Raw genomic sequence first — 57,671 nt, forward strand, 5'->3', positions numbered from 1 at the left:
CCGCTGGTGCACCAGTTGTTCCGCCAGGAGCATAGCTGGGTAGCTACGTGCGGACGGGATAAGCGCTGAAAGCATCTAAGCGTGAAGCCCCCCTCAAGATGAGATTTCCCAACTAGTAAGACCCCTTGAAGACCACGAGGTTGATAGGCCTGAGGTGGAAGTGCAGCAATGTATGGAGCTGACAGGTACTAATCGGTCGAGGGCTTATCCAAAAGATACCCCAAAAAGTGAAGCGAGGCTTCGAAGGTAATTCCGATTACTTTTCGGGGACCCCGGTGAACCAATTAGGGGCTAAAACGCAAACTCAAGTTTCGTATCCAGTTTTCAAGCGATTAAGACGCTTGAACCGTTTGGTGGCGATGGCGGAGGGGTTCCACACGTACCCATCCCGAACACGACCGTTAAGCCCTCCAGCGCCGATGGTACTTGGACCGAAGGGTCCTGGGAGAGTAGGACGCCGCCAAGCAACGAAGAAGAGCACTGCCGATAACCTCGGCGGTGCTTTTTTGCTATTTAAGACTATCTGAACAACAACTTAGCTGTAAAACCTGCAGTTATTTTCGCTAGATGAGCTTGTTTAAGACAAATAGCTGTAAAATCTACAGTTAATTCTGCAGTTTCCACTCGAAATGGGCCAAATCCGCCGAAATAGCTGTAGTTTTTGCAGTTAATTTAGACCGGGGAGCTGAGGGAGTAAAATTAGATGTAGTAATTACAGTTAATTAAGCAGGGGGAAGGTGCCAAGCTCAACTCAAGGGCTCTGATTGCATGGGTTACTCAAAAACTCTGATTGCATGGGTTATTCATATACTCTGATTACATGGGCAGCGCAAATACTCTTATTGTAGGGACTATTTGGGCTGTAGGATCTTAGGAGAGTAGGAAGCCACCGAGCAAACAAACAGGGTACCGTTGAGGTAGGGCTTTTATATATGGCTTGGTTTGTAACTAGTCTGCATTAGGAATGCATTTAGAGGCGCTGTAACAGGTCGTTAGGAGGATTATAGGTAGCTTAGAGTGAAGGAGCACCCATAAGCGCCAGTCAGTTAGTCGGGCCTATAACACGCCCATAGGGACAGGGCTAGTAGATCTAAATAGGGCAACAAGCCAAGACAAGCAAGACAAGCAAGGCAAACCAGACCACACAAACCACACAAACCACACAAACCACACAAACCACACAAACCACACAAACCACACAAACCACACAACACGAGATAGTTTAGGCCGTGGCCGATCAATGGAACTAGTTGTTTTGTAACTACACGTATATAGGCACTAGGGTCCTTCTTAGAATAATTGGTTAAAAAAGGTTAAGGAAACGTCAGACTTAAAAGGTAAATTAAGAAGAAATCGTAAGGGTGAATGTAAACTATTACTGCCGACAATTGACTATAATAGGATTTGTTATGAAATAACTTCATGGGCGTGGATGCACATTGATGGATGAATGGTTCTCAGTTTGGACATGATCAGGAGGGAAAAATATGCATCATAAGAGACATTTAGGTGCTGCATTTTTAGCTATAGGACTGTTGTGTGGAGGAACATGGGCGCCAGGTTTGGGATATGCGGCAAGTGCAAGCTCGAGTGTAAATGCAGCTGCAAGTGCATCACCAAGTCTAACTGCTATTGTAAATAAGCCAGCAGCGGCTAAAAACTCGGTTACGCTTCAATACGAGGGGAAGACTTCCTCGCTGCGCGGGATGCTAGTTGAGGGGAGGTCCTGGATTCCTGTAGCTTTTTTAAGAGATGATCTCAAGTTGCCAATCAATTATAATCCGGTCAGCAAAACATACACGGTCGGAGAAGGATACCGCCAATTGAATATAATTCAGTACGAGGGCGGCATTACTTCTTACGTAAACAGCTATTATATTGGCGAACCGGCAGCCAAAAACATCAACGGCAGAATCTACATTCCTTTTCAATGGGTGAAAAATTATTTAGGCTATCAGGGGAAATGGGATGCGAGTGCGAAGCTTCTGAAGATAGAGAAGGCTCAGGAGAACAAGGTGACTATTGTTACTTCAGGCTATGATAAGGATTCTGAACAAGCATCGATTCATCTCAAATATCCGCAATTAAAGGGAAATGAAAATAAGGAAGCGGAGACTGCAATTAATAACCGAATTAAAGAAGACGTCAATGTATTCCGTGAGAATATGGAGAAGCAGTTGAAAGAGAGGGAGAGTCAGGAGGTCGAAAGCAACCCGTACGCGTTTGAATCCTCCTATATTGTAACGTATAACCAAAATGGAGTACTTAGCCTTTTGACCGAGCAATACGAAAATTTGGGCGGGGCACACGGCATGGTCATGAGAAAGGGTTATACTTTTTCGTTGAAGGACGGGAAGTTACTGAGCTTGGATGATTTATTCGGTGCAAATAAGAATTACTCCAAGCAGTTGAATAGCAAATTAAGCGCAAAGCTGGACTATTTTCCTGGGTATTTTGGCGGATTTAAAGGACTGAGCGATCAACCGGATTTTTATTTGGAGCCGGATAATCTAAAGGTATTTTTCCAATTGTATGAGTATACGCCTTATGCCGCAGGGTTCCCGGAGTTTTCAATCGCATTTAACGAGCTTATTCCGAAGGGGAGCAGTCCGTTCGATCGGTTCAAATAAAGGCAAGTTAATGTAATGGAATAGAACAGTAGGATGGATGAATAAAAAGTTAAGAACCTATCAAAAGGAATGTAACCTTTTTGTTACCGACAGGAGATAGACTACCGTTATAATGAAGTGTGGCATACTTTTTAGGTGATTTGACCTATCCGCGTTCTATATCGGGAATGGACATCGATGAGTGATATACGGTCAGAATATAGGTTGGGTAAGGAGGAATAATCATGCGGCTAAGGGGAATTCGACATTCCTTGTGCTTCATGGGGGTGGTCTTGATGATGATGTTCGTCATTGCAGGCTGTGCTGCTTCCGAGCCTTCCTGGACGACGTTTGTCGGATCGGCGGTAGAGAAGAGCTTCCCTATTCCTAAAGAAGCTAAACGGACGGAAACAGCAATGAATAACTCCAAGATGGATTATGTGCATTATTCGTTGCCCGGTTTAAAGGAAAGCGATGGAGTTCCTGATGCCTTCCAAAAGGCGATCACGGAATGGGGTTGGACGGAGAATCCGGAGGAGAGTACAGGAACGACCCTGGTTTACAAAAAAGATAAGCTGGTCGTGCAGTTGACTATACATGATAACTCTTTTACCGTACTGGTTCCCAAAATGGAAGAGAAGGCAATCATCCAGGGCTTAGAGAGCCCGTAGTTTCACGATTAGCTTCAGCAAGACAAGCACAAGCGAATGAAATCCTCTGAAATGAGGATCAAGTAGCCTGTTCCCTGCATTTGAGCGGGAGACAGGCTTTTTTTAGTAGTATGGCATATGAAGAAGTGAACTGGTATCGGTGCTAATATGTAGAAATCTCTTAAGGCATGTAATAGGAGGTATCCTGCTCATTAAACTTGATCATTCCGGTCTTAGGCTGCTTTCTTAATCCGGCTAGAATATAGAACCTTGGGGTAAGGAACCAAAAATGCCACAATATCAAAGAGATAGTGAAGGACACGGGCGACCAGGGGATGAGAACCGCTATGATGCAGCATCCGATCCAAGCCGCATGCAGATGAACCCGGCGGAATATGGAATAACTAACGAATTGATCCGGTAAGTATCCGATCCAAGGCAGCCGTCTCGTAAAGCTCCAACGCTTGCGATAGGAGTGGCTGGCAATAATGAGCACGGAACGGGAAATGACAAAGTGGATCCAAAGCACGATCGGAATGGCCAGCAGGAAAAAGAAAATGCTAGTCCAAGAGATAAACACCATCTCCGCGGCAAGCCAGATAAAAGGAAGCGTTAGAAAGCTGCGGATAAGAGGCTTGGGAAGAATGATTTTTTTGAGCAGTTTATAATGATAAAACGTTGCATTATTCGCGGGCTCGGCAGGCATGTGGGAACGAACTCCTCCTTGGCTTAACTTAGGCGTGGCTCCATGCAGCGGCGCACACCTTGAATTATATATCGGTTAAAATAAAGAATTTTTAAGATGCCGCCGTACAAACACGGAAGGTAAGGAAAGCGCATATATATAAAGTAGGAAAACCACTATGAAAAGGTTTAAAATAATAGAATATGCGCCATACTGGTAGTAAAACAAACAAGGTGGGATCGTAAATGGATGAACTTGCCGAAAATACATGCATAATCTGTGGAGAGCCGAAGTCAGAAGGTATTCATATTGTATCCGAATTTATATGTGACGCTTGTGAGGCGGAAATGGTGCACACGGATGTCCAGGAAGCAAAATATCATTTTTTTATTCATCGTATGAGACAAATTTGGGTAGAGAAAAATGCATAAAAGCATATTGTGAGGGACCTGTTCTAAGAAATGGCGGGTCCTTTTATATTGCCCTCTTTGACAGGAAAGCGTTACAATGAAGCGAAAGACCCGTAATAGAACAAGCCCGGAAGGATCAGGATATAGATTGAGTATTGGTGAGGACAAGAAGGATGATGAAATAAACGTCAAAGCTCCGTTGTACGAGGCTTTGCTGCGATATAAGGAGCGGCGGGACGCCTCTTTTCATGTGCCGGGGCATAAGAACGGCATGTCCTATGGGGAAGGGGACCTGGGGAAGGAATTGAGCCAGGTCATGGAGATTGACGTGACGGAGATTACCGGCACGGACGATTTGCACCATCCGGAGGGCGTCATCCGCGAGGCGCAGCTGCTAGCGGCGGAAACATTTGGCGCGGAGGAGTCGTTTTTTCTGGTTGGCGGAAGTACGGCCGGCAACTTGGCATTGATCCTGAGCGTGTGCACCGCTCCAGGCGATGTTCTGCTGGTGCAGCGGAATGTGCATAAATCCGTCATTCACGGATTAATGCTGGCGAACGCGCACGCGGTGTTCCTGGCGCCGCAGCACGATGCCGGCAGCGGCCTGGCGACCATCCCGTCCGAGGCGACGGTGCGTGAAGCCCTGCGCCGATACCCCGGCGCCAAAGGGCTGCTAGTGACGCACCCGAATTACTACGGGATGGGGTCATCGCTGCGGCCGCTGGCCGCGCTCTGTCGCGCGAGCGGCGTGCCGCTGCTCGTGGACGAGGCGCACGGCGCCCACTATGGGCTGCACCCGGCGCTGCCGGAGAGCGCCCTGCAGGCCGGCGCCGACGGCGTCGTGCAGTCCACGCACAAGATGCTGACCGCGCTCACCATGGGCGCGATGCTGCACGTGCAGGGCGGCCTGCTTGACCGGGGCCTGCTCCGGCAACGGTTGGCGATGGTGCAGAGCTCCAGCCCGTCCTACCCGATCATGGCTTCGCTCGATTTGAGCCGAAGCCAGATACAGTCCGGAGGACAGGCCTATTTTGAAGGCGGCCTGGCGGCTGCTGAGAAGCTGCGGCTCGGCGTGCAGGCTCATCCTAACTTCGGGATCCTCGAACCGGGCGCACGCGGAGAAGGTGCTGCATATGCTATACAAGATCCCTTTAAAGCCATCCTGTATGACCGGACCGGACGCTGGAGCGGTTATGAGCTTCAGGAGAAGCTGGAAGAGGAAGGCTGCGTCCCTGAGATGAGCGATGACCGTTATACAGTTCTCGCGCTTAGTCTGGCAACTACCGAAGAAGATATTACCCGGCTGCTGCAAGCGCTGGAGCGGATAGAAGCAACCCGAGCCCGAGATACCACTTCTGAGCAGAGGAAACCTCAAAATCCGCCATCATTTGAGTTTTCCACGTGGAACAATGCAGCCGTTTCGACACCCGTGGCATTCGGACTTCGTCCTCTTTCACCGAATGATAGGGAAACTTTACCTTTGGAGCAATGCGCTGGACGATTGGCGGGAGAGATGGTTATTCCTTATCCCCCGGGAATACCGCTGCTATATCCCGGCGAAGAGATCGGAGAGCAAACCTTGAAGCAATTAATTGCACTTCGACAAGCCAAAGCCAAATGCCAGGGAGCTGCGGATTCAACATTGTCGACCCTACAAGTGATAAAAGAGATTGCACCAAAAGCAAAGGAAAGAAAGCAGGGAACGAATTGAACGTGAAGAGAAAAGGGTTGTTTATTACCTTAGAAGGTGGCGAAGGATCAGGAAAAACATCGGTCATTCACGAACTGGGGAAAGAATTAGAAGTATGCGGAATTCCATACATTACTACCCGGGAGCCGGGAGGGATCAAGATTTCGGAGAAAATCCGCGAGACTATTTTGAATCCGGCCCATACGGAAATGGACGGGCGTACCGAGGCGCTGTTATATGCGGCGGCAAGGGCGCAGCATTTGGCGGAAAAGGTGGAGCCCGCCTTGGCCAATGGAATTACCGTGTTATGCGACCGCTTTATCGACAGCAGTTTAGCTTACCAGGGATATGCCAGAGGATTGGGCATTAATGAAGTGCTCTCGATCAATCTGTTTGCCACAGCCGGACGCTTCCCTGACCTGACCTACTATTTGGATATCGAACCGGAAGTCGGGCTTTCGCGAATTGCCGCCGGAGAAGGGCGGGAAATCAACCGCCTTGATTTGGAGGATCTTTCTTTTCACTATAAAGTAAAGGAAGGATATGAAGTCGTTAAATCCATGTACCCGGAGCGAATCCGGTCGGTGGATGCCTCGGGGACGCGAGAAGAGGTAGCAGCCTTAATAAGAGACCGATTGGCCGCGGATTTAAAGGATTTCGGGGTGTGAACGTCAAATTATATAAAAGTGGTTAAAATTTTTATAGGTAGATCAAATATAACGAAACGAGGAGGGGCTGCAAATGAAACTAATCGTGGCGATCGTACAGGATAAAGACAGCAACCGTTTGTCCAGCGCACTGGTAAAGGAAAACTTCCGGGCGACGAAATTGGCCAGTACCGGAGGGTTTCTGCGGGCAGGGAACACAACGTTTATGATCGGGGTTGACGACAACCAGGTTGAATCCGTGATGAATGTGATCCGTAACAGTTGTAAGGTTCGCGAACAGCTGGTGACCCCGGTGACGCCGATGAGCGGAACTACCGATTCGTATTTGCCGCTTCCGGTAGAGGTTCAAGTTGGTGGAGCTACCGTATTCGTTCTGCCGGTTGAACGCTTCGAACATTTCTAAGACGTGTTGTATGCAATATACTAAGATTATGAAAGAGCGGCGGTGATAGCTGTGAAAATAGATCCGGGTTACAGACCGCTGAAAAGCGGTTTGGGGGTAAACGAAAATGCGGCCAAGCCGATTCAGGCAAAAAGCTTTTCCGATGTCATGCAGCAGCATGGCGAACAGGCCTCCAAAGAAGAATTGAATCGGAGATTTAAGGAGATTCAGCTTCAGGGGGACCGGCTGGCCCGTTCGATGACTGTCCGGGAACTGAAGGCGTACCGCCTGTTGGTCAAAAGATTTCTGGAGGATACCGTCCGTCAGGGAGTCAGCATCAAGGAATCCCGGGGCTGGGACCGCCGGGGGCGCGGCAAACGTTATAAATTGCTGGATGAGGTCGATGCCGCCCTGCTTGCGATGGCTGATGAACTGTTGGAAACGGAGCAGGGGAAGATCGATCTTCTGCAAAAAATCGGCGAAATCCGGGGTATGCTGATCAATATATGTTTCTAAAGCCGAAATGCTTTTGAAAGAGCGGCATTCTTCCGGATATGCAGATATGTCTTGGAAGAAAGGTAGAAAAGAATTATGTCTTTTAAAGAAATTATAGGTCAGGAGGCGGCGAAGCAGTTACTGCAGAGCGGCCTCCGCCAGAATCGCATATCTCATGCCTATATATTTAGCGGTCCGCCGGGAAGCGGCCAGAAAGAAATGGCGATGGCTTTTGTCCAAGCCCTCTTTTGTACAAAGGGGGGAGACGATGCCTGCGGCGAATGCCTGGAATGCCGGAAAGTGCTGCACGGCAACCATCCCGATCTGCATCAAATTGCGCCCGACGGGGCTACGATCAAAATTGATCAGATTCGCGACCTGCAGCGAATTTTTTCTTACCGTTCGGAGAGCGGGAATCCGAAAGCATACATTATTGACCATGCGGACAAAATGACCGTGCAAGCGGCGAACAGTTTGCTGAAGTTTTTAGAGGAACCGCCATCCCCGGCGGTGGCGCTTCTGCTTTCGGATAATGGACGGGCCCTGCTGCCTACTATTCAATCCAGGGCACAGCTGGTGCCGTTTTTGCCCCTGGACCCGGAACGGATGCTGCAGATGTTATCGGGCGAAGGGTTCCCGGTGGCCTTATCCCGGCCTGCCGTACATGTGGCTGCCGGACTTGAGGCCTGCCGCGAATTATTGCGTCAGAATTGGTTTGCAGAAATTAGAAACGTAGTGTTACAATTAGGGAAGGAAACCGCTGGCCGTGGCGGGTCTCCTTTAGTTACAGCGCAGCAAAGCGTAATCAAAGCTGGGCTGGGCGAGCACTTGGACATGCTGTTTGACCTTTTCCATTTGTGGTTCAAAGACATGATCCATGCGCTATATCATAGACATGATCAAATCGTTTTCATAGATGCACTGGATTTTATCGTTAAACATGCTTTCTCCCGCAGTGCGGCACAGTGGATTGACGCGATGGCGCTTGCGGCGGAGAGCAAGAAGAAGCTTCGTCAGAACATGAATGGCCAACTCTGTCTCGAACAGTTCCTGATCGGTATCGGCGGATAAACGCAGATGCTTCAGGCCGGTGCCCCGGCTCCGGACAGATAAACTTTCTCCCGTGCAAGAACATGGGTTTTTTTAAGAGTTACAGGTTTTTATAGGTATACAAGGGGGTAAGTTTTTGTACACTGTAGTAGGCGTCCGTTTTAAAAAGGCGGGCAAAATATATTACTTCGATCCGTTGGAGCTTCCTGTCGAGAAGGACAACAGCGTTATTGTCGAAACGGCGCGCGGGATCGAATACGGTAAAGTGGTCGTTGGCAAGAAGCAGGTCGGGGAGAACGATGTAGTACTCCCGCTGAAAAAGGTGATCCGTATCGCCGACGAGTCCGACGCCCGTGTTGTGGAAGAGAACAAGTTTGCGGCAAAAAACGCATTTGCCACATGTTTAAATAAAATTAAAGACCATGATTTAAAAATGAAGTTGGTCGACGTGGAGTTTACGTTTGACCGCAACAAAATTATTTTTTACTTTACGGCGGAAGGCCGGGTCGATTTCCGCGAACTGGTTAAGGATTTGGCGAGTATTTTCCGGACACGGATTGAACTTCGGCAAATCGGCGTCAGAGATGAGGCCAAGATGCTCGGAGGAATCGGTCCTTGCGGACGGGTGCTCTGCTGCTCTTCGTGGCTCGGGGACTTTGAGCCGGTGTCCATCAAGATGGCGAAGGATCAGAGCTTATCGCTTAATCCGACCAAAATTTCCGGACTTTGCGGCCGCTTAATGTGCTGCTTGAAATTTGAGCATGATAATTACGAAAGCGTGAAGGAAGAACTTCCATCGGTAGGCAAGATGGTCGTCACCTCATTGGGAGACGGGAAAGTCGTTGGTCTTAACGCCGGGTCGCGTACCGTTCATGTTCAATTGTTTGAGATTGGCAAAGTCAAGGAGCTTCCGCTTGACGATGTCGTTGTAAAATAGAATTTCAAGAAAGACTTTAGAGAATGAATGACTCTGGGGTGGGAACTTGGAGAACAAAGATGTTTTCAATCACATGCAAGCGCTGGAAACACAAATGGGAAAGGTTCACGGCCAATTTAGCACGCTAATGCTGGAGGTCAAGAGGCTGCTCGAGGAAAATCAGCAGCTTCGCCTGGAGAACGAGAAGATGCGCAAAATATTGAAGGGGGAAGGCGGAGAAGGCACAATGCCTGCGTTATCCCCAGTTCAGCCCGCTCCTTTGCTGTTGGAGGGGAACGAAGCCATCGATATCGTCGGTGAAGGATATGACAATCTGGCGCGTCTGTATCATGAAGGTTTCCACATTTGCAATGTATATTATGGACATTTGCGAACGGAAGGCGATTGCCTGTTCTGCTTATCTTTTTTGAATAAATAACGAACCGTAGGGATGTTTCCTACGGTTTTTTTTAGAAATTTGCAAATTGGCTAAGTTAGTTCGAGTAACTTATATAACTTTTAAAAGAACGGAAGATTAAAGTTGAAGAATCAAGTCGCAATTCATGAACAAGAGCGGGTCGATGATTTGCTGACCCATGAGCTGGGCATTATCCAGAGCGAGGAAGTATTCAGCTTCTCGATGGATGCTGTTTTGTTGGCCCGTTTCGCTCGGGTTCCTATTCACGGAAAGATCCTGGATCTGTGTACCGGCAACGGAGTGATTCCGCTCCTGTTATCTACCCGCACGAAGGCAAAGATCGAAGGAATCGAAATTCAGCCCCGGCTTGCGGATATGGCGCGGCGCAGTGTGGAAATGAACGGGCTCGGGGATCAAATCACAATTCGTGAAGGCGATTTACGGGAGCTGGTCAAAGAGACAGGACATGGCGTTTATGACGCGATTACGGTAAATCCTCCCTATATGCCGCTCACCGGCGGGGATGTAAAGATCAATGCCCATCAGGCGATAGCCCGGCATGAGGTCCATTGTACTTTGGAGGAGGTTATCTCCGCTTCGATGCGGCTAGTGCGCCCGGGAGGCAAAGTAACGATGGTGCATAAACCGCAGCGGCTGGGAGAAATCCTGACCGTATTCCGCCAATACCGGCTGGAGCCGAAGTTGATTCGTTTTGTCCATCCACGGCAAGAAGCAGAAGCTAATATGGTGCTGATTGAAGCGCTCCGTGACGGCAAGCCGGATATGCGGGTACTGCCGCCGCTAATTGTTTATGACGAGCAAGGCGAATATTGTCCGGAGATTATGAATATCTACTATGGATCAAAAGAGGGAAGAGCATGAGCATAAGCATTCAAAAAAGTTTCGATGAACGTTCAAGCGAAGGGTTCGGGAAATTGTACCTGGTCGCCACTCCGATCGGAAATTTGGAGGATATGACATACCGGGCAGTACGTACGCTGCAGGAGGCGGATATTATTGCGGCGGAGGACACACGTCAGACCCGTAAGCTTCTGACTCACTTCGAAATTTCACCGGGCAAATTGCTCAGTTATCACGAGCATAACAAGGCGGCGAGCGGGCCGGAATTGATACGCTTTATAATAGAAGGAAAAAATTTGGCCCTGGTCAGTGATGCCGGTTTGCCGGCCATCTCCGACCCCGGCAGTGACCTCGTGAAACTGGCGGTGGAGAAGGGGATTTCGGTCATTCCAATACCGGGAGCTAACGCCGCTTTGTCAGCTCTGATCGTGTCCGGGCTGCCAACCGAGCGATTTCAATTTATCGGATTTTTGCCGCGGGATCATAAGGATAGGGATAACCTGCTTAATTCGCTGCAGGATGAGGAAAGCACGATGCTGTTCTATGAATCACCTCACCGGGTCATTAAAACGCTGGAGTCCATGTTCAAGGCATGGGGAGACCGCAAAGTCGTGTTGGCACGAGAATTAACTAAGCGTTATGAAGAAATGGCCAGGGGCCTTCTGAGCGAGTCCATATCGTGGCTGGAGGAACATCCGCCGCTTGGAGAGTATTGTATCGTTGTTGCAGGGGCACACCCGGAAGAGGTTAAGGAACGAAAAGATGCCTGGTGGCAGCCTTTATCGGTAGAAGAGCATGTTCGTCATTATGAGGAGCAAGAGGGGCTTTCACGGAAGGAGGCCATGAAGAAAGCCGCAGGAGATCGGGGCGTTTCCAAACGGGATATTTACAAAGAGCTTTTGTAACTCTATTAGATGAACTTGAAATGGATGTTAGGATAAGTACGAAAATATTCGTATTATAATAGAAGGAAATAGAATTTTTTGGTGGGAAAATAAAAAAAAGGGGCCTTCACAGGCTGGGTTCAAGCCTGGAAGGCGCCAAGGAGATATGAAAAAGGTTAGAATTAACAGTTTTCAATAAAACTATTATATACTATAAATCTTAATTTGTCACAGGGGTAGGAAGCTCTGTGAGACATTCATGGCAAACAATTTTGCCTTTGAAGTAAGTAACGTTCTCTGCGTTGCCGCAGAAGATGCAGGCAGGCTCATATTTTTTCAACATGATGCGTTCACCATCGACATAAATTTCGAGGGCATCCTTTTCGCCAATACCGAGCGTACGGCGTAATTCAATAGGAATAACTACCCGTCCCAATTCGTCTACTTTTCTTACAATACCTGTTGATTTCATCATAACCGATGATAGCCCCTCTCGCTATAGTTTAAAAGTGTCATTATTCGACAAACTTCTATCTTTTATGATATTTATAATACCAACCATTGCCAAAACAGTCAACCTATTTATGGTAGAGTTCATTTTTATTTCTAATTTTAATTATTAAACGGGGCATAAAAATCGCGATTTCCCGGAATAAACGAGGTTTTTTGGCTTTCGACATTTTGGAAGTTCCTATTAAGACATCATTCGACAATATTCGACATAAACCTACGATATCAGTCACAAACTCTCTTTATTTTTCAAAATCTTTTTTTGAGATAAGGGAAAGGGGACCTTGGTATGAATAATCAGCTTCGGGAAGAAAAGGTATTTAAGGATCCGGTTCATAATTACGTGCATGTACAGGATGAAATCATTTGGGCGCTCATCAATACGTCCGAATTTCAGAGGCTGCGGCGGATTCGGCAGCTCGGCACCTCGTATTTGACTTTTCATGGGGCAGAACACAGCCGGTTTTCTCATTCATTAGGCGTTTATGAAATTACGCGGCGGATTATTTCTCAATTCGAACGTGCGGACTATGCCGATTGGCCGAAGGAAGAAAGACTCGTCACCCTTTGTGCGGCATTACTTCACGATTTGGGGCACGGCCCGTTCTCCCATTCGATTGAGCAGGCGTTTCAAATGCATCATGAAGACTGGACCTGTAAAATCGTGCTCGGCGATACGGAAGTCGGGGAGGTACTGCGGCGGCTGGGAGAGGATTTTCCGGATAAAGTGGCGGCCGTCATCCGCAAGGATTATGAGCACCCGATCGTGGTAAATTTGGTATCCAGCCCGCTTGATGCAGACCGTATGGATTATCTGCTGCGGGATGCCTATTTTACAGGAGTCAATTACGGAACGATCGATATGGACCGGATCCTCAGAATGCTCAGGCCGTTTCAGGGGCGGATCGTGGTCAAGGAGTCGGGCATGCATGCGGTTGAGGATTACCTGATGTCCAGGTATCAAATGTACTGGCAAGTTTATTTTCACCCGGTTACCCGGAGTTCGGAAATTATTCTGCGGCAGATTTTCCGCAGGGCTAAGGAACTTCACGAGAGTGGGCATCAATTTGCGTTCTTGCCGGATCCATTACCGGGATTGTTCAAACGGGATCTGACCGTGCAGGAGTACCTCCTGCTTGACGAAGCTTTGGTGCAGACTGCCTTTATGCAGTGGAAGAGAGAATCCGATGGACTGCTGAGCGAGCTGTGTTCTCGATTTTTAGATAGAAAGTTGTATAAATATGTAGAAGTGGAATCGTTAGATCTGGAAATGATCGACGACATCCGCGTCGCATTCAAGGACGTCGGACTCAATCCGGATTACGATCTGGAAATTGATTTTCCGACTGATCTGCCTTATGATGTGTTTCGTCCGGACGGGGAATTTAGGGACAAGCACATCCTTCTATTGGACCGGCAGGAGCAGATCCGGGAAATCTCCGAGGTATCGGACATTGTGCGTTCCATCAGCGGACTGCACCGGGGGAAATATCATTTGTACTATCCCGATAATAAAATTGCGCCGGTTATCGAACGGCTTCCGGAGCATATTCACGAAATATTTAAGCAAACCACATAAGAATACACCTAAGGAGGTAACAGCATGGAGTTATTTGATACGCACACGCATATGGATGCGCCGCAATTCGACGGCGACCGTGAGGAAGCGATTCATCGCGCATTGGAACAAGGGGTAACGCGGATGATCAATATCGGTTTTAACCGCGAGACCATTCCGACTACGATGAAGCTGGCGGAGTCGTATGAATTCATTTATGCGGCGGTCGGCTGGCACCCGCAGGATGCGATTACGATGAAGGAAGAGGATTTGGACTGGATTGCAGAACTCTGCAAACATGAGAAGGTTGTAGCGATCGGCGAAATCGGACTCGATTATTACTGGGATACTTCGCCAAAAGACGTGCAGCATGAGGTTTTTCGGAAGCAAATTCGCCTCGCCCGCGAGTTGAAAATGCCGATTTGTATCCATAACCGGGAAGCCCATGAAGATGTCGTCCGCATTCTGCGGGAAGAGAAGGCGAACGAGATCGGCGGCGTCATGCATTCCTATTCGGGAAGCTGGGAAATTGCCAAAATGTGTCTGGATTTGGGATTCCATTTGTCGTTTGGCGGACCGATCACGTTTAAAAATGCAAAGCAGCCCAAAGAGGTGTTGGCGAAGACTCCAATGGACCGATTATTGATCGAAACGGATTCCCCTTATTTAACACCACACCCTTTTCGTGGGAAAAGAAATGAGTCCGGACACGTCCGTTTGGTCGCCGAGGCTGCTGCCGAGTTAAAAGGGGTATCTCTCGAAGAAATCGCTGAAATTACCACCCGAAATGCGCTGGAACGATTTGGAATTCGATGAAATCGGGAGCAAAAGCGGTGAAAAAAGAAGCAATCGCGAAAGATTAATGCTCTTTAACTAATTAGCGAGAGATTATTACATTTTTTTAACCATTTATTAAAATAAACGTTGTTGATTCGTCCTTTACAACATGCATCGAAACAGGATAGAATCTTTTCAGTAATCGATTTGGGGTCGCTCATTTGCTGTTGGCGATTCCGGTTACATGGTTCCATGAACCAGTCTCGCTTAATCTCCACTTGTGGGGAACGGGGGAACCAAGTACGACACGCCGGGAAGGCCCGGCCAGATCGTAATTGATTTCTTTTTGGGTCATTGGGGTGAATTCAAGGTCATTGCGCCATGAGCGAATGAACTGAGGAAGGGCGGCACTCTCGCGTCCTAACCCGACAGCTAACCTCGTAAGCGTACATTGAGAGGGCAAACTCGTGCATCCTATTACACCAAGACATTCGGAAGCCACGAAAGAGAGCCTCTTACTCTTTCTTTGGGCTTCTTTTGTTTTTGAATAAAAGTAATAGGGTCATCATACTGTGTTAAACAGGAGGTGACGGTGCCGGGCAGACTGGGGCAGGATGCGAAGTGCAGCTCATTCAAAATGCATTTCGTAAAAATGAATTGTAGTCACGTCATATGTATCATGAATCGACCTAGACGGCGGGACTATGTAAGGAGGACGGAAGAAATGGGCTTTTTCCGCAAAAAGGAATCCCATGAATCGCGCTCATCCAGCATGTCTTACGCAATGCGGTGGAAACAAGAACATTTACGTCAAATTTCGGTTATCGGATTGTTGGCCATCGCGGTAGTACTCATCATCCTGATTTGGTCTTACAGCCAGAACAATAAAAAGATTTACTTGGTTGTTGACGGGCAAAGTCAAAAAATCGAAACCCGTCATTCGCTGGTCAATCAAGTACTGGAAGAACAGTCTATTGTGTTGGGTCCCGAGGACGCGGTATCGCGGCCGCTCGCTAGCTCCATCCAAGATGGCAACCGGATTGTCATTGTACGCGCGGTTCCGGTAAACGTGAGTGTGGACGGCACGAGCAAAGTGCATTTTACAACCAAGGACAGTGTGCAGGAAACGATTGAAGAGCTCGGCGTTACTATGGGGCAGGAGGATAAAATCACTCCGGCTTTGACCAGTAAGGTGTCGGCGAATTTAGATATTAAAATCGTCCGTGTCACCAAACATAAGGTACAGACCAAAGAAAGCGTACCTTTTACCGTCGTGAAAACATCGGACAATACTTTGCTTAAAGGGAAAACTAAAGTAGTGGCCCCGGGAAGCGAAGGTGTAGTCGTCCACAACATCGAAAAGGTATATGAGGACGGAAAATTCGTGTCAAAGCAATGGCTCGGCAAAGAAGTTGAAAAAGCAGCTTCGCCGAAGGTAGTCGCCGTAGGCACGAAGAAACCGACAGCCGTTGCGTCCGCCAGCATTTCCCGCACTTCGAACGCGGTGAATATCAGCGGGCTTACGACGAAAGGCGGCGTCTCGTTTAAATATAAAAAAGTACTTAAGAACGTAACTTTGACCGCTTATTCCGCCGAAGAAGACGGGATCGGTACGAAGACGGCTTCCGGTACCCGAGTCACGGAAGGAAGAACGATCGCGGTCGATAAGAGCGTCGTACCTTTGGGCTGGTGGGTTTATATCGAAGGCATCGGCTTCCGTAAGGCCGAAGATACCGGCGGTGCCATCAAAGGCAACAAGATGGACGTTTATTACGACTCCCTGAAATCCGCGAAAAACTTCGGACGGAAAAAGGGCCGGACGGTGTATGTAATCGGTCCGACCAAGCCGGAGTTGAACTAACCGGGCGCGTTTACTTTGCTCAGGGAATGATATACTATTAGGATGATGAATAAGACACGGATAAGAAGAGGATGAATTCCTCTTCTTTTTGTTGTAATACAACCATTTTATTGCGGAAAGGTATGGGGCAACATGATTAAGGAGGTCATTGTGGTGGAAGGCCGCGACGATACCGTGGCGGTGAAACGGGCCGTTGAAGCCGACACCATCGAGACCGGGGGATCCGCGATCAATGAGGCGACGTTACGCAAAATCGCGCTCGCGATGGAACGCCGCGGGATTATCATCTTCACGGATCCGGACCACGCGGGGGAGCGAATCCGCAAAATCGTAGCGAACCGGGTGCCGGGCTGCAAGCACGCTTTCTTGCGGGAGGCGGATGCGACGAAGGGCGATGACATCGGTGTAGAGAATGCTTCGCCGGAAGCGATCCGTGAGGCGCTCTCCCGCGTCCGCAGTGAGGTCGTAGGAGCGGCGGAAGACGCGCAGGACCAAATCGATTGGGAGGATTTGATCGGCGCCGGACTGATCGTACATCCCGAGGCTGCCGCCCGGCGGCGCTTTATGGGGGAACGGCTGGGAATAGGGTATTGCAACGGCAAACAGTTTTATAAGCGGCTGGCTATCTTTCGGATTAGCCGGGAGGAGTTTGCGGCTGCACTGGCGGAGTTGGAGAAAGAGAATGAAAGAGGCGAATAACCGATGACCATGAGAGAAGATGTATCTACACCGCGCCGGACGAAGGAAATTATTCAACGGCACGGTTTTTCATTTAAGAAAAGTCTCGGTCAGAACTTTCTGATCGATCAGAATATACTGGGCAAGATCGTCGGCGCGGCCGGCCTGGACGAGTCCAAAGGAGCGTTGGAAATCGGTCCGGGCATCGGCGCCTTGACCGAGAAGCTGGCTCAGACGGCCGGGCGCGTAGCCGCCGTGGAAATCGACCAAAGACTCCTGCCGATCCTGAAAGAGGTGCTGGAGCCGTATCCGCACGTCCATGTGATCCAAGGAGACGTGCTGAAGCTGGATCTGCAAGAGCTGTTCGCAAACGAATTTAGCGGCTGTAACGGCGTCAGTGTGGTGGCCAATTTGCCATACTACGTGACGACCCCGATTTTGATGAACCTGCTGGAGGCGGGCCTTCCGTTGGAGAACATTGTGGTCATGATCCAGAAGGAAGTGGCGGAGCGGATGGCTGCCTCTCCGGGAAGCAAGGCATTCGGAAGCCTCAGCATCGCTGTCCAATATTACAGTGAGCCTGAGCTTGTCTGCACGGTACCTCATACCGTCTTTATCCCGCAGCCGAATGTGGAATCGGCCGTCATTCGTTTGAAGGTACGCAGCACGCCGCCTGTATCCGTGGAGGATGAGGCCTTTTTCTTTGAGGTAGTTCAGGCGTCCTTTGCTCAAAGACGTAAGACGATTTCCAACAATCTTAAGAGCCGTTTTTTCCCTGGGGAAGGACGGGAGAGGCTGGAGTCCCTGCTCGGCGAAGCTGGCATTGAGCCTTCCCGACGCGCTGAAACGCTGGATTTGCAGGAGTTTGCGAACCTTAGCAATACGCTGTTGGCTGCAGGATTAAAATAGTAGAGCTGTAACCAATCCCCTCATTCGCCCATAGGATGGAGTTAGAGGTGATTGATTTGACGAAATTGGGAGACTTGGTCGTCCGTAAATCGTACGGAGGGGACGTTACCTTTCGTATTGAAAAAATAGTGCGGGAGCAGGCCATCATCAAAGGAACGGAGTTCCGGCTGCTGGCCGATGCTCCCTTGACCGATCTGGTCGGGGTTAGCCCGAACACGCCGGGCGAAAAAACGCAGCGAGCCCGGATCAAGGCTACCGAATCGCTGCAGCAGCTGACTAAAGACCGCCTGGAACTGACAGAGCGAAACCAGTCCACTTTGGGACGGGAATGGTTCCCTCCGGGAGAACCTTCATTTTTCGAGGTACCGGGCAAGGTGCTTCACTTGGACGGGGATGAGCGTTATTTAAAGAAGAGCCTTGACCTCTACGAGAAATTGCGCGTACCCGCGCATGGTTACTTTGTCACGGAATCCTCTATGGCTAATGCCCTTTACCGCCTGCTTCCAAGCATTCAGCCCGACATCGTCGTGCTGACAGGTCATGACGGGGTTCTGAAGAATCGCCCCACAACCGACTTATACAACTTATCCAGCTATAAAAACTCGAAGCACTTTGTGGAGGCGATTCAGACCGCTCGGAAGTATGAGCGGAATTTTGATGCCCTTACCATCGTCGCAGGTGCTTGCCAATCGCATTTTGAAGCCTTGCTGCAGGCGGGGGCCAATTTCGCAAGCTCCCCGGCCCGCGTGCTGATTCACGCCCTGGACCCGGTCTATATCGCCGCCAAGGCGTCTTTGACGTCCATACGCGAAACGATCCACATAACGGATGTCCTTAGTCATACGGTCAGCGGAACTCAGGGCGTAGGGGGAATCGAAACCCGGGGAAGCTACCGGATCGGCTTGCCGAAACTCATGGATTTATCCGCTTTAAAGGTCATTCCTTCGATGTAATTTCACATTTTAGTGGGCTCGAGAAAAGTGTCGAAAAAAAATCGTTGACAACCGTTTTTTTCTGCTGATATAATAATCTGTTTCGACTTGACAGGTGACTCCCTTTCTTGTATAATGGACAAAGAAGGAAGGTGGTCACAGGCAATGGCTAAAAATGCGCTGTCAGAAATTAAACACAGTCTCGACGCTCACGTTGGACAGAAGATTATGCTGCGTGCAAACGGAGGTCGCCGAAAGACCGTCGAACGCACCGGTGTATTGGAGGAGACCTATCCTTCGGTCTTTATCGTGAAGCTGGATGAAGAACAGCAGACCTTTAAGCGTGTGTCTTACAGTTATGCCGATATACTTACCGAATCCGTTGAAGTCATGGTTTGTGACGATAACAACGAAATGCGGCTGTCGTATATTAAACCGTGAACATCATAACGATGCAGTAAACGGCCTTTGCGTTCATACGCAGGGCCGGTTTTTATTTTTGGGGGAATTTTCAGATGCGGCGTGCGCGCAGGGTGGACATATTTTACCGGCGTATGAACGTTGAAGAACGACGCATACTAGGGATGTTCTATATCCATGACTTCTTAAAGGGGGAATGGCACATGTCACGCAGAAGGCGCAGCGTCATGTCTGAGAACTTAAAGGTCGAGTTGGCGAAGGATCTCGGGTTTTATGATACCGTTCAGCAAGAAGGCTGGGGCGGGATTAAAGCCAAGGATGCAGGAAACATGGTGAAAAGAGCCATTGAACTCGCCGAGCGGGCCGCATCAAGGGAACCATAGCGCTTGAAAGCACATAAACAGGCTTCTCCGTTAAGCGGAGGAGCCTGTTTGTTTTTGTTCCGAGATCAAGTAAGATAGAGGAAAGTAACAGCATAGAATGTCTTCCGTGCATAGACGAAGACCGGAGTTTTTTTTATAATATGTAAGTTAAAAGTTAAGACAGGTAGAATTTTACGGAACTGAAGGTGGGTGAGCGTCTTGAAAATTTATGAAAAAGCGCCGGCTAAAATTAATTTGATGCTCGATGTTCTACATAAGAGGCCGGATGGCTATCATGAAGTGGAAATGATCATGACGATGGTGGATCTGGCCGACCGGCTGGAAATGAGCGCTCTCCCGCGGGATACGATTATCATCTCAAGCCAGGCGGGGTATATCCCGCTGGATGAGAAGAACCTGGCTTTCCAGGCCGCCAAGCTGATTAAGGAACGTTATGACGTTCGCAGCGGCGTATATATACATTTGGACAAGAAGATCCCGGTAGCGGCCGGCCTGGCCGGAGGCAGCAGCGATGCGGCAGCCACGCTGCGGGGCCTGAACCGGCTATGGAGACTGGGCATCTCGGATGCCGAATTGATGGAGCTTGGAGCTGAACTCGGCTCCGACGTGCCGTTTTGTGTTACCGGGGGGACGGCGCTGGCAACAGGGCGTGGAGAGAAGCTGACTCCGCTGAAATGTCCGCCCCAATGCTGGGTCATTCTCGCCAAGCTGCCGATTAATGTGTCAACCTCCGAGATTTATGGACGGCTGAGAAGCGAAGAAATCCAAGTACATCCCTCCGCTGTAAAGATGCAGCAGGCTTTGGAGAACGGATCTTTTGCGGAAGTCTGCGGGGAGCTTGGAAATGTGCTGGAGGATGTTACGCTTCAAATTCATCCGGAAGTTGCCCATCTGAAGGAAACGATGATCCGGCTCGGAGCCGATGGTGTGCTTATGTCCGGCAGCGGCCCAACCGTATTTGGACTGGTATCCAAGGAATCGAAGGTTCCAAGGATTTATAATGGGCTGCGCGGATTCTGCAAAGAAGTTTATGCCGTACGGCTATTGACCTGACCGGATCACCCCGGGTGAGGTTGGCCTGTTTTGCGGGTAATGGGGAATAAGCTTGAACAGAGACGTACAAAAATGGTATATTTTCTATAAAATATTCGGATTTAGCGAGGGGTACTTCGTGAAAAAATTGAAAAGAAGCGCTCGATTAGTGGAAATGACGCAATATCTATTGGACCGTCCGCATCAGCTGATACCGCTCACCACTTTTGCGCAGCGATATGGAGCTGCCAAGTCCTCGATCAGCGAGGATTTAGCGATTATAAAAGAAGTATTCGAAGACGAGGGCACCGGGGAGCTGCATACCTTGGCCGGTGCGGCCGGCGGGGTGAAATACATTCCGATGATGGGCCGGGAACAAGCTCTGCATTTTGTGGAGCAGTTGTGCGAGAAGCTGTCGGAACCGAACCGGATCTTACCCGGCGGTTATTTGTACATGTCCGATCTCTTGGGATTGCCGGGGCTGATGAACGAAGCGGGCAAGCTGTTTGCAACGGCTTTTGCGGGACGCGATATCGATTGCGTCATGACGGTGGAGACCAAAGGGATCCCGCTGGCCTATGCCACCGGGGCGGAGTTGAATTTGCCGGTCGTCCTTGTACGTAGAGACCATCAGGTTACTGAAGGGTCGGCGGTCAGTATCAACTATGTGTCGGGTTCGCATAAGAGCTTGCATACAATGACCTTGTCGCGCCGGGCAATGAAGGAGAAGTCAAAGGTATTGATCGTGGATGACTTCATGAAGGCAGGCGGAACGATTCAAGGGATGGTTGATCTGCTGGCGGAGTTCGATGCCGAGGTCGCCGGAGTCGGCGTACTCGTGGAATCTGGCGAGGTAGAATCGGAACAGCGGCTTCTCCAGGATTACGTGTCTTTGGCGACGCTGAGAGCTGTGGATCCCAAAGGAAAAGAAATTTCGGTGGAACCGGGCAATTATTTTACCAGAAAATAGAACCGTAGACCTTGTCGATTCTCTGTAAAACCATTGGAATTTACGACGAAACGTGTCGAAAAGCCCATCTGTTCAAAAAAATTCCTGAATTTAGGTCATTTTGTTCATTAAAAAAAAAGGATTTCCGTTAGCTATGTGGAATATTACACCAAGTCTCTGATGGAAAAAGGTGGTGAACACATATGCAAATTACGGATGTAAGACTCCGCCGAGTCAGCTCTGAAGGCAGAATGAAAGCGATCGCATCCATTACCATCGATAACGAATTTGTTGTTCATGACATTCGCGTAATCGACGGAAATAATGGAATGTTCGTGGCTATGCCGAGCAAGCGTACTCCTGACGGGGAATTCCGGGACATTGCGCATCCGATCTCTTCGGGTACACGCGAGAAGATCCAAGCCGCAGTCCTGGCGGAGTACGAACGTGCTGCCGAGCAAGAAGAAGTGATTGAAGAAGGGGCTTAAGTCTCAGTTTTGTCTCAACCAATTGGGGTTCGAGAAAAGGGAGCCATGTAACATGGCTCTCTTTTCTTTTTGTCTTAAATGAGATATATTCAGTAATGAGTTCAAGAGAAGGAGGCCGGGGCCTTGAAAAGATTTGCGATTGTTCTTGCCGCAGGTCAGGGGAAGCGCATGAAGTCCAAGCTCTATAAAGTGCTCCATCCTGTGTGCGGCAAACCGATGGTCGGGCATGTCCTGGACACGGTTAAGAAAGTCCAATGTGAGCGCAGCATCGTGGTTGTAGGTCACGGCGCAGAAGCGGTCAAGTCTTATCTGGGAAATAATGCGGAATATGTGTTGCAAGAGCAGCAGTTGGGAACCGGTCATGCGGTTAAGCAAGCCGGGGATCTGCTGGGGCAGGAGGAAGGAACGACGATCGTCATCTGCGGGGATACTCCGCTTGTGACGGAGGAGACACTGCAAGCCATGCTTGACCTTCATAGCCAAAAAGGAGCGGCAGCTACCGTATTAACGGCTTCTATGGATCGTCCTCAAGGTTACGGACGGGTCATTCGGGACACCGAAAACGGTTCCGTCGTAAGGATCGTCGAGCAGAAGGATTGCTCGCCGGAAGAAGATGCCGTGAAGGAGATCAACACCGGAACTTATTGTTTTGATAATGCGAAATTATTCGCGGCGCTGGAGAAGGTCACAAACAGCAATGCGCAGCAAGAATACTATTTGACGGATGTCATCGGAATTCTAGTTTCCGAAGGAGAAGTCGTCGAGGGCTATATGACCGGGGATTATGCCGAATCCATCGGAGTCAACGACCGTTTGGCATTATCCGAAGCGGAAGGCTTCATGCGTCAGCGTATTAACCGGCGGCATATGCTCGGCGGGGTTACGATCATCGATCCAAGCTCCACCTATATCGGGGCCGACGTAACGATCGGAGCGGATACCGTGATTTATCCGGGTTCCACCCTTTCCGGCCACACCGTAATCGGTGAAGATTGCGTAATCGGACCTGCCGTGGAAATTGAAGACAGCCGGATTCATGATGGCGCAAAGGTAAAGCAGTCGGTATTGTGCCAAGCGGAAGTAGGCAAAGAAACGACGGTTGGACCTTTCGCTTATTTGCGTCCAGGCACTAAGCTGGGGGAGCATGTCAAGGTAGGCGATTTCGTGGAGATCAAGAACGCTACGCTTGACGATGGCTCCAAAGTTTCACATTTAAGTTATATCGGTGACGCCAAGGTGGGTAAAAACGTCAATATCGGCTGCGGTGCGATAACCGTCAACTACGATGGTTATAATAAGTCTATTACCGAAATCGGCGATGACGCGTTTATCGGAAGCAATGTCAATTTAATTGCTCCGGTGAAGATCGGCGATGGCGCTTATGTCGTCGCGGGATCGACGATCACGCATTCCGTACCGGATAATGATTTGGCAATTGCCCGAAACCGCCAGGAGAACAAGCCGGGATACGCGGACAAGCTTCGCGCTCGTGCTAAGGCGAAGAAACAAAGGGAACAGGAAACAAAGGGTTGAACTTAAGTTTATGGTAAAGTGCATGTTCAAAAAGATGACTTTTTGAACAACTTCTTAAAGAGATAGACAGTAGGAACAGCTTTTAGCGGATCAGGATGCAGTGACATTTCAATGACGGGATAGTTAATCTATCTACACAGCACGGAGGGTATTAAAATTTATGACTTATTGTGATTCTAAACTGAAGATATTCACTTGTAACTCTAATCCCAAGTTGGCTAACCAAATAGCCGATTATATCGGAATTCCGATGGGAGACTCGGAAACGATGAGCTTCAGTGACGGCGAAATTCAAGTCAAGCTGTCCGAGAGCGTTCGCGGCTGCCATGTGTACATTGTTCAGTCCACGTGTGCGCCGGTAAACGACAATCTGATGGAGCTCCTCGTTATGGTGGATGCTTTGAAACGGGCTTCGGCCAAGAGCATTAACGTCGTAATTCCTTATTACGGCTATGCTCGCCAAGATCGTAAGGCACGTTCGCGTGACCCGATTACTGCCAAACTGGTTGCCAACCTGATCGAAAAAGCCGGCGCTCACCGCGTCATCACGATGGATTTGCATGCCATGCAAATTCAAGGCTTTTTCGATATTCCGGTGGACCATATGCTCGGCGTACCGATTTTGGCCCAATACTTCCGTTCGAAGCATATTCCGAATCCGGTTGTCGTATCCCCGGACCATGGCGGAGTTGTCCGTGCCCGTAAACTCGCTGACTTTTTGAATGCCCCGCTGGCGATTATCGACAAGCGCCGTCCGGAGCCGAACGTGAGCGAGGTCATGAACATCATCGGGAATATCGAAGGAAAAACCGCGATTCTCGTCGATGATATCATCGATACGGCCGGCACGATCGTACTTGGCGCCAACGCCCTCAAGGAAGGCGGCGTCGAGGAAGTATATGCATGCTGTACGCATCCCGTGCTTTCAGGTCCGGCGATGGAACGTCTGGAAAACTCTCCGCTGAAGGAAGTTATTGTTACGGATACTATTCCGATTACGCATCCGAATCCGACCAGCAAGCTGAAAGTGTTGTCCGTTGCTCCGCTGATGGGTGAAGCCATCATCCGGGTTCACGAAGAATTGTCGATCAGCAAGCTGTTTGAGATCGAATAAGAGTTTCAGTCCTACTGCATAACAGGGGTTGCACCTTCTATAAAGGAGGGCAACCCCTAAGTTCGTATCATGGCTCAACCCTCCCAAACCCTCCCTTACCGTAAGGGAGGGCCCCCCGAGGGCCTGCTGCCCTAGGGGATCACCCGCAAACTGGAGGAACGTGGGAGATAATGAGGCGCTCCTTTGCCGCTGTCCCCTTCGGGGATGCGCTGGGGTTGGGTGCGAGGCACGCTTTTCCCCCTTCGGGTACGTCTTACTTTTGGCGCACCCGGGCTACCTGGTTGTTGGAGGCACTGCTGCTTTCGGACGCACCCGGGGGGCTTTGGCGGAATGAGCCGCTTGTCGCCCCTTCGGGGTACGCTCTACGTTGGCGCACCTGCGTGGCTGGGGAGCGACTTCTGGAGGGAGAGAGCCACTTTGTGCAAGGAGGCGCTGTCCCTTTGGGATGCGCTTGGGTTTGTGCGAAGAATGCGGGGAGTACAGAGGGGCGGGCCTAGTCCGCTGTCCCTTCGGGATGCGCTAGGTTCGTGCAAAGAGTGAGGGATATGCATGCGGGTGTGCTATGGCCGCTGTCCCTTCGGGATGCGCTGGGATCATCAGGGAAGAACTTATTTGTCTGGTGTATGTGGAACGGAGAGGAAATTTGGGGCAGACCAAACTTATATTTTGTAGACGGAGGATTCAAAATGAAATGGATCGTAGGCCTCGGCAATCCGGGGGCCAAGTATGAGAAGACAAGGCATAACATCGGATTCATGGCGTTGGACGAGTTGGCTCGCAGACACGGCATCGCAATCAAACAAAGCAAATGCAAGGCGTTGATTGGGGAAGGCATGCTGCCGGGCGGCAAGGTGGCGCTCATTAAGCCGATGACATATATGAATTTATCCGGAGAGGCGGTCCGCGCCTTTATGGATTATTATAAGGTTCCCCTTGAAGACATGATCGTCGTTTATGATGACCTGGATACGGAAATCGGGCGCAATCGGCTGCGGTATCAAGGCAGCGCGGGCGGTCACAACGGCATTAAATCGATCATACAGCATACGGGAACGCAGTCCTTCAATCGGATTCGGATGGGCATCTCGCGGCCGGAGCCGGGATTCGCGGTTGTGGACTATGTGCTTTCGACGTTTGCCAAGAAGGAGGCCCCGCTGTTGCACCAGTCGATAGAGGCGGCTTGCGACGCATTGGAGTACAGTCTGGATCATACTTTTGAGCAAACGATGGCCAAATTCAACGGGTAATTGGAAATTCGGAGAGCCGCATCCGGCTAAAAGAGGGAGATACAGGGCATACTGAAGGTTATATTGATTCTTCAGGAGGCATATAGATGGCAATAAACTATGTTTGCCGGCACTGCCGAACGTCCATTGGTAGAATAGAAACGCCTTATGTATCCGAATCCCAACTGGGTTTCCATTTCTTGACCCCCGAAGAGCGGCAGGATATAATAGCGTATGATTCGAATGGTGACATGACGGTCCGGGTGACCTGCGATTACTGTAAGGAAGCTCTGGAGAATAATCCGGAGTTGTCCCTGATTTCGAATCCTTTGCAATGACTGCACCTATACCGGATAACGGAATACAGAGCCTTGGCACGGTTGCTGAGGCTCCTTTTTGGTTGACTTCGCAAGGAACTGCAATCTTGGCCGCCGGGGGAGTAATATGCCTCTTATGACATGACTTAGTAACCGCTCCCGCGGGTAGATAATAAGATGTTACTAATATCTTGCAGGAATATCGCAATAAGAAATAAGAGAGGTGCCTCACTTGTTACAAGCACTCATACAAGCATTCTCCCGGGATTCGGACTTCACCTCGATGATATCGGGAGTAAGCGCCGGAATGAAGGAGCAACTGATTTCCGGTTTGTCGGGATCCTCGCGTCAGGTTGCGCTTGCCGCGCTGCATCAAGAGACTAAGCGGCCATTGCTGGTCGTAACCCATAATATGTTTTCCGCACAAAAAATATATGAAGATTTGCAGGAAGCGCTGTCAGCGGATCAGGTGCTGTTATATCCTGCGAATGAGCTGGTTGCCGCGGAAGCGGCCGTCTCCAGTCCGGAGACGCTCGCACAGCGGATCGAGGTACTGCTGCAATGCTCCCATTCATTCCGGGGAGTTGTGGTTGTGCCTTATTCGGGCGTCCGCCGGTTTATACCGACCCCCGAAGCGATGTCCAGTGCCGGGCTGACGATTGAGTTGGGAGGAACGCTCCAGATGGACAGCTTCCTGACCCGCATGATCGAGCTGGGTTATGAAAGAGTGGAGCGCGTGGAATCGCGGGGAGAAATGAGCATCCGCGGCGGAATTATCGATTTCTATCCGTTAACCTCCGCTTTGGCGTACCGGGTGGAGCTTTTTGACGATGAAGTCGATTCCATTCGCACCTTCGATCCGGCTGACCAGCGTTCCGTCGATCAAGTCAAACAGGTGCTGGTGACTCCTTGCAAGGAGATGATCGCGACCCGGGAACGGTTGGAGCAGGCTGCACAGAAAGCGACGGAAAAACTGGAACAACAGTTGGAGAAAATGACCGACCGCCAGGCGAAAAACAAACTTCGCGAAGAGGTATCCAGAGAAATTGAGCTGCTGCGTGAGCATGTTTATTTTCCGGAAATCTATAAGTATATTTCTTTGATTTATCCGGAAGATAAAACGCTATACGATTATATGCCTAAGGATACGCTGCTCATCCTCGATGAGCCGGCCCGTCTATTGGAAACTTCCCGTCAGTTGGAGCGGGATGAGTCGGAATGGAATCTGCATTTGTTCCAGAACGGCAAGAGCTTGCCTGAGCTCCCGCTTGCGCTGGAAGGGGAACGCGTATTGTATCATCGTCCGTTCCAGACGCTGTTTTTGTCGCTATTTTTGCGTCAAGTGCCTCATACTCAGCCGCAAAATATCATTAACTTTGTCAGCAGGGCAATGCAGGATTTCCACGGTCAGATGAACGTGCTGAAGGCGGAAATGGAACGCTGGAAAAAGAGCGGCGCCAACGTAATCATGCTGGCCAGCGGCGAAGAGCGGATGGACCGGATGCGCCGCGTGCTTCAGGACTACGGAATCGATGAGCCGACACTGTTGCAGGGTAACCTGCAGTCGGGCTTTGAGCTGCCTTCCGTGCATTTGGTCGTGATTACCGAGGGAGAAATGTTCTCGCAGAAACAGCGGAAAGCCCGTAAAGTCGCGAAGAGCATGGACAATGCAGAACGGATCAAGAGCTATACCGAGCTGAAAGTGGGCGATTATGTCGTTCACCAAAACCACGGTATCGGGAAATATTTGGGTATCGGGACTTTAGAGGTCGGAGGAATCCATAAGGATTACATGCATATTTTATATGCCGGCGGCGACAAGCTGTCCGTTCCGATCGAACAGATCGACATGATCCAGAAATATGTCGGTTCTGAGGAGAAAGAGCCTAAGATTTATAAACTCGGGGGCAACGAATGGACCCGGGTCAAAAATAAAGTACGTACTTCGGTACAGGATATTGCCGACGATCTCATTAAGCTGTATGCGGACCGCCAGTCTTCACCCGGCTATGCGTTCGAGAAGGACACGCCGGAACAGCAGGAGTTCGAAGCGATGTTCCCTTATGAAGAAACGCGGGACCAACTGCGGGCTATTGAAGAAATCAAAAAAGATATGCAGCGGTCCCAGCCGATGGACCGGCTTCTATGCGGCGATGTAGGCTACGGGAAAACCGAAGTCGCCATCCGGGCCGCGTTCAAGTCGGCGATCGAAGGCAAACAGGTGGCCGTCCTTGTTCCGACGACGATATTGGCACAGCAGCACTATGAAACGTTCCGGGAGCGATTCTCCGGATATCCGATCAATATCCAGACGCTGAGCCGATTCCGCAGCCGGAAAGAACAGAATGAAACGATCAAGGGCGTGCGCCAAGGTACGGTGGATATCGTCATCGGAACGCATCGCCTGTTGTCGCAGGACCTCGTATTTAAAGATCTGGGCCTGCTCATTGTGGACGAGGAGCAGCGTTTCGGCGTAACTCATAAAGAAAAGCTCAAAAAACTGAAAACGAATGTCGACGTGCTGACTCTGACGGCAACGCCGATTCCGCGGACGCTCCATATGTCCATGTTGGGTGTGCGGGACTTGTCCGTTATCGAGACGCCGCCGGAGAACCGGTTCCCTGTGCAAACCTATGTGGTAGAGCATAGCCAGGCGCTTGTACGTGAAGCTGTGGAACGGGAAATGGCGCGTGGCGGGCAAATCTATTACCTTTACAATCGCGTACAGGGAATTCAAGAGATGGCCGCACAGATTTCGATGCTTGTTCCTGACGCCCGGGTCGGTATTGGACACGGACAAATGTCGGAGCAGGAGCTGGAGAAGACGATCCTTGATTTCCTTGACGGGGAATACGATGTGCTGGTCAGCACCAGTATCATTGAAACCGGGGTGGACATTCCGAACGTAAATACGCTGATTGTGCATGACGCGGATAAAATGGGCCTATCCCAGTTGTATCAGCTGCGCGGCCGCGTAGGCCGGTCCAATCGGATCGCTTATGCTTACTTTACGTACCAGCGCGACAAGTCGCTTACCGAGGTTGCCGAGAAACGCCTTCAGTCAATTAAGGAGTTTACTGAACTCGGTTCGGGCTTCAAAATTGCGATGCGCGACCTTTCCATTCGAGGGGCAGGCAATCTGCTGGGCGCCGAACAGCACGGATTCATCGCTTCCGTCGGTTTTGACCTCTATTCGCAAATGCTGGCGGAAGAAATTCAGAAGAGAAAAGTGACCATGCTTGGCGAAACGGTGCCGGAAGAGTCGAACTGGAACACCACGATCGATCTTGGCATCGACGCCTATTTACCGTCGGATTATATTTATGATAGTATTCAGAAGATTGAGATCTACAAGAAAACAGCCTCCGCAGCGACCTTTGAAGATGTGGCCGAGCTGGAGGATGAACTGCTGGACCGTTTTGGCGAGCTTCCTGAAGCGGTGCAAAACCTGCTTTCGGTAGCCCGGGTCAAGCTGTACGGCAAGCAATACGGCATTGAGTCCATCGCTTTGCGCGGGGATGAAGTAACCTTGAAGTTTTACGATGGGCGGGAAAAGGAGATCATTCCGGCCAAAATCGCGGAAGTTGGAAATCTGTTCGGAAGACGTGTACAATTTAATCAAGGGTCGGTTATGCTGATCCGCATCAAAACCAAGGGAATGGACGACAAAGAAATGATGGGCTTATTGGAGCAGTTCCTGGGAGCCCTGAAGGACTCGTTCAAAGCGAAAGGGGAACTACAAGATGTTTCGAAGTAAAGGGCGTTCTTGGAAGACGCTGCTCATTGCCCTCGTTGCAGTAATGGCTTTTACCGTTATGGCGGGTTGCGGCAAGAAAGAGGACAAGGGTGCTGCCGGTGGCAGTGAAGACAAGAGTAAGGTGATCGCAACTTACGAAGGCGGCGAAATTACGGAGGACGAGTTCGACCGGGAACAACGGATTGTGCTGGCACTTCAACCGCAAATGGAACAATTCATGCAAATGGACGATTTTCGCGATTATTTGATCAAACAGGAAATCGCCTACGAATATTTGGATACCAAGGCCGACGCCAAGATGAAGGAAGAAGGCAAGAAGAAGGCCGAAGAACAGTTCACTGCAATGAAAAAGTCGATGGGCGATGATGCCTTCAAGCAGTTGCTGGACGGACAAAAAATTTCCGAATCGGAATTTAAAAACTACATGGTTCGTATTTATACCGTCATGGAAAGCGAAAAAGCGAAAGTAACCGACGATGACGTGAAAAAAGAATTCGAAGCGACCAAAGAAAATTATATTACCGCTTCGGTTCGCCATATCCTGATCGGGTTCACTGACAAGGAAGGCAAAGAACGCAGCAAAGAAGATGCATTGAAGGTGGCTAATGAAGTTAAAGCCAAATTGGATAAAGGGGAAGACTTCGCAAAACTAGTGAAGGAATATTCCACGGACGGTCAACCCAATATCGACAATGGAGGACTCTATGCGGATACTCCTGTCAGCAACTGGGTAACTGAATTCAAGGAAAAGGCGATCACTCTGCCGATTAATACGATCAGCGAACCGGTGGAAACCACGTATGGCTACCATATCATTCGTGTGGAGAAACGGACCGAGAAGAAGTTCGAGGATTTGACGCAGGAAGAGAAAGATCTGATCAAAATGTCCGTCGCTTCCCAAAACTTGGACAAGTTTATGGAGGGCGACCTGGAGAAGAAGATCATCAAGAAGATCGAATTGCCGAAGGTTGAGCAGAAGAAAGAGGAAGACGGGGCAACCAATTCCGGAACAAACGGGAATGCCGATAAGAGCGGAACCGATGCCGGAACTTCGGGAAATGACGGCGCAACCAAGGACAACGGCGCAGCCACGAACAACAGTACAAGCAGCAACGACAAATAAACGAGGTAACTTGTTTTATCTGGTTTTGCCGGAGCAGCGCGGAGCGATTCGCGCTGTTTTGTTGCCGCAAAATCCCTATTCCATGAGAAGCTGCCACATCAAGCAGTGAAGGGCCGCACCTTTGCAGCATTTTTTTAGTCCCCTTGGCCTGTTGCAGGAACAATAAAGGACTGTTAAATTCGAATGCATAAGCTGCTGGGAAGGGATGAATACTATGCTCAGAATCACAAGAGCCGAATCCCTCCATTGTATACAAATTCAGCTGCGGGTCGGTCCAGCAAATGCTGAAAGCCGCGCAACTTTTTTACCGGCAGCGGTGTATTAACATACCTAAGGGTAAATGAATATCCAACAGACAGTAGTTCAATACTTCTTTAGAAAGCGGGGCAACATGTGATATGAAAGCTACTGGAATTGTACGCCGTATTGATGATTTGGGCCGAGTGGTCATTCCAAAGGAGATCCGCCGCACACTGCGGATCCGGGAAGGGGACCCGCTCGAGATTTTTGTGGACCGCGACGGCGAGGTTATTCTGAAAAAATATTCCCCTATCGGGGAATTGGGCGACTTTGCAAAGGAATATGCGGAATCGCTGTATGAAAGCACAGGCCATATTACTTTGATCTCTGACCGGGACACAGTGATTGCAATCGCAGGTGCCTCGAAGAAGGAATACCTGGACAAGCAGATCGGTACTATCCTGGAAAACAGTATGGACAACCGCAAAATTGCACTGGAGTCGAATACGGGAACGTACGAGATTATTCGGGACCATCCCGAGACAATCTCTTCCTTTGTAATCGCTCCGATCATCTCGGGTGGGGACCCGATCGGTACAGTGGTTCTGTTGAATAAGGACGAATCGGTAAAAATGTCGGAACTGGAATCTAAAATGGCGGAAACGGCCGCCGGATTTTTAGGAAAACAAATGGAACAGTAAGCGTGTCTGGAAATGACAAGTACACTCCCGAAGTAACGGGGCGGCAGAGCCGCCCGGGACCGGGAGTGTCTTTTTTTGGCGTTATTGAGGCTTGGCAAATTTGTGCGTTTAGGCTCCTCCAACGGGCTATCATGGCGGGAGAGGAGGTTTTCGTCTTATAATGGAACCTACATAGTAAGATTGTGGCCATTTTATATTCCGCAAGGTAGGTAGATTATGAGGGAAGACAAAAGCACGGCGTCAGGCCTGCTGAAGGGAGCGGCCGTTCTCAGCTTGGCGGCCATCTTGAGCAAGCTGTTAGGAACTCTGCAGAAAATTCCGCTGCAAAATATCGGGGGAGACGGTGTTTTTGGAATTTATAACACCGTTTATCCGTTCTATACCATTCTAATCACACTGGCGACGGCGGGGTTCCCGACGGTTGTTTCCAAGTTTGTGGCCGAACGGCATGCTATGGGCGAAGAGAGCGGCAAACGGGCCGTTCTTCGTATGGCAACGGCTGTGATGGCTATACTCGGAGTTGCCGGTTGTATTCTGATGTACTTCGGAGCTCCGCTTCTGGCGGCATGGATCGGCAACAGCCATCTGATCCCGGCTTTGAGAAGCGCAGCGCCTGCGCTGCTGTTTGTTCCGCTTACCGCATCCCTAAGGGGGTATTTCCAAGGGCTGCAGAATATGGTGCCGACCGCAGTTTCTCAGGTTTCCGAGCAAGCCGTGCGCGTAGCGGTGATGATTATTCTGCTGTTTTATTTTACGGGCCTCGGAGGAACGGAAGCCGTGATCGCAGGCGGGGCGCTGGCGGGCTCGGCTGTGGGTGGAGCTGTAGGATTGCTCGTCATGCTCCTGTACTGGAGAGGGCATCATAAACAGATGAGGCAGGATTCGGCGTGGCCCAGCGGCAGGGGGGCATCCCCGGCAGGCCAGGACCGCTCTGAAGCTCTGCCGCAGCCACAGGTTATAATAAAGTCGAATACTCCAAATTTCGGGCCAGCAGAGGAACTGACGGATCAGGGAATACCCGCTGCCGGGTTAAGGAAAAATTCGGAGAGCGGCCGGGGATTGTTAGGGGAAATGTTTCGTTATGCGATTCCCATCTGCCTTGCTTCCCTGGCGATTCCGCTGCTTAGTTTGGTCGATACGTTTACCTTGCCACGGCTTTTATCCCGTGGCGGGGACGAGCTGCGGGCGATGGCCGAGGTAGGGGTCTATAATCGGGGCATTCCGCTCGTCCAACTGGTGACGATGCTTGCTTCGTCCTTGTCGGTGCTGTTCATTCCGCTCATGGCGGAAATGAATCTGCGCGGCGACAGGGAGGGGATCCGCCGCCAAATTGGCTTGGCGCTGCGCTGGTTCTGGCTGATTGGCCTGGCCGCCTCCGCCGGGCTGGCGCTGCTCGCCGGGCCGATCAACGTCATGCTGTACGAGGACGGCACGGGAACCGGCACGTTCGCCTGGGTGGCTTGGACCGCCGCGCCTGGTGCGCTGGTGACGATCACGGCGGCCCTGCTGCAGGGGCTGGGCTTCGTGCGCGCGCCGGCGGTGCATCTGCTGGCGGCAGCCGCGCTTAAGGCAGCGCTGAACGTGCTGCTCGTGCCGCAGCTCGGCATCACCGGCGCGGCGATCGCCGGCATCGCCGCCTACGCCGTCGCCGCAGCGCTGAACCTCGCGCTGCTGCTCCGCCGCGCAGGGCTGCGCCCGCGCCTGCGGGACGCGCTGCTGCGCCCTGCCGCGGCCGCCCTGGCGATGGCGGCCGCCGTGCTGCTGCTGCGCCTCGCTGCAGACGCCGTGCTGCCGCCGGGCCGCTTGGCGGCCTTGGCGGAGAGCCTGCTCGGCGTGCTGCTCGGCGCAGCCGTGTTTGCGGCCGCCGCGGTGCGGGCGCGCCTGATCGGTGCGGCAGAGCTGGGCGCCCTGCCGCGGGTCGGACCGAAGCTGCTCCGCCTGCTTCGGAAACTGCGCCTGCTGCGGTAACGCCAAACGGAGTACCGCGCCCAGCGGCCGAGTGCAGATCTTTGTTGCACTCTCTTATACGCAGATCCGCCGCCCTTGCCGCAGCCAATAACCGTCCACGGCACTTGATCGCGGACCTGCCGGACATTTTTGCCATCGGTTCGGCAAGTGGTATAGTAAGGGATAGAATGTTCAAATTAAGCCGGTAACTAGACAGGAGTGTGGCTCAAATGGGAGCAGTGATAACTGTAGTCGGCCTAGGCTCGGGCGATCCCGACCGACTGACGCTGGGAAGCCTGAAATTGCTTCAGGAGGCGCAGGAGAGATATGTACGTACCAAGGACCATCCGGTGGTGGCTTGGCTGGAGGAAACGGGAGTTTCATTCACCTCATTCGATGAAGTGTACGAAGCCAAGGACGACTTTCCCTCCGTATACGAAGAGATCGTGGAGCGGCTGATCGCCGCAGCCAAGACGGCCCCGGAAGGGAAAGAGGTTCTGTACGCCGTGCCCGGGCATCCGATGGTGGCGGAAGCTACCGTAAAGCGGCTGCAGGAACGCTGCCCGGTTGAGGGAATCGAACTGAAGATCACGGGGGGAGAAAGCTTCCTCGATGCGGCATTTATCTCTCTCGGATTCGATCCGATCGAAGGCTTTCAATTGCTGGATGCTTCCGAGTTGTCGGGAGGACGGCTTGATCCCCGGCGCCATACGTTGATCGGCCAGGTTTACGACGAATTCACCGCCTCGGACGTTAAGCTGGGCCTGATGGACATTTACCCGGATGATTATCCGGTCGTTGTCGGACATGCGCTCGGCGTAACCGGAGCGGAGCAGGTGCTTCGCATCCCGCTTTATGAACTGGATCGCATCCAAGGATACGGGAACTTGTCGCTGGTGTACGTTCCGGCCAGCCATGACGAACAATTGCGCATCCGGAGCTTTGAGCGTCTTCATGAGATCGTAACCATTCTCCGCAGCCCGGAAGGCTGTCCATGGGACCGGGAGCAGACCCACCAATCGATTCGCAAAAACCTCATAGAAGAAACCTATGAAGTGCTGGAAACGATTGATGATGACGATCCGGATCATATGCGGGAAGAACTCGGTGATTTGCTGCTGCAAATTATGCTGCACTCGCAAATGGAAGAAGAGACCGGAATGTTTACCGCTTACGACGTCATTCAGGAGCTCAATGAAAAGCTGCTTTACCGCCATCCGCATGTATTCGGCAACCTGAGTGCCGAGGATGCCGAGGCGGCGCTCAAAAATTGGGACGCCATGAAGGCCGAAGAGAAGCGGCGAAAGGGTATCGAGCCTGAAAAATTATCGGCGCTGAGCGGAGTGCCCCGGGACTTGCCGGCGTTAATGAAGGCGTATAAGCTGCAGAAGAAGGCGGCTAAAGTAGGCTTTGACTGGGATTCCATCGATGGCGTCTGGGCGAAAATCGAGGAGGAGCTTGCCGAATTCAAAGAGGCCGTAACCGGCGGGCATAAGGCCGAGGACCAAACGCTGGAGCTGGGAGATGTTCTGTTCTCCATCGTAAACGCGGCCCGGTATATCGGAGCCGATCCGGAGGAGGCCCTGTCCATGACAATCGCGAAATTTGTCAGACGGTTTACTTATGTGGAAGACAAGCTTCGCGAAGCCGGAAAGACGCCGTCAGACAGCAACTTGGCCGAAATGGACAAGCTTTGGGACGAAGCCAAAAGTCTCGAATAGTCCAAAAAGGCTATCCAAATAACTCGAAATTTCCCTAATAATCGGTTTTTTTTGCGAAAAAGCAAAAAAAAGTTGAATAGCGGGCAGGAATTTGAGTTTTAAGGCAGAATACTCATACAAAGATATCTCCGCGGCTTACTGCCATAAGGGCTGAAGCCGTTAGTATCCATCTATTTCTTTTATTATTGGGAGGCATTATTAATGAACAAAACAGATCTGATCAACAACATTTCCAGCAAAAGCGGTTTGACTAAAAAAGACGTTGAAACCGTATTGAATGGTGTTCTCGGCGAAATTACCGATGCCCTTGCCGGCGGCGACAAAGTACAACTGATCGGCTTCGGCACGTTCGAAACCCGCAAACGTTCCGGTCGTACAGGCCGCAACCCGCAAACTGGCAAAACGATTGAAATTCCTGCATCCAACGTTCCAGCTTTCAAAGCGGGCAACAAACTTAAAGAAGCCGTAAAATAATGCGTCTCGATAAATTCCTGAAGGTGTCCCGGTTGATTAAGCGGCGCACGGTGGCAAAGGATGTCTCCGAACAAGGCAGAGTCCTGATCAACGGGCGCGAATCCAAACCGAGCAGTACCGTGAAGGTAGGCGACGAGATCACCGTTCAATTCGGCCAGAAGCTGGTGACGGTTCGCGTCGAACGCCTCGCGGAGACGACTCGCAAGGAAGAGGCTGCCACCCTGTATACCTTAGTCAAGGAAGAACCGATCGCTAAAGACTCCGGTCTTGACTGGAATTAAGGCGTGAGATCAAGCATGTTCCGTTTTAACTAACGGGGCATGCTTTTTTATTTTGTTGTTTACCATTACATAAAGTTGCGAGGTCCGTACAGTTTTTTAAATCGGTTCTAAAGATAAATCCCCTTCCATAAGCTATTGGTAAGAAGGAGGGGTACATGCCATGGTCGAACAAGGAAAAGGGAAGCGTCAAGAACTGCATCTGATGCAGAGGAAGCTGCTGGAGATTTCAGGAGTTCAGAACGTGGAGAGTTTTGACAGCGAGGAATTTCTGCTTCAGACGGAACTGGGGCATTTGACGATCCGGGGTCAAAATTTACATATCAAAAATCTCAATCTGGAGCAGGGGTTAGTCAGCATTGAAGGCCTGGTAAACTCCTTATCCTATTTGGATCCGGGAGCTCATGCGCCCGGCAAAGGCCTGCTCGGGAAGCTGTTCCGATGAATTTGCATACGCAGTGGGCGACTCTCCTATGGATGTTCGCATGCGGGGGAATCATGGGGATCGCCTTTGACAGCTATCGTGTCGTATCGGGACAGCTTCGCTTCCCCCGCTGGAGTGTACATATCCTGGATCTATGTTACTGGATCGCCGCCTCCCTTTTTGTTTTTCGCACGCTTTACCACGTTAACCAGGGAGAACTCCGATTTTATGTATTCCTCGGTTTGTTTATAGGCGTTTGGATTCATTTTTTGTTTCTCAGTTTTATAACGGAACGTTTTGTGGTAAATTTAATAAAGGTAGTTCAAAAGATTTACAGAATAACCATTAGAATATTGGAACTGGCAGTGCTTACACCGTTGAAATGGCTGCTAAAGACCCTACGGGTGCTGCTGGGATTTCTATGGATCGTTTTGTTTTTTATGGGGAGGGTGACACTGTCCCCGATTTGGAAACTCTTGACCTGGGTCACAAGACCTATATGGAAGAGGCTGAAGCTGCCGGACAGGCTTCGTTCTGTATGGGATAGTCTGGCAGGATTATGGAAGCGCTGGTTCGGCAAAGAATAACGAAAACGGAGGTGCCCTGAATGCGCGATGTAGCGGCCAAAACGAATAACATGAAACAGACCGCCGTGAAATCGGTCGGGGCGCGCAGACGTATTCGGTTATGGACGTGCTTTATGGTGTTGTTCGTCGGGTGGGCAGGCTATACCTATATCGCCCAATCCGGAGAAATCGGTAATAAATCCCTCCAGCTTTCGGAGCGGCAAGCTTCCAAGGAAGCTAATGAGCAAACATTAAACCAATTGAAATATGAATTAAATCGTCTTAAAGACCCTGAATATATCGGTCAAATCGCGATGAAGAAATACGGACTTTACAAACCGGGTGAAATTCCGGTGCGCATATCCGAGTCGGACTCCTAAAAAGACTGAGCCCATAGGGATATACGGCTGTTGACCTTGTTTGGCTCATTATGTATAATCAAATCACCGCAGTCATGTTTTCGAGGCCTGGCTGTATATTTTTAAGGGAGGATCATTTTATTTTATGTCAATTGAAGTGGGCACCAAGTTAGAAGGAAAAGTGACAGGCATCACGCATTTCGGAGCATTTGTGGATCTGTCAGGAGGTGTCACGGGTCTCGTTCACATCTCGGAGATCGCAGACAATTATGTTAAAGACGTCAATGATCATCTGAAGATCGGCGATGTTGTTACCGTTAAGGTAATCAACGTCGACAAGGACGGCAAGATCGGACTTTCCATTAAGCAAGCCGTTGATAAACCGGTAGAGGCTACTAATACTAGACCGCCTCGTGCACCACGCAGCGATCGTCCTGGAGGTAGAGACGGAGATCGTCCTGGCGGCGGATTTAACCGGGATCGGGGAGGACGTCCTTTTAAGCCGCAACCGAACAAAGCTTCATTTGAAGATAAAGTTTCCCGTTTCCTTAAGGACAGTGAAGAGCGTATTTCTTCGCTGAAGAAGAACACGGAAGGCAAACGCGGAGGACGCGGAGCCAAACGCATGTAATTTAACAATTTTATATTGAAACCCACCGCAGGCAATTTGTTGCTTGCGGTTTTTTGTTGCCGTCAAAAATACGACGAAAATTCTTTTTTTGTCGTCTGGGCGTCCGAGCCGACAGGTTATTACGGAATCTTCGTCCATCCTTGGATGAATTGACAAAAATTGTTTACCCCATCGGATGCATTTTGTACGAACATAGGAACGCCTACCACGGGTCATCCTCATGGGGGGCATGGGTTCGTGATGTTTCGTATTTCACTCTCAATTTGTCGGAAATTTCTTTGGTTCAGGTTCCGGTATATGACAAACTTTCCGCGCACCCCCTCCTATAATGGGACATACCTTACAAAAATGGAAAAGGCGGTGCCAGGTAATGGAGAAATGGAATGTGATCCCATTCCCAGGGATGAAAAAGGCTAAAGGGCAGATGAGAGGATTTCGGTGGGATGGATGGAGGGGGATTCCTATCATTATTACGTTCAGCAGAATGTTTGCGGCAAGCAAGTGGACAGGCTTGTTCCTGTTGATGAGCTTCTTGCTCGGCAAGGCGACGATCCTGGATGAGCTTTCGCCTTTTGCCGCCGCTTTTTTTGCGGTAATGATGTTTATGCGGCGCGATATCGCTGCGGTGACGGGAGCGGTCATGGTTGCCGGGGCGATGTTTGTATCGGGCCAACACGCTGCCGTGATTGCGGCGGAGCTGCTCATTTTCTTTCTGATCCATAAAGGAATGGAATCGTTCGAGCGCGCCGATGTATCTTATGCGCCGCTGATGGTATTTACAAGCACCTTTTTAGCCCTTCTGTTTACGGCGGTTATCGGCCCGTCCTTATCCTGGTATGCATTTGTGATGATCGTAATGGATTCGGTACTCAGTTTTGTTCTGACCCTGGTGTTTATTCAGGCGGTTCCCGTCTTTACTTACAGGAAAAGAAACTATCAGCTGAGAACGGAGGAAATCGTCTGTCTCGTTATTTTGCTGGCATCCGTAATGACAGGCTCGGTAGGCTGGGAGATTTCCGGACTGTCCATCGAGCATATTTTGACGAGATATTTAATCCTGTTGTTTGCTTTAGTTGGCGGCGCCACGCTCGGCGCTTCGGTCGGTGTGGTAACCGGGCTGATTCTTAGCCTGGCCGATACCTCGGCACTCTACCAGATGAGTTTGCTGGCATTTTCGGGCATGCTGGCCGGGATGCTGCGCGATGGACGCAAATGGGCCGTAGGCTTTGGAATGTTGCTCGGCTCGTCGATTCTATCCATTTATTTAACGGGCCCGGCGGATGTGCTGGCTTCTACCTGGGAGAGCTGCGTTGCGGTCGCATTCTTTTTATTGACGCCGAAGGGAGTCGTTAGCGCTATTGCGAAATACGTTCCCGGCACTCAGGATCATACGAAAACCCAGCATGAATACGCCAAGCGGATGCGTGAAATCACTGCGGGCCGGGTCTCGCAATTTTCTCAAGTTTTCCGTCAGCTGTCCCGCAGCTTCGGTCAGATTGCCAGCTCGGGAGAAGTTGCCAAACGGAGCGAGGAAGTGGACCATTTTATGAATGCGGTCACCGAGAACGCCTGTGCCACCTGCTTCCGCCGAAATGCCTGCTGGGACGGAAAGTTTTATCAAACTTATAAGTATATGACCGAAATGATGACGGCGGTGGAGGAGAATCCGGACCTGTCCAAGGGCGAACTTCCTCCCAAGTGGAATAAAATATGTACGAAAACCGATCAGGTGCTGGAGGTCATGAAGCGGGAGTACAATCTCTATCAACATGATATGCACTGGAAACGGCAAATATACGACAGCCGTCTGCTGGTAGCGGAACAATTGTCGGGCGTATCCCAGGTTATGGAGGATCTGGCCAGAGAGATTCAACGCGAGGGACAGGCTATGTACAAGCAGGAAGAGCAAATCCGCGAGGCTTTGGAAAAAATGGGCTTGTCCATTCATAACATTGACATCGTGAATCTGGATCACGGCAACGTCGAAATTGAAATTGTCCATGCCTATACCCGGGGATATGACGAATGCCGCAAAATCATTGCCCCGCTCCTGTCCGATATCCTGGGCGAGCATATCGCCGTTATCGACGAATCTACGGCGGGCGGGCGCGATGGCCTGGCTACCGTAACCTTCGGTTCGGCCAAAACCTATGAGATCACGACCGGAGTAGCCGGCACTGCAAAAGGGGGAGATCTCTTATCCGGAGACAGCTTCAGCGCTGCGGAGCTGGGAAACGGAACCTATGCGGTGGCTATCAGCGACGGGATGGGCAATGGAGAGCGCGCCAGATTGGAGAGCAGCACGGCACTGAGCATTTTGGAACAGCTGCTGCAATCCGGTATGGATGAAACCCTGGCCATCAAGTCGGTGAATTCCATATTGATGCTCCGCTCTCCGGACGAAATTTACGCGACAGTCGATATGGCGCTGATTGATGAATACTCCGCCCGGACCACATTTTTGAAAATCGGCTCTTCCCCTAGCTTTATAAAAAGGGGACAGGAAGTGATTCCGGTTTCGGCCAGCAATTTGCCGATTGGAATCATTCAGGATATCGAGGTGGATTTGGTGACGGTTCAGCTGCATCCGGGCGATACGTTAATTATGATGACCGACGGGATTTATGATGCACCCGGGTATGCCGTAAACAAAGAGTTATGGATCAAGCGGCTGATCCAGGAGATTCAATCGGAGGATCCTCAGGAAATTGCCGATTGTTTGCTGGAGTCCGTGATCCGTTATCAAAAGAATGTAATTCTGGATGACATGACCGTGGCGGTCGCGAAGATCGATCATTTCATGCCTCAATGGTCCACGCTTCATATTCCCGGAATTACCCGGTTGGAACGGCCGAGGACAGTTAGCTAGGTATTGGGTAGGAGGGTTGTGTAGCAAGGAATAGGTCTGTTTAGTCATAAAGTCATAAAATAGACAAACAATTGGTTTATTTTACATGGGAATGATTTCAAGTTTGTAGTAAAATTGACTCTATCGTTCTAATAAAGAACCAAATATAGCACTATTTCTCAAAAATTTTAGATATAATTTGGCAAAACTGCCGAAAGGCAGTGACGCAAAACTATAGGGACTAAATCCCCCCATTAGGGGGAAATGTCAGCCAGTTGCCTAAAAAATGGTAACCTATAGTATTTACTACTAGAGGTTATCTTTTTTTTTGCCTAAATTCAGAGATTCTTGCGCCATTAGAAGGAAGGGAGGGGAGCGCCGGGGCATTTTGACGATGGAGGGTATGCAGCCTTTACACATTTATAGACAGAAAGAGGAGACATAGTAATGAAGTTGCCGCAAGAACTGGGCGGAATCCGCCGCTGGAGTATCGTAACGAAGAACATGATTTTGACAAGCGCCTCCATCCTGATGACTGGCGTAATTCTGATTGCATCCAGCTTTTATATCCAAGGCGGAGTATTGACCAATCAGCTGGAGTCGGATTCGAAGGAGGTCATGGAGGCCTGGATGAACAAGGTTACTCCGGCTGAAGCCGCGGAGGCTATGAAGACAACAGACCGCAATGCACCGATCCAGAAGAAATTGTCGGGTATATTCGATGAATTATCCGCCACGCATCCTAATGTAGCGCAAGGTTATATTTTCGGATCTGAAGTAGTGGATGACAGCACGCTTATGATTGCTTTCCCAACGGCCATCCTGGACATGTTTGAGGGAGAAGGTCTTCACTTGGGGGATCAACTGGGACAACCTGCATTTCATGTGAAGGGTGTCCAGGAAATGTTGAAAACAAAACAGATTACCTTTACGAAGCCTTATAAGGACGATTATGGGACGTGGCTGACGGTATTGTACCCGTTCCAGGATGCAAGCGGACAAGTATTTGCTTATATGGGTATGGACTTTGATGCGAGCATTATCCTTAACGGGCAGCAGGATCTGTTGAAATATACTTCTCTTGCATTGGTTGCTATCTTGCTTGTGATTCTATCGTTTCAATATATTACGATGCGCAGAACCTTCGCGCCGGTCAAAGACTTGATGAAAGCACTGGATAAGCTCAGCCAGGGTGATTTTGGCGTGCAGTTAAAAGCAGGCGAGAGCGAACTCGGTCAGGTCAACGCGAAGTTTAACGCTACGGTTGCGAATATGAAGGAAATGATCATGACCCTGAAGGCGGTTTCGACCCAATCGGCAGAACAGGCACGTGTCTTATTTACGACTTCCGAAGAAAATCACCAAAGCTCCATGAACATTACCAATCATATCGAGGAAATTTCGGAAAAGGTATCCCTGCAGAGCAAATCGATTGGAGAAAGCGTAACTTCCCTTGAAGAAATCAATTCCGGGGTATCGACGATTGCCGGAAGTACTTCTTCCTTGTCGGAAGCCTCCCTTCAAATGAAGGAGCAGTCCGAACTGGGCGGCGATAACATCAGCAAAGTGATGAGACAGATGGATTCGCTCCAACAATCGGTTCAAAATTCGGTGACTTCAATAGAACAACTTCAGAAACGCTCCGGGGAAATCGAGGAAATTGTACAAGTCATTACTCAGATTTCTTCGCAAACGCATCTTTTATCGCTTAATGCGAGTATTGAGGCAGCCAGAGCCGGTGACGAAGGGCGCGGATTTGCAGTCGTAGCGAATCAGGTGAAGAAGCTGGCTGAAGAATCCGGGAAATCGGCGGAGAAAATCGCCGACCTGGTTCGGTATATCCAATCCGAGACCATGACGGCCGTGATGGCCATCAGTGAAGGACAACGCAATGTCGAGGCAGGAATCGATGTAGTGAAGGAAACGGGAGAACTGTTCTATAGCATCTTGCATGCAACCGATGCGATTACAAGCCAGATTCAGGAGGTCTCGGCATCGACTGAAGAAATGGCGGCGGAGACAGAGCAGATCACGGCTACGATCAAGCAAATTTCCGTTTTTGCGGAGAGAAATGCCGACATTTCGGAACATATCAAATCCAGTGCCCTGGAGCAGCGTTCCTCTGCAGGTAAAATCGTGGATTCGGCGGAGAGTTTGAACCAAATTTCCGGAAAATTGGAGAAAGTTGTGGAAGGCCTCAAATTATAGAGAGAGATACAAGGAGTTGAATTGGAGTGGGTACCTTACTAATGGACCGCATTGTCCGGGATTTTTGGGTAAATGAGCTGCAGCCGCCTTTGTCCGGACTTGATATTTACACGGATTATCCCCGAATGAATTCCGGACGGGATAGAAGGGAAACCGTCTTCAGACTGAACGTCAACGCAAGGGAATTAACCCGTATTTCCGAGGGATATGACTACAACACATGGATGCTGGCCTGCTATTTTGCCTTTTTATATCGGATGAGCGGAGAGCAGGATCAGATTGTCGGAGTAAAGGATGCTCAGCACAGGCTGTTGCCGCTGCGGGTGCGTTGCGAGGCGGGGACTTCATTCAAGGATCTGTATCGGACACTGTTGGATAAATGGGAGGCCTTGGACTTTGCCGCTTTGCCGTTGCAAGAAATTGAGCGGTTGACCGGGCAATCTCCTCTGATTCAGACGATATTCGGCGAGGACGCCTCCTATGGGGCAAGCTGCCTGAATTGGCATGTGAAGCTGGTTGAAGGCGAAGGCCTGCTCCATATTGCCTACGATAAAAACCTGTTTAAAGAGAGTACGGTCAGGAAGTTTGCCTCCCACTTTGAATGTATCGTAACTGCGGCTATGGCCGATGAGAATGCTGCTATAGGCAATATTCGCATTTTGACGGAAGAAGATGTCGAAGCCTATACGGAGCTGAACAATACGAAGAAAGCATGGCCGTCCATGCCGCAGCATATTCCGGACATGCTGCGCCTCGCCGTGGAGCGCTGCGGGGACCGGGTGGCATTATCGTCCGGGGACCGGCGGCTGACCTATGCGGAATTGAACCGCTTGTCGGATCAGGTAGCCCGGATCTTGTTGAACAGAGGTCTTAAGAAGGGTGATTTCGTATCCATCTTTATGGAACGGAGTATGGAAGCCATTATCGGGATGCTTGGTGTCGTCAAAGCCGGCGGCGCTTATGTGCCGCTCGATCCGGAGCATCCGGAGGACCGGAATGCCTATATCATTGCCGATACCTCCTCCCGCATTGTAATTACGAAGGAATCATACACGCCGCAGTTGTCCGCTTTATTGGATGAAGGCAGCGGCGATGTTTCTCTCTTATGTCTGGATACTCAACTTGACGGAGACGCAGACGCAGACACGGGCGAACCGGACATCGTTGAGATTTCTTCCGAAGATACGGCCTATGTGATTTATACGTCAGGGACGACGGGAAGACCGAAAGGAGTCCTCATTCCGCATGCCGGCGTTGTCAATCTGGCGCTGGCTACCATAGAGCAACTTCGCATGACAGAGCAGGACGTGATCCTTCAGTATTCCACGTTTAGCTTTGACGCATCGGTATACGATATTTTTAGTGCGCTTTGCTGCGGAGCAAGATTACATCTGTTGTCCAACGAGCAGCGGTATTCGGTCGACTCCTTTACGTCGGCAATTGAAGAGACGGGGGCTACGCGAATCGGAATTTTACCAACCGTATTCTTCAACCAGCTATCTTCCTATTTAAGCGTGGAAGAAGCGGCCCACTATGTAAAGATTCAAAGCTTTGTCATCGGCGGGGAGGCTCTGCCGGGAGAATCGGTACGTACGCTGCAAAAGAAGCTCACGCATCAGCCGATTATCGTGAACGCCTATGGGCCTACGGAAGTAACGGTCGCAACGACAACTCATATCATTGAAGGTCCGGTACCGGATGAATGGACCACGGTTAGCATCGGCAAGCCCCTTGCGAATTACGAGGTTCTGATCGTGAACGAAAAAGACCAGCTGTGCCCCTTGAACGTGGTGGGCGAATTGCTGATTCATTCCGTCGGTTTGGCTAAAGGATATCTCAATCAGCCCGGGAAAACCGAAGAAGCCTTCGTTACGGATCCCGTGAATCCGGACTCGGGCAAAAAATATTACCGTTCCGGAGATCTTGTTCGACTGCAGGAAAACGGAATCGAGTATGTCGGAAGGAAAGATCTTCAGGTCAAAATTCGCGGCTACCGGATCGAGATCGGTGAAATTGAAGAAAATTTGGCTAAACACGATGCGATCAGGGATACGGCGATCATCGTCAAAGAGGATGAATCGGGCGAGAAGCTGCTTGCCGCTTTTTATACATTAAAAGGTGGCGTATCCGCCGGGAAGACGGAGCTTGCCTCCTTTTTGAAGACAAAGGTTCCGGCGTACATGGTTCCAAGTTATTTTGTATGCCTGGATGTAATGCCGCTCTCCCCAACGGGCAAAATTGACCGGAAGCGTCTCGGCGTGATGGAAATCCCGGATTTCGAAGAAGAGGAGAATGCGGATTTTGCGGCACCCGAGAATGAACTGCAGAAGGAAATAGCAACGGCATGGGAAAAGGTGCTTCGCCGTAAATCTATTGGAATCCATGATGACTTTTTTGAGATTGGCGGGCATTCTCTGAAAATCCTGGAGACGCTCGTGCTGCTGAAGCCCAGCTTTCCGATGCTGAAAATCAGCGACTTCTTCAGCTATCCAACCATATCGAAGCTGGCGGATCGCGTGACCGAACTGAAACATACGGCGTCGGGAGAACATGCAGCCCCCGGCCGTTTGGGAGAAATTGTGGATCTGGCTGAGTACCCCCGCAGCTTCGGTAATGAGTCACTGACCGAATATAACGAAGGTCGGCAGAGTCATATTCTCCTTACGGGAGCGACGGGTTATTTAGGGTCGTCGCTGCTGCGGGAATGGCTCCGCACCACGGATTCCTTGGTTTACTGCCTGATTCGTCCGGTACAGGGCGAGGATCCTTATCAGAGACTAAGTAAGGTAATGAGGGGATATTTCGGTCCGGAGATCGACTCCTTGATGGAAGGCCGCGTATTTGCGGTACAAGGAGATCTGGAACAGCCGAATCTGGGACTGAATGAACGCGTCTTGAGCCTGCTCGAAGACAAAATCGATTCCATCGTACACTGCGGGGCTGAGGTGAAGCATTTCGGCGATCCCGAGTATTTTGCCAAGGTGAATGTGGAAAGTACCGACCGACTGATGGGGCTGGCCCGTGACAAGAAAATCCGGTTCCATTATGTGTCCACGCTCGGGATTCCGGAAGATCTGGCATTTGGCGGGCAATGGGAGCGATTTACCGGCTTTGACGGCTATGACGATACGGTATCGACCGATAACGTCTATACGAACAGCAAACTTGCTGCGGAGCGGCTTGTCGTTAAAACCTGTCAGGAAGAGGGCGTCCCGGTTACGGTATATCGCGTCGGTAACTTGTCCTGCCATTCAGAGACCGGCGTATTTCAGCGGAATATCGATAATAATGCCTTCTATAGAATGCTGAAGGCCATGATCCTGCTGGGCAAAGCACCAAGTGTCAGCTGGCAGGTCGACATAACGCCGGTAAACTATGCAGCCGAGGCGATAACTGCCCTGGCCTTGCAAAAGGAAACGGCCGGCCGCCTGTTTCATATTTGTAATCCGGTTCAGCTTTCTTACACGCAGATGATAGACTACTTCCGGCAATACGGTTATCAGATCGATCTTCTCGACTGGCCGGAATATGAGTCCTGGCTGCTGGATTCCAATGTGCCGAAGGATAGTACGGGAATGGAGCTGGCGATGGCCCAGCTCGAGGGTGATGGAGCGAAGAACTCTCCTTATCGCTTTGCGTGCCCGCACACCGTGGAGTATCTCCAGGGTACCCCTGTAGTGTGTAAGGAACCCGATCGGGAATATATGACCCGTTTGGCCGATCACGCCGTTTCCGTAGGATATTTTCCAAAACCGAAAGTATTGATCGAGCAGTAATAACGAGAAGACGGCTTACCCTTACCCGTTTGTTTGGGCTTGGTAGGCCGTCTTTTTGCCATATCAGATCATGAATATATAGTTGGACCCGCCCTTTTTAAGTTTGAATTCTCTCTTAACTGGAAATGATAGAGATGAGAGTCTTTCGAATCATTCATATTAAAAAAAGGCGGGATTCATAATGAAGCAAATCATGCTGATCACGGATGGATGTTCCAATGTTGGAGAGAGCCCGATTATGGCAGCGGCGCTGGCCAAGCAAGAGGGAATTATCGTCAATGTAGTGGGAATCGTCGATTACGGCACCATCGGAGAGCTCGGCAGTTTGGAGATTGCCGAAATTGCTAAAGCCGGCGGCGGGATGAGCAGATTGTCGGGCACGCAAAAGCTGGCTCAGACGATGCAGATGATGACCCGGAAAACCGTGGTTCAGACAATTCAGCACGCGGTTAATAAAGAGTTGAGACAAATTTTGGGTAATTCTTCCGTCGAAGACCTGCCTCCTGATCAACGTTCCCAGGTCGTCGAGGTGATTGACGAGCTTAGCGAGACCAGTACCCTTGAGATTGCGTTATTGATAGACGCAAGTGCCAGCATGAAGCCGAAACTGGCTGCTGTGGAAGAGGCTATCCGCGATATGATGCTTAGTTTGGGTGCCCGAAAAGGAGACAGCCGCTTGGCCGTATTTCATTTCCCGGGGCCGCACAGCGGCGAGGATGCCGTATTGGATCTGGATTGGACAACCGATCTCGGAACGGTACGCTCGATTTTTCAGCGGCTTTCCATGCGGGGTGCCACGCCAACCGGTCCGGCGATCCTGAAGGTGATTGAATTCTTCCAATATGGTACACTGAAGGGACATGAATCCAAGAACTGGCCGGAGGAAACAGGCAGAGGAGAAGGGATACTCGGTGACTACGTCGTCTAAATCGGCTCTGACGCAAGGAACGGTGGTGACCGGTCGCTGGAATGGCGGGCGCTATATGATTCAGCGTCTGCTCGGACGGGGAGCGAACGGAGTCGTATATTTGGTGAAGCAGCTGGATAATGCCAAGCTGTATGCGCTCAAAATGGGCCTCGACACGGTGGATATACAATCGGAAATCAATGTGTTAAAGGCGCTGCAGCGTCAGGGCCGCCGGCGCGGCAGCGCGGGACGGGATCTTTCTTATCTGGTGGAGGTAGATGACTACTCCCTCCAAGGAAGGGAGATTCCTTTCTATGTTATGCGATATGTTAAAGGGGATCCGCTCCGATCTTTCCTTGCCAAAAGGGGAGGACCCTGGCTAAGCATCGCCGGCCTTCACCTGTTGCGGCAACTCCGGCAGCTTCATGAGAACGGATGGGTATTTGGTGATTTAAAGCCGGAGAACGTGCTGGTATCGCCCTACGGCGAGGTGGAACTGATCGATTACGGCGGGGTGAGCGCTATCGGGCGCAGCGTAAAGCAGTTCACCGAATGGTATGACCGCGGATTTTGGGGTGCAGGAGGAAGGACGGCCGATCCCTCTTATGACTGGTTCTCCTTTACGGTGGTATGCATTCACCTGTTGGCCGAGGAACCCCTCAAACGGGCCGCTACCCAGTTGCCCCAGATGAGGAGCTCTAGCGACCTGCTTGCGATCATCCGAAGCGAGCCGGCTTTGGCCCCTTACCGGGCCTGGATGGAGCGGGCCATTGCCGGAAAGTTCGGCGACACAGCTGAAGCGTGCCAACTATGGAAGGAACTCGTTACATCGCCTCTTAGCCGCCGCAAACCGAGGCAGCAAACACCCCGCTGGATGTTGGGGGCGTTCGCGCTGGCGCTGACCTTGTTGGGATGCGCTATCTACTTAACCCTCGGCTTTTGAACACACACTTTTAATATGAATCCCATCTATTAAAGAAAGGAAGAGGCGCATGATGAATCCCGAAATACACCGTTTGGTGGGGCAAGTGCGCCGTACCGGGCAAGAACACGGTTTGTGGGCACCCGGGGATTGTATTGTGGCGGCGGTTTCCGGAGGACCCGACTCCGTCCTGCTGCTGCATATTTTAAATGAGATTGCCCGGGATTCTGAGCCTGGCTTGAAGCTGATCTGCGCTCATGTCAATCACGGGTTCCGGGGCAGTGAATCCGATGCGGAAGCCGAGTTTGTACGGAAGTTGGCGGGCAAGCTCCAAATTCCGTTTGAACTCGGCGTTTTTGACATTCCTGCTTATATGAAGGAATCGGGTAAAGGAGGCCAGGTGGCCGCCCGGGAAAAAAGATATGAATTCTTGCATTCCGTTGCCGATAAATATGGGGCATCCGCCATTGCCCTGGCCCATCATGCCGATGATCAGGCTGAAACCGTGCTGATGCGGATTTTGCGTGGCAGCGGACCGTCGGGCTTGGGAGGCATGAAGCTGAAGCGTCGCGAAAAAAATGTGGAACTAATCCGTCCTTTTCTCCGTATATACAAGAATCAGCTGGTGGCGGCTTGCGAGAGCTCCGGCATCCCTTATGTAACCGACAGCTCCAACCTCAGTACGAAGTATTCAAGAAATGCGATCCGGCTGGATGTGCTGCCTTTTTTGGGGCAATATAATGAACAGTTGGCGGATTCCTTGAACCGTTTAGCCGATGTGGCGGGCGAAGAAGACGATTATATGCAGTTGGAAACAGAGCGCATCCATGCCGAAATCGTTACTTGGCAAGACGGCGGGGCCGCTTTCGGGGTTCGGAGTTTTACCTCCTTACATGCCGCTTTACAACGGAGGTTGATTAAACTAATATTAAATTATCTGCCTTTGGGCACGGATGACAGCGATTTTGTCAAGATAGAAACCATTCGGAAAGGCGTGGTCCAGGACCTCCCTACGACTTGGTCTCTGGATCTTGGCAGAGGAATCCGCTGCTTGCGTGAATACGATACAGTCCGATTTGTGCCTGCCCGAGCGGAAATTCAGATTCCTCATTATACATATGTTGTGGAACATTTTCCGGCGGAGGTGGCTCTTACGGACATAAGGCACGTCCTGCGGTTTACCCGCGAGAGTGCCACGGGCGTTCAAGGAACGAAGCCGGAAGGCAACGACGAGGCTGCGTTTGATGCGGATGAGCTCGTTTATCCGCTTACTGTGCGTTCCCGGCTTCCGGGAGACAGAATGAAAGTTATGGGACTAAATGGAAGCAAAAAGGTGAAAGATATTTTCATCGACGAGAAAATACCTCCCTCTCTTCGCTCCCAAATCCCAGTGGTGACCGACGCCAAGGGCCGGATCATATGGATTCCCGGAGTTCGGCGTTCATCGGTTGCAGCGGTTAGCCGGCTTACGTCATCCATTGTTCGTATGGCTCTGGATACGGGAAGCAAAGAGCCGACCTTGGGGTTAACCAAGTGAAGGCATTCATAGTATAACGTAGGAGGTTATTTGTCTTGTTAAACGACATTCAAGAAATTTTGATCACCCGGGAACAGATTCAGGAAAAAGTTGCGGAGCTCGGACGCCAGCTAAGTGCCGAGTATGAGGGCCGGAATCCTTTGGTCATCTGCATCCTGAAGGGCGCTTTTATATTTATGGCTGATTTGGTTAAGGAAATCACCGTTCCGCTGGAACTTGATTTCATGGCGGTATCCAGTTACGGAGCCTCCACCCGTTCATCGGGGGAAGTAAAGATTATCAAAGACTTGGATTCCTCTGTAGAGGGAAGAGACATCCTGATCGTGGAAGATATCATCGACAGCGGTCTCACACTTAGCTATCTCGTTGATGTGCTTGAGCGGAGAAAAGTTAATTCCGTCAAGATCGTTACCTTGTTTGACAAGCCGGCGCGCCGGACCGTGAAGCTGGAGGCGGATTTATCGGGATTCGTAATCCCGGATGCTTTCGTTGTCGGTTACGGCCTGGATTACGCCGAGAAATACCGGAACCTCCCCTTCGTCGGAGTGCTGAAGCCGGAAGTATACACAAGCTAAATCTACCGGCTGAAGTCAGGCCGGAGCAGGCTCCGCCGTTTTTTTGAAAGGCGTGGGCGGCTATGTTAAAATAACTTAAGGTTTTGAGAGGAGGTAGGGGATGAATCGGTTCATCCGGAATTCTGGTTTTTATTTGATACTTTTCTTAGTCGTGGTGGGCATCGTCCAATTCCTCAACAGCGGAAATGAGGCAACCGTCAACCCAAGTTATGCCGAACTGCGGCAGCAATTGAAGGAAAACAACGTCGAGGAATTAACCGGGAAATTCGACGGTTACGCCTATCTGGTAACCGGTAAGTATAGAGTTGAAGTTGGAGACGGCAAGACGAAAACAAAGAACTTCTCCGCCTATATCCCTTATGACCAGAATGTGCTCAAGGAAATTACCGATCTCAGCGAAACGAACAAATTCGATTTGAATTGGAAAAAGATGCAGGGGGAAAGCATCTGGCTGACTTTCCTGACATCCATCGTTCCGCTTGCGATCATGTTCATTCTGTTCTTCTTCCTGTTTAATCAAGCACAGGGCGGCGGCGGCAAAGTGATGAACTTCGGCAAGAGCCGGGCCCGTCTTTATAATGAGGAGAAGAAGAAGGTTACGTTTGAGGACGTAGCTGGAGCCGACGAAGAGAAGCAAGAGCTTGTCGAAGTCGTTGAATTCTTGAAAGACCCGCGGAAATTCTCCGCGGTTGGAGCACGTATCCCTAAAGGGGTTCTGCTCGTGGGTCCTCCGGGGACCGGTAAAACGTTACTTGCCCGTGCAGTAGCCGGGGAAGCGGGCGTACCATTCTTCAGCATCTCTGGTTCCGACTTCGTGGAAATGTTCGTTGGTGTCGGTGCTTCCCGCGTACGGGATTTGTTCGAGAATGCGAAGAAGAACGCGCCTTGTATCATTTTCATCGACGAAATCGATGCCGTAGGCCGTCAGCGCGGCGCCGGACTCGGCGGCGGGCATGACGAACGCGAACAGACCCTCAACCAGTTGCTCGTTGAGATGGACGGTTTCGGCGGCAATGAAGGTATTATCATCGTGGCGGCAACCAACCGCGCGGATATTCTGGACCCTGCCTTGCTGCGTCCTGGACGTTTTGACCGTCAAATCACGGTTGACCGTCCTGACGTGAAGGGCCGCGAAGCGGTACTGAAAGTTCATGCGCGCAACAAGCCGCTGACCAAGGACGTTCGCCTGGACGTCATCGCCAAACGGACGACCGGCTTTACCGGCGCCGATCTGGAGAATTTGCTGAACGAAGCGGCTTTGCTGGCGGCTCGCCGCAACCGCAAAGATATCTCTATGCGTGAAGTGGATGAAGCGATTGACCGCGTTATCGTCGGTACTGAGAAGCGCAGCCGCGTAATCAGCGACCGTGAGAAACGGATTGTGGCGTTCCATGAAGCGGGCCATACGATTGTAGGCTACTTCCTGGAGCACGCGGATATGGTGCACAAGGTTACGATCATTCCTCGCGGCCGTGCCGGCGGATACGTAATCATGTTGCCGAAGGAAGACCGCATGCTCGTTACGAAGCAAGAGCTGCTTGATAAGGTAACCGGCCTGCTGGGCGGCCGCGTGGCGGAGGAGCTGTTCATCGGCGAAATCGGCACCGGGGCGTACAGCGACTTCCAGCAAGCGACAAGCATTGTGCGCAGCATGATCGTCGAATACGGTATGAGCGAGAAGCTTGGACCGATGCAGTTCGGCACGTCGCAAGGCCAAGTGTTCCTGGGCCGCGATATCGGACACGAACAGAACTACAGCGATCAGATCGCTTACGAGATCGACCAGGAAATGCAGCGTTTCATTACTGAATCGTATGAGCGTTGTAAACAGCTGTTGACCGAGCATGCCGCCGAGGTTCGCCTCATCGCGGAAACTTTGCTCGAAGTCGAAACGCTGGAACTGGAGCAGATCAAGGAATTGATCGAAAATGGCAAGCTGCCTGAAACCGGCGAAGCCGGCAATGACAGCGGCAACGGTTCTTCCGAACCGGGCGAGCCGATCGTGGATAACATTGGGGACGTACGCGTCCGTATCCAGGGTAAAACCGAGGATCCGGCACCTGCAGGTCCTACCGGGGATATCCCGAACGAGATTCCTGGAAGTTCCACGAACGACATCTCTAACGACCCTACGGTGGATGCACCCGAAGGTACGGTAAGTGATGCTCCGCAAACGCCGGACCAAGACAATAAAGACGGCAACGGCCAAGGAGGCGGAAATACGCCAACGGTATAAGGCGTAGCCGTATACAACCAAACACGAAAGGGAGACTCATTGAGTCTCCCTTTTTTTATTGTCCGATTCAATGGCTCAATCCCGGATCGTATTTTCTCGGGAGGGATTGGCCAATACGCAGGTGCACATGATTTTGTCTAAAATTTGATCTATCCGGTACAGATTGATTGACAGCCCTAATTCCCTTGTGTAAATTAGTTGTTAAACACACCGTGTGAAATTGGTTACGTTGACGGGAAGTATGCGTATTTTTGCACAATCATAAAGGAGATGCGGACAAGAGAGAGGATCGCGGCTTGAACCGCGGGCGCATTCTAGGGGAGGAAGTCAGGTGGAAGCTCTAGCACTGGAGCGGAAGGCGGAAATGAACCGTGAACTTCGGGAGAGGTTGGTTCAGCTAAAAAAGGAACGCAATGCCATTATTTTAGCGCACTATTATCAGCGCGATGAAATCCAAGAGGTGGCCGACTTTCGCGGCGACTCCTTTCTGCTTGCCCAAAAGGCAGCCTCAACCGATGCTGAGACCATCGTGTTCTGCGGGGTTCACTTTATGGGCGAGAGCGCGAAAATTTTGGCTCCGAACAAGACGGTCTTAATTCCGGACGAACGGGCAGGCTGCCCGATGGCCGACATGGTTAATGTGGACGGTTTGCGCAAGCTGAAGGCACAGCACCCTAACGCCAAGGTGGTCACTTATATTAACTCATCGGCCGAAATCAAAGCGGAGACGGATATATGCTGTACCTCTTCCAATGCAGTGAAGGTTATTAATTCGGTGGATGCCGAAGAGATCATCTGGGTTCCCGATAAAAATCTGGGCCATTACGTTCAGCAGCATACGGACAAAAAGCTCATTATTTGGGAAGGGTATTGCAATACGCATGATATGTTGACTGTGAAAGACGTGGTCGAAATGAAGGCGAAGTATCCGAACGCTGAGTTTGTCGTCCACCCGGAATGCCGGCCTGAGGTGGTAGCCATGGGTGATTTTGTAGGCAGCACGACCGCAATTCTGGATTACTGCAAAAATTCGTCCAACCGCCAATTTATTATCGGTACGGAAGACGGAACGGGTTACCAGCTGCGGAAAGACAGCCCCGACAAGGAATTCCATTTCGCTACGAAATTTCTGGTATGTCCCAACATGAAAGTCAATAATCTAAAGAAACTGGTCAAATGTCTGGAAACGATGCAGCCGCAAATTTATGTGCCGCCTGCCATTGCCGATAAGGCCAGAACCTCACTAGAGCGCATGCTACAAGTTAAGTAGCATGCGCTACTCTCTGTTCAAGGGCAGGCGATACCTTTGATTCCACAATATTTGATTGACTTCGATTTGAATGAAATACCGGTGATCGATACGGACGTCATTGTCATCGGATCGGGGATTGCGGGCCTGTTCACGGCCATCAAAGCAAGCGAAGACCGCCGCGTTACCGTAATTACGAAGAAATCGTTGATGGAGAGCAACACCAGATATGCTCAGGGCGGGATCGCTGCGGTTATTTCCGATGAGGATTCTCCCGCTTCTCACCGGGAGGATACGCTGATGGCCGGGGCAGGACTTTGCTCTTCGGATTCCGTAAATATCTTGGTGAATGAGGGACCCCGCGGGGTTGAAGAGCTTATTACGCTGGGAACGGCATTTGATTTGGAGAACGGCGAGTTGGCGTTGACGAAAGAGGGAGCGCACAGCCACCGGAGAATTCTGCATGCGAACGGCGATGCAACCGGCTATGAAATTGTTCGTGCGTTGTCGGAACAGGTTGCGGGGCATGCTAATATCGATATTTGGAACGATCATTTTGTAATTGACCTGATTACGGAGGATAATGAATGTCTGGGGGCTTTAGTTCAGCGCCCGGACGGTCAGCGTGTGTTCCTGAGGGGAAATGCAACGATACTGTGCAGCGGGGGAAGCGGTCAATTGTACCGTTACACCACGAATCCGGAGGTGGCCACGGGTGACGGGGTGGCTATAGCTTACCGGGCCGGCGCCCTGATCAGGGATATCGAATTCATACAGTTTCACCCCACTTCGCTCTGTTATCCGGGCGCTCCGCGTTTTCTGATCTCGGAGGCGGTGCGCGGGGAAGGTGCCATCTTGCGCAATATTCACGGAGAACGGTTCATGGAGAGGTACCATGAACTGCTAGAATTAGCTCCCCGGGATATCGTGGCTCGCGCTATCGTCAGCGAGATGGAAGCGACCAAGTCGAGCGTTGTGTACCTTGATATAACCCATGAAGATTCGGATACGATTAAGCAGCGTTTCCCGACGATTTATGAAACCTGCATCAGCTACGGACTCGATATGACTTCCGATTGGATTCCGGTCGCCCCGGCTGCACACTATATGATGGGGGGCGTGCAAACGGACCATCATGGCGAGACGAGTGTAACGCGTCTATTTGCCTGCGGTGAGGTGTCCTCCACCGGGGTACACGGCGCGAACCGGCTGGCGAGCAATTCGTTGTCCGAAGCGATTGTGTTCGGGCGGCGCATCGTCGAGCGAATTCGGGGATTGGAGCCGCTGACAAAATCGGGAGCGGATATCGCCTGCCGGGAGAACCGCCAGGACCCGGTAATGCAGCCGATTGTCGAACGTCGGCTCAAGCTGCAAAAAGTGATGGTCCGGCAGGTCGGGCTGCGCCGAAGTAAGGAAGGCCTGATGAAAGGTCTGGAGGAGCTTAAGCGGCAACTGCCGATTTTCGGAGCCGCCCTGCATACCCGGGAGCAATTGGAGTTTGCGAATATGCTGACATGCGCTCTGCTGTTGGCCGAATCCGCGCTGGCCCGCGAGGAGAGCCGCGGAGGACATTACCGGGAGGATTTCCCGGAACGGGACGACGCGCGGTGGCGCAGACATATTTTACGTCACCGGGACAAAGGAATGTTGGAGGAAATCAGCGATGATGTTTAATGGATATAACGAGGGCCTGGTGGAATCGATCCGCTACTGGCTCAAGGAAGATGTGGGCTCCGGCGATGTATCCACCGGAGTGACGATTCCGGCCGGACATGAGTCGAAAGGGATTATCCATGCCAAAGATTCCGGCGTAATTGCCGGGATACCGGTCGCCCAGCTTGTGTTCGAGGTGGTTGATCCGATGCTCACGTTCACCCCGCTGGTGAAGGACGGAGATACTGTCACCAAGGGAACCGTACTGGCGGAAGTGGAAGGCAGCACGCACAGTATTTTGACGGGGGAGCGGCTTGCCTTGAATTTGCTGCAGCGGTTGTCCGGCATTGCTACGCGGACGCGGTCTTTCGTCGAAGTGCTTGAAGGACTACCGACTCGTCTGGTGGATACGCGCAAAACAACGCCGGGCCACCGCATGCTCGAGAAGTACGCCGTGCGTACCGGCGGTGGTGCAAATCACCGTTTCGGCCTCTATGATGCTGTGATGATCAAGGACAACCATATTATAGGAGCCGGCGGAATCGCTCAGGCGGTCGGCCGGGCGCGGGCGAACATCCCGCATACGATGACCATTGAGGTGGAGACGGAGAGTCTGGAGCAAGTCGAGGAGGCATTGGCTGCGGGTGCGGATATTATCATGCTGGACAATATGTCGCCGGAATTAATGAAAGAAGCGGTGCGACGCATTAAGGCCAAGGCACCCCATGTCAAGACGGAGGCCTCCGGAAATGTCTCGCTCCAGACCGTGCGTGGAATTGCGGAAAGCGGTGTGGACGTCATTTCGGTAGGGCGGTTAACTTATTCTTTCGAGAGTCTGGATATCAGTCTGGACCTGGGCGAAAAGAAAGAGGGGTAACGCCATGTTTCTTGTGGTTGATGTCGGCAACACGAACATCGTACTTGGTATTTATAGAGGGCGTGAACTGCTTCACCATTTCCGGATCGGCACGAACCGGCAGTCCACGGTCGACGAGTACGGAGTACTGATTTATGATCTGTTTCAAATGTCCAAGATCGATGTGCGAGAGATTGAAGGAGTTATCATTTCTTCGGTCGTCCCGCCATTAATGCATGTGCTTGAAGAGTTATGCGAAAAATACCTGCATCGCAAGC

The 57,671-nt window shown here is 50.8% G+C and carries 53 protein-coding genes, 2 rRNA genes and 2 riboswitches (2 of these 57 cut by a window edge); of the genes, 53 read left to right on the plus strand and 2 right to left on the minus strand.

Annotated features, from left to right (window positions below; all coding sequences use genetic code 11):
- From NYE70_RS18210 to NYE70_RS18225, 4 genes are all read left to right on the plus strand, one after another.
- Positions 1-212, plus strand: a 23S ribosomal RNA gene (locus NYE70_RS18210); it begins 2,719 nt to the left of the window's first position.
- Between the two features lie 137 nt (positions 213-349).
- A 5S ribosomal RNA gene (gene rrf / locus NYE70_RS18215) occupies positions 350-466 on the plus strand.
- A gap of 1,021 nt (positions 467-1,487) precedes the next feature.
- Positions 1,488-2,630: a PdaC/SigV domain-containing protein gene (locus tag NYE70_RS18220; RefSeq protein ID WP_341047309.1), complete on the plus strand. Its 1,143-nt coding sequence runs from the start codon at positions 1,488-1,490 to the stop codon at positions 2,628-2,630.
- 224 nt (positions 2,631-2,854) lie between these two features.
- Positions 2,855-3,280, plus strand: a complete 426-nt coding sequence (locus NYE70_RS18225) for a hypothetical protein (RefSeq protein WP_211025383.1) — start codon at positions 2,855-2,857, stop codon at positions 3,278-3,280.
- A gap of 160 nt (positions 3,281-3,440) precedes the next feature.
- On the opposite strand, the gene NYE70_RS18230 is transcribed toward NYE70_RS18225, so the two are convergent.
- On the minus strand, positions 3,441-3,965 hold the full coding sequence (locus NYE70_RS18230) for a hypothetical protein (RefSeq protein ID WP_341047311.1): 525 nt from the start codon (positions 3,963-3,965) through the stop codon (positions 3,441-3,443).
- Positions 3,966-4,189: 224 nt separating this feature from the next.
- On the opposite strand from NYE70_RS18230, the gene NYE70_RS18235 reads away from it, so the two are divergent.
- From NYE70_RS18235 to rsmI, 10 genes are all read left to right on the plus strand, one after another.
- Entirely contained in the window at positions 4,190-4,375 is a 186-nt protein-coding gene (locus NYE70_RS18235; protein WP_211025386.1) for a sigma factor G inhibitor Gin, read from the plus strand.
- A gap of 76 nt (positions 4,376-4,451) precedes the next feature.
- Entirely contained in the window at positions 4,452-6,065 is a 1,614-nt protein-coding gene (locus tag NYE70_RS18240; protein ID WP_341047313.1) for an aminotransferase class I/II-fold pyridoxal phosphate-dependent enzyme, read from the plus strand.
- Positions 6,066-6,067: 2 nt separating this feature from the next.
- Complete coding sequence (gene tmk, locus NYE70_RS18245) at positions 6,068-6,712, plus strand: dTMP kinase (RefSeq protein WP_341047632.1); 645 nt, start codon at positions 6,068-6,070, stop codon at positions 6,710-6,712.
- A gap of 73 nt (positions 6,713-6,785) precedes the next feature.
- Positions 6,786-7,115 (plus strand): cyclic-di-AMP receptor, encoded by a 330-nt coding sequence (locus NYE70_RS18250; protein ID WP_211025392.1) that lies wholly within the window; start codon positions 6,786-6,788, stop codon positions 7,113-7,115.
- Between the two features lie 51 nt (positions 7,116-7,166).
- A complete protein-coding gene (locus tag NYE70_RS18255; protein WP_211025499.1) occupies positions 7,167-7,610 on the plus strand; it encodes a YaaR family protein in 444 nt (147 codons plus the stop codon).
- 75 nt (positions 7,611-7,685) lie between these two features.
- A complete protein-coding gene (holB, locus tag NYE70_RS18260) occupies positions 7,686-8,660 on the plus strand; it encodes a DNA polymerase III subunit delta' (RefSeq protein WP_211025394.1) in 975 nt (324 codons plus the stop codon).
- Between the two features lie 115 nt (positions 8,661-8,775).
- The gene (locus NYE70_RS18265) at positions 8,776-9,576 is read left to right on the plus strand and encodes a PSP1 domain-containing protein (protein ID WP_211025396.1); all 801 of its coding nucleotides are present in this window, start codon (positions 8,776-8,778) and stop codon (positions 9,574-9,576) included.
- A 46-nt stretch (positions 9,577-9,622) separates the two neighbouring features.
- Positions 9,623-9,994, plus strand: coding sequence for an initiation-control protein YabA (locus NYE70_RS18270; RefSeq protein WP_211025398.1), 372 nt, complete (start codon positions 9,623-9,625; stop codon positions 9,992-9,994).
- Between the two features lie 102 nt (positions 9,995-10,096).
- A complete protein-coding gene (locus tag NYE70_RS18275) occupies positions 10,097-10,855 on the plus strand; it encodes a tRNA1(Val) (adenine(37)-N6)-methyltransferase (protein ID WP_211025401.1) in 759 nt (252 codons plus the stop codon).
- Positions 10,852-11,739 carry a 16S rRNA (cytidine(1402)-2'-O)-methyltransferase gene (gene rsmI / locus NYE70_RS18280; RefSeq protein ID WP_290408320.1) on the plus strand — a complete coding sequence of 296 codons (888 nt, stop codon included), beginning with the start codon at positions 10,852-10,854 and terminating at the stop codon, positions 11,737-11,739. Before NYE70_RS18275 ends, rsmI begins: the two co-directional genes overlap by 4 nt.
- Positions 11,740-11,938: 199 nt before the next feature.
- Here rsmI and NYE70_RS18285 read toward each other — a convergent pair whose 3' ends face one another.
- On the minus strand, positions 11,939-12,193 hold the full coding sequence (locus NYE70_RS18285) for an AbrB/MazE/SpoVT family DNA-binding domain-containing protein (RefSeq protein ID WP_028560748.1): 255 nt from the start codon (positions 12,191-12,193) through the stop codon (positions 11,939-11,941).
- A gap of 324 nt (positions 12,194-12,517) precedes the next feature.
- Here NYE70_RS18285 and NYE70_RS18290 point away from each other — a divergent pair, with 324 nt between their 5' ends.
- From NYE70_RS18290 to NYE70_RS18480, 39 genes are all read left to right on the plus strand, one after another.
- Positions 12,518-13,807 (plus strand): HD domain-containing protein, encoded by a 1,290-nt coding sequence (locus NYE70_RS18290; protein WP_211025405.1) that lies wholly within the window; start codon positions 12,518-12,520, stop codon positions 13,805-13,807.
- Between the two features lie 24 nt (positions 13,808-13,831).
- The gene (locus tag NYE70_RS18295) at positions 13,832-14,602 is read left to right on the plus strand and encodes a TatD family hydrolase (protein WP_211025407.1); all 771 of its coding nucleotides are present in this window, start codon (positions 13,832-13,834) and stop codon (positions 14,600-14,602) included.
- 215 nt (positions 14,603-14,817) lie between these two features.
- Positions 14,818-15,026, plus strand: a riboswitch (cyclic di-AMP (ydaO/yuaA leader).
- 261 nt (positions 15,027-15,287) lie between these two features.
- Complete coding sequence (locus tag NYE70_RS18300) at positions 15,288-16,424, plus strand: 3D domain-containing protein (protein ID WP_211025501.1); 1,137 nt, start codon at positions 15,288-15,290, stop codon at positions 16,422-16,424.
- 132 nt (positions 16,425-16,556) lie between these two features.
- A complete protein-coding gene (gene rnmV, locus NYE70_RS18305; protein WP_341047317.1) occupies positions 16,557-17,123 on the plus strand; it encodes a ribonuclease M5 in 567 nt (188 codons plus the stop codon).
- Positions 17,124-17,126: 3 nt separating this feature from the next.
- Positions 17,127-18,011, plus strand: a complete 885-nt coding sequence (rsmA, locus tag NYE70_RS18310) for a 16S rRNA (adenine(1518)-N(6)/adenine(1519)-N(6))-dimethyltransferase RsmA (protein ID WP_341047318.1) — start codon at positions 17,127-17,129, stop codon at positions 18,009-18,011.
- A 35-nt stretch (positions 18,012-18,046) separates the two neighbouring features.
- Positions 18,047-18,964: a sporulation peptidase YabG gene (gene yabG / locus NYE70_RS18315; RefSeq protein WP_211025415.1), complete on the plus strand. Its 918-nt coding sequence runs from the start codon at positions 18,047-18,049 to the stop codon at positions 18,962-18,964.
- Between the two features lie 144 nt (positions 18,965-19,108).
- Positions 19,109-19,384 carry a biofilm formation stimulator Veg gene (gene veg, locus NYE70_RS18320; protein ID WP_114498803.1) on the plus strand — a complete coding sequence of 92 codons (276 nt, stop codon included), beginning with the start codon at positions 19,109-19,111 and terminating at the stop codon, positions 19,382-19,384.
- Positions 19,385-19,566: 182 nt separating this feature from the next.
- On the plus strand, positions 19,567-19,746 hold the full coding sequence (locus tag NYE70_RS18325) for a small, acid-soluble spore protein, alpha/beta type (RefSeq protein WP_211025417.1): 180 nt from the start codon (positions 19,567-19,569) through the stop codon (positions 19,744-19,746).
- A 198-nt stretch (positions 19,747-19,944) separates the two neighbouring features.
- Positions 19,945-20,799 (plus strand): 4-(cytidine 5'-diphospho)-2-C-methyl-D-erythritol kinase, encoded by an 855-nt coding sequence (gene ispE, locus NYE70_RS18330; protein ID WP_341047319.1) that lies wholly within the window; start codon positions 19,945-19,947, stop codon positions 20,797-20,799.
- Positions 20,800-20,917: 118 nt separating this feature from the next.
- Positions 20,918-21,748, plus strand: a complete 831-nt coding sequence (gene purR, locus NYE70_RS18335; protein ID WP_341047320.1) for a pur operon repressor — start codon at positions 20,918-20,920, stop codon at positions 21,746-21,748.
- Between the two features lie 182 nt (positions 21,749-21,930).
- Positions 21,931-22,215 (plus strand): septation regulator SpoVG, encoded by a 285-nt coding sequence (gene spoVG / locus NYE70_RS18340; protein ID WP_055105386.1) that lies wholly within the window; start codon positions 21,931-21,933, stop codon positions 22,213-22,215.
- Between the two features lie 123 nt (positions 22,216-22,338).
- The gene (gene glmU / locus NYE70_RS18345; protein WP_211025424.1) at positions 22,339-23,748 is read left to right on the plus strand and encodes a bifunctional UDP-N-acetylglucosamine diphosphorylase/glucosamine-1-phosphate N-acetyltransferase GlmU; all 1,410 of its coding nucleotides are present in this window, start codon (positions 22,339-22,341) and stop codon (positions 23,746-23,748) included.
- A gap of 160 nt (positions 23,749-23,908) precedes the next feature.
- Positions 23,909-24,862, plus strand: a complete 954-nt coding sequence (locus tag NYE70_RS18350; protein WP_211025425.1) for a ribose-phosphate diphosphokinase — start codon at positions 23,909-23,911, stop codon at positions 24,860-24,862.
- A gap of 170 nt (positions 24,863-25,032) precedes the next feature.
- Positions 25,033-25,359 (plus strand): hypothetical protein, encoded by a 327-nt coding sequence (locus tag NYE70_RS18355; protein ID WP_341047322.1) that lies wholly within the window; start codon positions 25,033-25,035, stop codon positions 25,357-25,359.
- A gap of 189 nt (positions 25,360-25,548) precedes the next feature.
- Positions 25,549-26,109, plus strand: a complete 561-nt coding sequence (pth, locus tag NYE70_RS18360; RefSeq protein WP_290408313.1) for an aminoacyl-tRNA hydrolase — start codon at positions 25,549-25,551, stop codon at positions 26,107-26,109.
- Between the two features lie 86 nt (positions 26,110-26,195).
- On the plus strand, positions 26,196-26,426 hold the full coding sequence (locus tag NYE70_RS18365; protein WP_341047323.1) for an anti-sigma-F factor Fin family protein: 231 nt from the start codon (positions 26,196-26,198) through the stop codon (positions 26,424-26,426).
- 211 nt (positions 26,427-26,637) lie between these two features.
- On the plus strand, positions 26,638-30,162 hold the full coding sequence (mfd, locus tag NYE70_RS18370) for a transcription-repair coupling factor (RefSeq protein WP_211025433.1): 3,525 nt from the start codon (positions 26,638-26,640) through the stop codon (positions 30,160-30,162).
- Positions 30,149-31,285 carry a peptidylprolyl isomerase gene (locus NYE70_RS18375; protein WP_211025435.1) on the plus strand — a complete coding sequence of 379 codons (1,137 nt, stop codon included), beginning with the start codon at positions 30,149-30,151 and terminating at the stop codon, positions 31,283-31,285. The genes mfd and NYE70_RS18375 overlap by 14 nt, the downstream gene beginning before the upstream one ends.
- A 398-nt stretch (positions 31,286-31,683) precedes the next feature.
- Complete coding sequence (gene spoVT, locus NYE70_RS18380; protein ID WP_211025437.1) at positions 31,684-32,226, plus strand: stage V sporulation protein T; 543 nt, start codon at positions 31,684-31,686, stop codon at positions 32,224-32,226.
- A gap of 216 nt (positions 32,227-32,442) precedes the next feature.
- Positions 32,443-34,194, plus strand: coding sequence for a putative polysaccharide biosynthesis protein (locus NYE70_RS18385; RefSeq protein WP_341047324.1), 1,752 nt, complete (start codon positions 32,443-32,445; stop codon positions 34,192-34,194).
- A gap of 209 nt (positions 34,195-34,403) precedes the next feature.
- Positions 34,404-35,894, plus strand: a complete 1,491-nt coding sequence (gene mazG, locus NYE70_RS18390; RefSeq protein ID WP_290408310.1) for a nucleoside triphosphate pyrophosphohydrolase — start codon at positions 34,404-34,406, stop codon at positions 35,892-35,894.
- A 201-nt stretch (positions 35,895-36,095) separates the two neighbouring features.
- A complete protein-coding gene (locus NYE70_RS18395; RefSeq protein ID WP_044482598.1) occupies positions 36,096-36,368 on the plus strand; it encodes an HU family DNA-binding protein in 273 nt (90 codons plus the stop codon).
- Positions 36,368-36,649 (plus strand): RNA-binding S4 domain-containing protein, encoded by a 282-nt coding sequence (locus tag NYE70_RS18400; RefSeq protein ID WP_114498817.1) that lies wholly within the window; start codon positions 36,368-36,370, stop codon positions 36,647-36,649. The genes NYE70_RS18395 and NYE70_RS18400 overlap by 1 nt, the downstream gene beginning before the upstream one ends.
- 160 nt (positions 36,650-36,809) lie before the next feature.
- Entirely contained in the window at positions 36,810-37,091 is a 282-nt protein-coding gene (yabP, locus tag NYE70_RS18405) for a sporulation protein YabP (RefSeq protein ID WP_211025444.1), read from the plus strand.
- Positions 37,088-37,657, plus strand: coding sequence for a spore cortex biosynthesis protein YabQ (gene yabQ / locus NYE70_RS18410; RefSeq protein ID WP_213656535.1), 570 nt, complete (start codon positions 37,088-37,090; stop codon positions 37,655-37,657). Before yabP ends, yabQ begins: the two co-directional genes overlap by 4 nt.
- Before the next feature lie 20 nt (positions 37,658-37,677).
- On the plus strand, positions 37,678-38,016 hold the full coding sequence (locus NYE70_RS18415) for an FtsB family cell division protein (protein WP_213656536.1): 339 nt from the start codon (positions 37,678-37,680) through the stop codon (positions 38,014-38,016).
- A 124-nt stretch (positions 38,017-38,140) separates the two neighbouring features.
- Complete coding sequence (locus NYE70_RS18420) at positions 38,141-38,626, plus strand: S1 domain-containing RNA-binding protein (RefSeq protein WP_211025451.1); 486 nt, start codon at positions 38,141-38,143, stop codon at positions 38,624-38,626.
- A 370-nt stretch (positions 38,627-38,996) separates the two neighbouring features.
- Positions 38,997-41,495: a stage II sporulation protein E gene (gene spoIIE / locus NYE70_RS18425; RefSeq protein ID WP_341047327.1), complete on the plus strand. Its 2,499-nt coding sequence runs from the start codon at positions 38,997-38,999 to the stop codon at positions 41,493-41,495.
- A 170-nt stretch (positions 41,496-41,665) separates the two neighbouring features.
- Positions 41,666-41,757, plus strand: a riboswitch (cyclic di-GMP riboswitch).
- A 164-nt stretch (positions 41,758-41,921) separates the two neighbouring features.
- On the plus strand, positions 41,922-43,682 hold the full coding sequence (locus NYE70_RS18430) for a methyl-accepting chemotaxis protein (RefSeq protein WP_341047329.1): 1,761 nt from the start codon (positions 41,922-41,924) through the stop codon (positions 43,680-43,682).
- 26 nt (positions 43,683-43,708) lie between these two features.
- Positions 43,709-47,458 (plus strand): non-ribosomal peptide synthetase family protein, encoded by a 3,750-nt coding sequence (locus NYE70_RS18435; RefSeq protein WP_341047331.1) that lies wholly within the window; start codon positions 43,709-43,711, stop codon positions 47,456-47,458.
- A gap of 181 nt (positions 47,459-47,639) precedes the next feature.
- Complete coding sequence (locus NYE70_RS18440; protein WP_211025457.1) at positions 47,640-48,386, plus strand: vWA domain-containing protein; 747 nt, start codon at positions 47,640-47,642, stop codon at positions 48,384-48,386.
- Positions 48,370-49,308, plus strand: a complete 939-nt coding sequence (locus NYE70_RS18445; protein WP_341047333.1) for a protein kinase domain-containing protein — start codon at positions 48,370-48,372, stop codon at positions 49,306-49,308. Before NYE70_RS18440 ends, NYE70_RS18445 begins: the two co-directional genes overlap by 17 nt.
- 49 nt (positions 49,309-49,357) lie before the next feature.
- Positions 49,358-50,824: a tRNA lysidine(34) synthetase TilS gene (gene tilS, locus NYE70_RS18450; RefSeq protein ID WP_211025461.1), complete on the plus strand. Its 1,467-nt coding sequence runs from the start codon at positions 49,358-49,360 to the stop codon at positions 50,822-50,824.
- Between the two features lie 35 nt (positions 50,825-50,859).
- Positions 50,860-51,399, plus strand: coding sequence for a hypoxanthine phosphoribosyltransferase (hpt, locus tag NYE70_RS18455; protein ID WP_211025463.1), 540 nt, complete (start codon positions 50,860-50,862; stop codon positions 51,397-51,399).
- A 100-nt stretch (positions 51,400-51,499) separates the two neighbouring features.
- Positions 51,500-53,635 (plus strand): ATP-dependent zinc metalloprotease FtsH, encoded by a 2,136-nt coding sequence (gene ftsH, locus NYE70_RS18460; protein ID WP_341047336.1) that lies wholly within the window; start codon positions 51,500-51,502, stop codon positions 53,633-53,635.
- Positions 53,636-53,966: 331 nt separating this feature from the next.
- On the plus strand, positions 53,967-54,905 hold the full coding sequence (gene nadA / locus NYE70_RS18465) for a quinolinate synthase NadA (RefSeq protein ID WP_211025467.1): 939 nt from the start codon (positions 53,967-53,969) through the stop codon (positions 54,903-54,905).
- Positions 54,906-54,941: 36 nt separating this feature from the next.
- Positions 54,942-56,558 (plus strand): L-aspartate oxidase, encoded by a 1,617-nt coding sequence (gene nadB / locus NYE70_RS18470; RefSeq protein ID WP_211025469.1) that lies wholly within the window; start codon positions 54,942-54,944, stop codon positions 56,556-56,558.
- On the plus strand, positions 56,548-57,414 hold the full coding sequence (gene nadC / locus NYE70_RS18475; RefSeq protein ID WP_341047337.1) for a carboxylating nicotinate-nucleotide diphosphorylase: 867 nt from the start codon (positions 56,548-56,550) through the stop codon (positions 57,412-57,414). Before nadB ends, nadC begins: the two co-directional genes overlap by 11 nt.
- A 4-nt stretch (positions 57,415-57,418) precedes the next feature.
- A protein-coding gene (locus tag NYE70_RS18480; protein ID WP_290408301.1) for a type III pantothenate kinase crosses the window boundary here: on the plus strand, positions 57,419-57,671 show its start. Its footprint extends 512 nt past the window's final position; 253 of the gene's 765 nt are visible here — the first part of the coding sequence; it begins with the start codon at positions 57,419-57,421; its stop codon lies beyond the right edge, outside the window.

The sequence above is a fragment of the Paenibacillus sp. FSL R5-0407 genome (assembly GCF_038009185.1).
GTDB lineage: Bacteria > Bacillota > Bacilli > Paenibacillales > Paenibacillaceae > Fontibacillus > Fontibacillus vini.

Excerpts from the sequence above, each read along its gene's own strand:
- NYE70_RS18230 (WP_341047311.1), bottom strand. The coding sequence starts at position 3,965 with ATGCCTGCCGAGCCCGCGAATAATGCAACGTTTTATCATTATAAACTG.
- NYE70_RS18220 (WP_341047309.1), top strand. The coding sequence starts at position 1,488 with ATGCATCATAAGAGACATTTAGGTGCTGCATTTTTAGCTATAGGACTG.
- NYE70_RS18365 (WP_341047323.1), top strand. The coding sequence starts at position 26,196 with ATGGCAATAAACTATGTTTGCCGGCACTGCCGAACGTCCATTGGTAGA.
- NYE70_RS18300 (WP_211025501.1), top strand. The coding sequence starts at position 15,288 with ATGGGCTTTTTCCGCAAAAAGGAATCCCATGAATCGCGCTCATCCAGC.
- tilS (WP_211025461.1), top strand. The coding sequence starts at position 49,358 with ATGATGAATCCCGAAATACACCGTTTGGTGGGGCAAGTGCGCCGTACC.
- mazG (WP_290408310.1), top strand. The coding sequence starts at position 34,404 with ATGGGAGCAGTGATAACTGTAGTCGGCCTAGGCTCGGGCGATCCCGAC.
- ftsH (WP_341047336.1), top strand. The coding sequence starts at position 51,500 with ATGAATCGGTTCATCCGGAATTCTGGTTTTTATTTGATACTTTTCTTA.
- rsmI (WP_290408320.1), top strand. The coding sequence starts at position 10,852 with ATGAGCATAAGCATTCAAAAAAGTTTCGATGAACGTTCAAGCGAAGGG.
- NYE70_RS18375 (WP_211025435.1), top strand. The coding sequence starts at position 30,149 with ATGTTTCGAAGTAAAGGGCGTTCTTGGAAGACGCTGCTCATTGCCCTC.
- yabQ (WP_213656535.1), top strand. The coding sequence starts at position 37,088 with ATGAATTTGCATACGCAGTGGGCGACTCTCCTATGGATGTTCGCATGC.
- veg (WP_114498803.1), top strand. The coding sequence starts at position 19,109 with ATGGCTAAAAATGCGCTGTCAGAAATTAAACACAGTCTCGACGCTCAC.
- rnmV (WP_341047317.1), top strand. The coding sequence starts at position 16,557 with ATGATTAAGGAGGTCATTGTGGTGGAAGGCCGCGACGATACCGTGGCG.
- pth (WP_290408313.1), top strand. The coding sequence starts at position 25,549 with ATGAAATGGATCGTAGGCCTCGGCAATCCGGGGGCCAAGTATGAGAAG.
- NYE70_RS18430 (WP_341047329.1), top strand. The coding sequence starts at position 41,922 with ATGAAGTTGCCGCAAGAACTGGGCGGAATCCGCCGCTGGAGTATCGTA.
- NYE70_RS18415 (WP_213656536.1), top strand. The coding sequence starts at position 37,678 with ATGCGCGATGTAGCGGCCAAAACGAATAACATGAAACAGACCGCCGTG.
- NYE70_RS18420 (WP_211025451.1), top strand. The coding sequence starts at position 38,141 with ATGTCAATTGAAGTGGGCACCAAGTTAGAAGGAAAAGTGACAGGCATC.
- spoIIE (WP_341047327.1), top strand. The coding sequence starts at position 38,997 with ATGGAGAAATGGAATGTGATCCCATTCCCAGGGATGAAAAAGGCTAAA.
- NYE70_RS18235 (WP_211025386.1), top strand. The coding sequence starts at position 4,190 with ATGGATGAACTTGCCGAAAATACATGCATAATCTGTGGAGAGCCGAAG.
- NYE70_RS18285 (WP_028560748.1), bottom strand. The coding sequence starts at position 12,193 with ATGATGAAATCAACAGGTATTGTAAGAAAAGTAGACGAATTGGGACGG.
- NYE70_RS18325 (WP_211025417.1), top strand. The coding sequence starts at position 19,567 with ATGTCACGCAGAAGGCGCAGCGTCATGTCTGAGAACTTAAAGGTCGAG.
- NYE70_RS18290 (WP_211025405.1), top strand. The coding sequence starts at position 12,518 with ATGAATAATCAGCTTCGGGAAGAAAAGGTATTTAAGGATCCGGTTCAT.
- NYE70_RS18350 (WP_211025425.1), top strand. The coding sequence starts at position 23,909 with ATGACTTATTGTGATTCTAAACTGAAGATATTCACTTGTAACTCTAAT.
- yabP (WP_211025444.1), top strand. The coding sequence starts at position 36,810 with ATGGTCGAACAAGGAAAAGGGAAGCGTCAAGAACTGCATCTGATGCAG.
- NYE70_RS18400 (WP_114498817.1), top strand. The coding sequence starts at position 36,368 with ATGCGTCTCGATAAATTCCTGAAGGTGTCCCGGTTGATTAAGCGGCGC.
- NYE70_RS18250 (WP_211025392.1), top strand. The coding sequence starts at position 6,786 with ATGAAACTAATCGTGGCGATCGTACAGGATAAAGACAGCAACCGTTTG.
- spoVT (WP_211025437.1), top strand. The coding sequence starts at position 31,684 with ATGAAAGCTACTGGAATTGTACGCCGTATTGATGATTTGGGCCGAGTG.
- holB (WP_211025394.1), top strand. The coding sequence starts at position 7,686 with ATGTCTTTTAAAGAAATTATAGGTCAGGAGGCGGCGAAGCAGTTACTG.
- NYE70_RS18385 (WP_341047324.1), top strand. The coding sequence starts at position 32,443 with ATGAGGGAAGACAAAAGCACGGCGTCAGGCCTGCTGAAGGGAGCGGCC.
- NYE70_RS18355 (WP_341047322.1), top strand. The coding sequence starts at position 25,033 with ATGAGGCGCTCCTTTGCCGCTGTCCCCTTCGGGGATGCGCTGGGGTTG.
- NYE70_RS18225 (WP_211025383.1), top strand. The coding sequence starts at position 2,855 with ATGCGGCTAAGGGGAATTCGACATTCCTTGTGCTTCATGGGGGTGGTC.
- rsmA (WP_341047318.1), top strand. The coding sequence starts at position 17,127 with ATGACCATGAGAGAAGATGTATCTACACCGCGCCGGACGAAGGAAATT.
- NYE70_RS18240 (WP_341047313.1), top strand. The coding sequence starts at position 4,452 with ATGAAGCGAAAGACCCGTAATAGAACAAGCCCGGAAGGATCAGGATAT.
- spoVG (WP_055105386.1), top strand. The coding sequence starts at position 21,931 with ATGCAAATTACGGATGTAAGACTCCGCCGAGTCAGCTCTGAAGGCAGA.
- NYE70_RS18395 (WP_044482598.1), top strand. The coding sequence starts at position 36,096 with ATGAACAAAACAGATCTGATCAACAACATTTCCAGCAAAAGCGGTTTG.
- yabG (WP_211025415.1), top strand. The coding sequence starts at position 18,047 with ATGGAGTTAGAGGTGATTGATTTGACGAAATTGGGAGACTTGGTCGTC.
- NYE70_RS18440 (WP_211025457.1), top strand. The coding sequence starts at position 47,640 with ATGAAGCAAATCATGCTGATCACGGATGGATGTTCCAATGTTGGAGAG.
- nadC (WP_341047337.1), top strand. The coding sequence starts at position 56,548 with ATGATGTTTAATGGATATAACGAGGGCCTGGTGGAATCGATCCGCTAC.
- NYE70_RS18295 (WP_211025407.1), top strand. The coding sequence starts at position 13,832 with ATGGAGTTATTTGATACGCACACGCATATGGATGCGCCGCAATTCGAC.